Consider the following 54481-nt stretch of genomic DNA (forward strand, 5'->3'; position numbering starts at 1 on the left):
GGCGTGACCCGCCAACGCTTCGTCAATTCCGTTGTCCACAACCTCATACACCATGTGGTGCAGGCCCGATCCATCATCCGTGTCCCCGATATACATCCCAGGGCGTTTGCGAACGGCCTCTAAGCCCTTGAGAACTTTTATGGAATCTGCGCCGTATTCTTGAGGAGCCTGTGCGTCTTCGGACATTCAGTCAGTACCTATATTATTTTGGTACCTTATACGTTTTCTGGTGGGGATTGTCACGCGATCCCCCAATATTTTGTGTGTACTCGGGTCGTTTTCTGCCCATCCGAATCCACCTCATAACCGGTCGATGTCAGAAGCGATATCCGCCGCGATTTCCAGCGCATCGACATCCTTGCGTTCGGCCGATAACCGAAGCCCCAGAATGTCCGACTGATACCGGGCCGCCAGCCGATCCGGGTCATGTTCAGGCCGGATTTCACCGGCAGCCTGGGCGCTGCGAAACAGGTCGGCGAAACACGCCTTCATTTTCGCCATGTGAAGCGCGGCCTGATCCGCAAGCGCATGATCCTTCGCCTGCAATTCGGCATATGTCTTTGCCAACATGCAAGCCCTTGCCGGGTTCTCGACCGCTTCGATGACCAAACGAGGTTGCGCCTTGAGCGCTTCCTTCGGCCCCAGTCTTTCAGCAAGGGCGTTCAGGCGCGCCACGCCTTCTTGCGTGTAGCTTTCCAGCGTCAACGCATAGAGCGCATCCTTCGAACCGAAAGCTGCGTAGAAACTGCCGGGTTTCAGCTTCAATTCCCGCTCAAGGTCCTTCAGCGACGTACCAGCCCAACCCTGACGCCAAAAGATGTCACGGGCCTTCTCGATCAACGCGTCGCGATCATATGCGGGTTTACGGGGCATCGGCATCACCAATTCTTGAACGTTTACTCAAATATATACTTGAGTGATCACTCAAGAAACCCTAAATACCACCCATCGCGCCAAAAACAGGAGTTCCGACATGGCCACTTTCCCGTCTCATGACCTCGAATCCGCACCCGAAGCATCCAAACCGCTGTTAGAAAAGTCCCAGGCCGCTTTTGGCCGTTTGCCGGGCCTGCACAAGGTGATGGCAGAAAGCCCACAGCACCTTGAAGGATATCAAGTTCTGCACAGCCTGTTCTTGCAGACCGATTTTGACAACGATGAGAAGACCGTCGTCTGGCAGACCATCAATGTGGAAAACGAATGCCATTACTGCGTGCCCGCGCACACCGGCATCGCAAAGATGATGAAGGTATCAGACGAGATAACTGAGGCTTTGCGCAATGAAACCCCACTGCCTTCGCCCAAGCTCGAAGCGCTGCGCACCTTCACCCTGCAAGTGATGGAAACCCGTGGCAACCCGACCGAGGAACAGCTTCAGGCGTTCTTCGACGCGGGCTATTCGCATCGTGCGGTTCTGGACGTGGTGCTGGGCCTGGCACAAAAAACCATGTCAAACTACGTCAACCACATGGCCAAAACACCGGTCGATGAAGTCATGCGCGGTTTCCTGTGGGAGCGCAAAGTCAACGAACCGGCCTAAGCCGCCACGACCGACCCCTCTTCGCCTTCGGTCACGATCAGCGTCTGGGCCCGGTCACCCAACTCCTCAAACAGTTCAGGCCCGGTGCCCGTCATCCAGGCCTGAGCACCCAACGCACAAATCTCGTCATAAAGTGAAGCGCGCCGACCCGCGTCCAGATGAGCGGCCACCTCATCCAGCAACACGATCGGTGGCGCACCCACCATTGCGGCCAAAGCTCGGGCATTGGACAGGATCAATGAAACCAGCAGCGCCTTCTGCTCACCGGTCGAACAATCCTTGGCGGGAACACCCTTGGCAGCAAAGACGCCATACAAGTCTGACCGATGCGGCCCAACCAAAGTCCGACCCGCAGCCAAGTCCCTGAACCGGCTTTCATTCAAAGCCTCGCTCAAATCCTCAGCCGTTTCCGGCATCGCGCCATCGGTTTGCACCAATTCCAACTCGGCAGACGGAAAAGCCGTTTCCGCCTGGTCCTGCGCCACCCGCAGATGGCTCAACGCCGCCAATCGCGCTGCGTGGATACGATGCCCCATCTCGGCCAGCTGACCCTCAAGCGCAGCATACCAATGCGCGTCCCGAACCTGCTCTTTCAGCAAACGGTTCCGTTCGCGCATTGCTTTTTCGTACGTCAGCGAGGCCTCTGCATGAGACGGATCAAAACTGAGCGCAATGCGATCAAGAAACCGGCGCCGGCCTTCGGCCCCTTCAATCCACAGGCGGTCCATGGATGGAACCAGCCAGACCACCCGCGCAAGTTTACCCAGATCAATCTGGGTGGCGGATTTTCCATCAATCCTCACCTGCCGTGCTGCACCACCCTCAGACCAGGTTTCGATTTCGAAATTCTGACCCTGCGATTGCAACAGTCCCGACAGTTTCCAGCCCAACGCCTCGGGCCGCCGCGTCATCTCGGCCGCGCTTGCCCGCCGCATCCCGCGACCGGGTGAAAACAAGGATACCGCTTCCAGAATATTGGTCTTGCCCGCCCCGTTCGGCCCGTGAATCGCCACCGGCCGCCCGTCCAGAGACAACCGCGCCAGCTTGTGAGACCGAAAATGCGAGACCGTAAGCTCGGTCAGGGCCAATCCCATGACCCCTCCCTTCATCTTTTCAAAAATTCTCCCACTGGAGGCATCGCGCGTCCGCGCGATCAGACGCGCATTGGCATGACGACGTAAACCGCACTCTGATCATTGCCTTCGCGCATCAGGGTCGGATCGCCAGCTGAATTGAACATGAACACCGCATTCTCTCGATCCACCTGAGACGCGATCTCCAGCAGATATTTGGCATTGAACCCGATCTCCAGACGCTCATCACCATAGGCGACGGCCAGTTCTTCCTCGGCGGCACCACTGTCTGGAGCGTTCACCGACAGGACCAGCTTGTCGCCATCCAGCTGAAGCTTCACCGCACGCGAACGCTCGGAAGACACCGTTGCCACCCGGTCCACGGCCTGTGCGAACTCGGCAGCATCCACTTCCAGCTTGCGCGTATTCCCTTGCGGGATAACGCGCGTGTAGTCGGGAAAGGTTCCGTCAATGACCTTCGAGGTCAGCGTGATATCCGGCGTGGCGAAACGCACCTTGGTTTCGCTGACCGAAACCGCGATATCCATTTCATCATCGTCCAGCAGCTTGCGCAGTTCGCCCACGGTTTTGCGCGGAACGATAACGCCCGGCATGCCCTCTGCACCATCCGGCAAATCGGCATCGATCCGAGCAAGCCGGTGGCCGTCGGTGGCCACGCAGCGCAGCACCTTGCCGCCATCGGATCCGTCGGCCACATGCATGTAGACACCATTCAGATAATACCGTGTCTCTTCTGTTGAGATTGCGAATTTCGACTTGTCGAACAACCGACGCAGCAGGGCAGCCGAAGCCGTGAAATTTGATTGATACTCCGACGACGCCATGACCGGGAAATCCTCTTTCGGCAGCGTCGCCAACGAGAAATTTGACCGACCGGCCTCAACCGTCAGACGCCCTGCCGCGCTGTCGGCGGTCAGCGTGACCAACGCTCCGTCGGGCAGTTTTCGCACGATCTCGTGCAAGGTGGTCGCGGCCACGGTGGTGGAACCGGCTTTCTCGACCTGCGCCAGGGCTTTGTCGACTACTTCGATATCCAGATCGGTCGCGCGAAACAGCGCCTGATCGCCTTCCGCCTCGATCAGCACGTTGGCAAGTATGGGAATGGTATTGCGGCGTTCCACTACGGATTGGGCCTGCGAAACGGCCTTGAGAAGGGTGCCGCGTTCGATGCTGATCTTCATACCCTCAATTCCTCTGACTTGCGTACCGACATGGGCGGGACTGGCACGTTAGCGGTTCCACCCTGAGGCACAAGGATTTTTTACGGATTTCTGGGTTGGATTGCGTCCAGCGTCAAGGGCAGCGTGCCTGACAGGCACCAGTTCTGATCCAACCGTGGACTAATGCGCACAAGAAACGCCCCGGGTCCGAGGTACCGGGGCGGTTTCCTGGACTACAGGCGCGGATCAGGCTTCAAGCGACCGGCGCAGCATTTCCACATCTTCAGCGATCTGACCATCGGTCAGCTTCAACTCTTCAATGCGCTTAACGCCATGCATGACCGTCGTGTGATCGCGCCCGCCAAAACGGCGGCCGATCTCGGGCAGCGACCGGCTGGTCAACTGCTTGCACAGATACATCGCCACCTGACGCGGACGCGCGTAAGAGCGCAGGCGCTTCGGGCCGATGATGTCAGAAAGCCGGATGTTGTAATACTCGGACACCTTCCGCTGGATCTCTTCAACGGTGATCTTGCGTTCCGAGGCGCGCAGCACATCCGCCAGACAATCCTGCGTCAGTTCCATGTCGATCTCGCGACCAACCAGCGAGGCAAAGGCGAACAGACGGGTCAGGGCACCTTCCAGCACCCGAACATTGGTCGAGATGCGATGCGCCAGGAATTCCAGAACGCCATCGGCAATCGTCAGGTCCGGATAGGATGAGCTGTATTGCTGCACCTTGTTCTGCAAAATGCCCAGACGCAGTTCATAATCGGTCGGGTGCAGGTCAACCACCAGACCACATTGCAGGCGGGATTTCACCCGATCTTCCAGATCCTTGATCTCACCCGGGGCGCGATCGGCCGAGATGATGATCTGCTTGTTCTGATCCACCAGCGCGTTGAACGTGTGGAAAAACTCTTCCTGAGTGGAATCCTTGCCGGCGATGAACTGCACGTCATCAACCATCAAAACGTCAACCGAACGGAACAGGTGTTTGAAATCCATCATCCGACGCTCGCGCAGGGCCTGCACGAACCGGTACATGAACTGTTCCGCCGACAGGTACAGAACATTGAGTTCCGGATGTTTGGTTTTCAGCTCCCATGCGATGGCATGCATCAAGTGGGTCTTACCCAGCCCTACACCGCCGTACAGAACCAGCGGATTGAAGGTCACCGGCCCGCCCTCGGACACCCGACGCGCAGCCGCATGCGCCAGTTCATTGGGCTTGCCGACGACAAAACTGTCAAAGGTAAAGCGGGAATCCAACGGGGCGGCCTGAAGCGATTCCAATGTATCCTGCGCCGGGTCCTCGCTCGGCGCGGCGACAGGTTCAGGCTTTGCCACCGGCGGCGTATCGACAGCTGGCTTGGGCCGGGCAGGCGAGTTTGCGGCGACGCGGAAATCCAGACGCTGCACAGTTTCACCTGCGGTGTTCAGCTCGTACAAAATGAGGTCCGCAAAATTCTGGCTGACGTAATTGCCCATGAAGTTGGTCGGCACCGAGAAAACCGCCACGCCGTCCTGAAGCTCCTTGAATTCCAAAGGCTCGATCCAGGTCGTATAATTGTTCCGACCGATGGCCTTCAGCAACTTGTTACGCAGTAGTCCCCATTTCTCTTGTGTCATTAAGCGCCTCACGCATCCCATTCTTATTGGCCTGTCAGCCTTATTCATACGAAGCCGGTTTCCCGGTGTTGTATTCACACGCAATAGGTATCCAGTCGCCAAACCAGTCGGCTTGGCGGGACCATCCCGAAGAGCTCGGCAACCCCAGTTCTGACGCTCAGCAATAACGGAACGTCCCGAAAATCGGGTTGCACGTCGCAATCTCAATTTTTAGACAGGGCCAAGATCACCGGGTTTATTCCGGCTTCCATGGCAGATCGGCAGCCTGGCTCAAGCCAGTCGTCGACAATTGTCCCCAGATCGCTCTGATGCCCGTCAGTTCGATCGGGAAAACAGCCTGTCCCCCCAAGCGAGTGAATCGCTGACATCAGTCGTAGCAATTCCGAGAGGGGCGCGGCAACGAAACTCTGATATTGACTCGGGTCTTTGGGCGAAAGAATCTCTCGGTTTTGTGAAGGCGCGGTTTTCTGGCAACACGAAAAAAGGCGCCGTGATGTGCGACGCCTTTTCAGAATGGTTCAGCCTTTCTGACGTGACCTAGGGTCACCCCAAAGCTTAGCCCAGTGCTTTGACGCGCGAGGACAGGCGCGACATTCTACGGGCAGCAGTGTTCTTGTGGAAAACACCCTTGGTGACGCCGCGCATCAGCTCGGGCTGAGCCGCACGCAGAGCAGCAGTCGCCGCGTCCTTGTCGCCGGATGCGATCGCTTCTTCGACTTTACGCAGATAGGTGCGGATGCGCGAACGACGCGCTTTGTTGATTGCAAAACGCTTTTCGTTCTGACGAGCGCGCTTTTTTGCCTGAGGCGAGTTTGCCATGTGAATCTGACCTTCGTTCGGTACGTTAATCTTGGGTTGCGCGCCACGGACATATCCGCACCGGATCAGAAATCACGAGTGTGAGTCGGGCCAAGCGGGCCGCACGCGCATGTATAACTGGGGTCTTTAGCCAAGTTCAAAGAGATTGCCAAGGTGATTCTTGGAACCATGGCCAAGAATATGAGGCGGGCTTAAAACACCCGCCTCAGAGGTTCCGCGCTTTACTTGTCGCGGAATTGCGCTGTGCGCTTTTCCAGGAACGCGGCCATGCCTTCCTTCTGATCTTCGGTTGCGAACATCGAATGGAAGACACGACGCTCGAACAACATGCCTTCACTCAGCGGAAGCTCGTAGCTGCGGTTCACCGCTTCTTTCGCGGCCATTGCGGTCAGCTGCGATTTCTCGGCAATCTTCTGCGCTGCGCTCACGGCTTCTTCGATCAGCTTCTTGGCCGGCACCACCCGGCTGACAAGACCCGCACGCTCGGCTTCGTCGGCATCCATGAAACGCCCGGTCAGGTTCATGTCCATCGATTTGGATTTACCCACAAACCGCGTCAGACGCTGACTCCCACCCAGACCGGCAATGACGCCAAGGTTGATCTCGGGCTGGCCGAATTTCGCGGTGTCCGCCGCGATGATGAAATCGCACAGCATGGCAAGTTCACATCCACCGCCCAGGGCGTAACCTGCAACGGCCGCAATGATCGGCTTGCGAATTGCGGTCACACGATCATTCGCATCGGCAAAAAGGTTGATGTTGTAGACGTCGACAAAACTCATCTCGGACATTTCCTTGATGTCCGCGCCGGCGGCGAAGGCCTTGTCCGATCCGGTTATCACGATGCAGCGCACCTTGTCGTTGCTGTCCGCATCTTCCAGCGCGGTGCAGAGCTCACCCAGCAACTGGGTGTTCAACGCGTTCAGCGCATCCGGTCGGTTGAGTTTGATAAGTGCGACGTGGTCTTCGATTTCGACGATGATCGTCTCAAAAGCCATGAGGAGAAAGCTTCCGGTTGTTCCGTTCAGGTACGATTCCTTACCACGCGAAAAACTTGGATCAAGCTATCTTTGGCATTGCGCACAATAGAAGGATGAGCGACCGGACTGGGTGATTCTCTTGATCGGCGCTCCGCACCCTTCGGTCCGGCAGGCCTCGCCCTCGCGGCCGTAGACATCAAACTTGTGCTGAAAATATCCAAGTTCTCCATCGGCTTGGCGGAAATCCCGCAGCGAAGACCCACCAGCTTCGATAGCGTCCTGCAACACCTGCCGGATGATCGGAACAAGCGCCGCCACGCGGGGTGCGGAAATCTGTCCGGCTTTGCGACGTGGCGACACTCGGCCGCGATAAAGAGCTTCGCAAACATAGATATTGCCCAGACCGGCAACGATTCCCTGATCCAGCAGGGCGGATTTGACAGGGGTGTTCTTGCCTGTGAACGCCTTGATCAGGTGTTGGTCGTGAAAATCGTTGCCCAAGGGTTCAGGCCCCAGAACTGACAGCAGCTTGTGATCTTCGGCGTTGGCCGTTTGCAACAGGTCCATCGCACCAAACCGGCGGGGATCGTTGTAGGTGATGCGCGCGCCGTTGGCCATATGAAAGACCACATGGTCATGTTTTTGCACGGCGGGATGGTCATGGACGAATTGCCCCAACGGGTCACCCGACACCGTCATCCGCCCCGACATACCCAGGTGGATCAACAGCGTCTCACCGCTGCTGAGATCCGCCAGAATGTATTTCGACCGCCGCCGCAGCCGCTCCACCCGCTGCCCGGTCAGCCGTTCGGCCATACGTTCGGGGAACGGCCAGCGCAGATCGGGGCGGTTCACATCAGCCCGTTCGATCACGACCCCTTCCATGGCAGGACTCAGGCCGCGTCTTACTGTCTCGACCTCAGGTAATTCGGGCATTACAGGGCTCCTAATTCAAAGGGCCGCATTGTGCCCGCCTCTCTTGGCCCTATAACAGAGGCGAAAATCGACAAACGGCAAGGCAAATGTCCGACAACATCGACAAGACCACTCATTTCGGTTTCGAAACCGTCCCCGAGGCCGAAAAGGCCGGGCGCGTGCAGGGCGTGTTCAACTCGGTTGCCTCGAAATATGACGTGATGAACGACGTCATGTCGATGGGCATCCACCGGGTCTGGAAGGACGCGATGATGGACTGGCTGGCGCCACGCCCCGGCCAGCGGCTGCTGGACGTGGCCGGCGGTACGGGCGACATCTCGTTCAGGTTCCTCAAGCGCGCGGGCCACGGCCACGCCACGGTGCTGGACCTGACCGAGCCGATGCTGATCGAAGGGCGGCAACGTGCCGAGGCAGATCAGATGTCGGACAGCCTGAACTGGGTCGTGGGCGATGCCATGGCCCTGCCCTTCGAAGACAATACATTCGATGTCTACACGATCTCGTTCGGCATTCGGAACGTCACCCACCCGCAAGAAGCTTTGAACGAGGCTTACCGCGTGCTGAAACCCGGCGGCCGCCTGATGGTGCTGGAATTCAGCCATCTGCCCAATGACGGGCTGCAAAAGCTCTATGACCTTTACAGCTTCAACGTCATCCCGCGCATGGGAAAACTGATCGCCAATGACTATGACAGCTATCAGTACCTGGTCGAATCGATCCGAAAGTTCCCCGATCAGGAGACGTTCCTGAACATGGTTCGCACAGCAGGCTTTGAAAACGCCAAATACCGCAACCTGAGCATGGGTATCGCCGCGCTGCATTCCGGCTGGAAGATCTGACACATGCGTGGTCCCCATAACATCATCCGCCTGATCCGCACAGGCGCCACGCTCGAGCGCACAGGCGCCATGAACGTGGTACTGGATGCGTTCGAAGCCCCGCGCGCCGTTCGCATTCTGGCCCACGCATTGGGCAAACCCTTTCAATGGCTTGGCTACAAAGGCGACCCCGGTATGCCACCGGCCACGCGCGCCCTGACGGCGCTTGGCCCCGCCTATATCAAATTCGGGCAAGTGCTTTCGACCCGCCCTGACGTCGTCGGAAATGAACTGGCCGAGCAACTGCGCGTTCTGCAAGACAAACTGCCCCCTTTCTCCAAAGCCGACGCGATGGCCGAAGTCGAGAAAGAACTGGGTCAGCCGATCTCGGACATGTTCAGCGAATTCAGCGAACCGATTGCCGCAGCCTCGATTGCGCAGGTTCACAAGGCCAAGCTGACCAGCACGGGCGAGGATGTCGCGGTGAAAGTCCTGCGTCCGGGGATCGAACGCGCGTTCCGCAAAGATGTCGATGCGTTCTATTTCGCCGCCTGGATCGTCCAGCTCTTCGCCCCCGGCGCGCGCCGTCTGCGACCGGTGGAGGTGATCGAGCATTTCGACGGTGTCGTACGCGGCGAACTGGATCTGCGTCTGGAAAGCGCGGCGGCCTCCGAATATGCCGCCAACACAAAGGACGACACCGGCTTCTGGCTGCCCCCCGTTGTGTGGTCACTGTCCGCGCGGCGCGTCATGACGCTCAGCTGGGCGGACGGGATCGCGCTGGGTGACAATGATGCTCTGGATGCCGCAGGTCACAACCGCAATGATCTGGCCGAACGTGTCCTGCGCCTGTTCCTTCTGCATGCCCTGCGCGACGGCTTTTTCCACGCCGACATGCACCAGGGCAACCTCAAGGTCGCCGCGAACGGAGACATCATAGCCTATGACTACGGCATCATGGGTCATATCGATGAATACACGCGCCGGGTCTATGCCGAAATCCTGTTCGGTTTCATCCGCCGCGATTACAAACGCGTGGCCGAGGTGCATTTCGAAGCCGGCTATGTTCCCGCCAACCAGGACGTGGACGAGTTCGCCCGCGCCCTGCGTGCCGTGGGCGAGCCGATCTTCGGCATGGACGCCACGCATATCTCGATGGGGCGGTTGCTGAGCTATCTGTTCGAAGTGACCGAACGGTTCGGGATGGAAACACGTACCGAGCTGATCCTGCTGCAACGCACCATGGTTGTCGTCGAAGGCGTTGCGCGCTCACTCGACCCTCATATGAACATCTGGGAAGTCGCCCGACCCGTGGTCGAAGACTACATCAAACAGTCCATCGGCCCCCGGGCGGCCCTGCGTGATTTTGGGAAAACCGCAATGGTGCTGGCCCGCTTCGGCCCGCGTCTGCCGGCACTGGTCGAAAACGCACTGATCGCGCAGACCCAGAAGGACGAACCGCAGACGCCCACCCTTTGGTCCTTTGCTCTGCCCGCCACGATCGGCGCCGCAGCAGGTGCGGCGCTGGTCTTGCTGATCAACGCGCTCAGCTGAACCAACCGCCTGCTTCATCTGGCCACAAATATCCTCGGGGGGAATCGCGCCCTGGCGCGATGGGGGGCAGACAGCCCCCCCCGCACCCCTTCCGGGTCAGAGCCGCTCGATGGCGATGGCAATCCCCTGACCACCCCCGATGCACATGGTGATCAACCCTTTGGATCCGCCGGTACGTTCCAGCTCGTATAGTGCTTTCAGCGTGATGATCGCACCCGTGGCCCCCACCGGATGCCCCAACGCAATCGCACCGCCGTTGGGGTTCACCTTGCTCGCGTCCAATCCAAGCTCCTGATTCACAGCCAGTGCCTGCGCGGCGAAGGCTTCATTGCTTTCGATCACGTCGAAATCTTCCGCTGACAGGCCCGTCTTCTTCAACAGGTTTTGCACTGCCGGAACCGGACCGATGCCCATGACTTCCGGCCGCACGCCTGCATGCGCATAACCAATCACACGCGCCTTCGGTTTCAAACCGGCCCTTTCGGCCGCATCCGCTGTCGCCAGCACCATCGCCGCCGCGCCGTCATTGATGCCCGAGGCATTGCCGGCTGTCACACGCCCGTCCTTCTTGAACACCGGGCGCAGACCGGCCAACGCTTCGGCGGTCGTCGCCTTTGGATGCTCGTCGACTTTGAAATCGACCATGTCCCGCTTGACCTTGACCTGTACCGGAGTGATCTGGCTGTCGAAGTACCCGGCCTCGATCGCCGCTGCCGTACGTGTCTGGCTGTCCAATGCGAACGCATCCATCTGCTCGCGGCTGATCTGATGCTCATCCGCCACGTTTTCGGCCGTCACCCCCATATGTCCGGTGCCGAAGGGGCAGTTCAACGCGCCCAGCATCATGTCCAGCGAGGTGACGTCGCCCATCTTTGCACCCCAGCGCGCCTGCGGAACGATATAGGGGCTGCGTGACATGCTTTCTGCTCCGCCTGCCACCGCAAAGTCAGCATCGCCCAGCATCAAGGACTGAACGGCTGACACGATCGCCTGCGCGCCCGATCCGCACAGGCGGTTCACGTTCATGGCCGGCGTACCATTGGGAATGCCCGCCTGCATGGCGGCGACGCGCGACAGATACATGTCACGCGGTTCAGTGTTGATCACATGACCGAACACAACATGCCCGATCTGCGCCCCCTCAACCCCCGATCGCTCAAGCGCCGCTTCGGTCGCGACAGTGGCCAGATCAATCGGCGCGGTTGAAGCCAGCGCACCACCAAAGGTGCCAATTGCGGTGCGGGCACCGTCGAGAATAACGATATCGCTCATGAGCTACTCCTCCTGAATTTCGCTGCATTATGCATGCGCAGAATAGCACTGTCGCCCCAAACGTCCCGTCACGGCGGGAATTGACATTGCGTTGCGCAGCCCCCATGGATTCCGTCATGACGGAAGACACAGACGATATCCTGAACCTCCTGCCCGCCCGCCTGAAAGAGGCACGACGCGCCAAGGGCCTGTCCCTGGAAGCGGTCGCCAATCTCAGCGGTGTGTCCCGGTCCATGGTCAGTCAGATCGAACGCGGCGAAAGCAGCCCGACGATCTCGACCTTGTGGAACCTGACACGCGCCTTGCAGGTGGATTTCGCCGGTCTCTTGGAGGGCGCAAAAGCCACGGACCAGATCGAGGTGCTCAGAAACTCCGAAGTGCCCAGCATCGACAATATGGGGCAGAACTGCCGAATTCGCATCCTGTCACCACCGGAAGAGGCCGGGGGTCATGAAGTCTATGATATCGAATTTGACGAGGACGGGGCCCTGAACAGCCAACCCCACGCCCGCGGTGCCCGTGAACAGCTCACCGTGCTGGAAGGCGCGGTCAAAGTCACTTCAGGCAATGCGGTGTCCGAGTTGAACCAGGGGGACACGGCCCGATACGCCGCCGACATTGCGCATTCCATCTGTGCCCAAGGGCCAGCCCGAGTATTTCTGATCGTAAAAAACGCCTGACATCCGCGAAATTCCGCCTTCACGGATATTTTTCCTTCATATTGAATTTCCCCTATTTGGGAATTTCATCCGCTATGTTAGATGTGCAACTCAGTTGAACGGAGGTCGCCATGTCAGATGCATTCCTGTCCCATATCACGGACACACTTGCGCAGATCGAATCTGAGGGTCTTTACAAACGCGAACGAATGATCACCTCGCCTCAGGGCGGTGAGATCACTGTGGGCGGCAAGCAGGTGATCAACCTCTGTGCCAACAACTATCTGGGTCTGGCGGATCACCCGGCGCTGATCGAGGCCGCAACACAAGCGATGGGACCCAAAGGATTCGGCATGGCGTCGGTTCGGTTCATCTGTGGTACGCAAGACATTCACCGCGAACTGGAACAACGTCTTGCCAATTTCCTGAACAAGGACGACTCCATCCTTTTTGCCGCCTGTTTCGACGCCAATGGCGGGTTGTTTGAACCTCTGCTGGGACCGGAAGACGCCATCATTTCAGACAGCCTGAACCACGCCTCGATCATCGACGGCGTGCGGCTGTGCAAGGCGAAACGCTATCGTTACATGAACAACGACATGAACGACCTCGAAGCCTGGCTGAAGCAGGCACGCGAGGACGGGGCGCGGCATATCATGATTGCCACCGATGGCGTGTTCTCGATGGACGGCTATCTGGCCAACCTGCCGAAAATCAGGGAACTGGCCGATAAATACGATGCGATTGTCATGGTGGACGATTGCCATGCGACCGGCTTCATGGGGCCGAACGGGGCCGGCACACCCGATCATTTCGGCGTCGATGTGGATATTCTGACGGGAACCTTGGGCAAGGCACTTGGGGGGGCAATCGGCGGCTATATCGCCGGGCCGCAGCCAGTGATCGACCTGCTGCGGCAGCGGGCGCGGCCCTATCTGTTCTCAAACTCGCTGCCGCCCTCGATCGTCGCTGCCGGGTTGGAGGCAATCCGTCTGGTCGAAGAAGGCGACATGCTGCGCGCGCAACTCTTCGGCAACGCCAAGTATTGGCGCGCTGGGCTGGAAAAGCTTGGGTTTGACCTGCTGCCCGGGGAACACCCGATCATCCCGGTGATGCTGGGTGAGGCGACGCTGGCACAAGACATGGCGTCACGGCTGTTCGACGAAGGCGTCTATGTTTCGGGCTTCTTCTTTCCGGTCGTCCCACGCGGGCAAGCGCGGATCAGAACGCAGATGAATGCGGCTCTGACCAGGGATGAACTGGACCGCGCCCTGTCCGCATTTGGCAAGGTCGGCAAAGAGCTGGGGGTCATCGAATGATCCTTCCATCGGTCATCGATGTGATCGGCGACACCCCCATGGTCGAACTGTCGCGCGTGTGTGCCCAGCAGAAGCTGAGCGGGCGTATCATCGCCAAGCTTGACTATTTGCTGCCGGGATTTTCGAAAAAGGACCGCGCGGCGAAGTCCATCATCGAAACGGCGCGCGCAGACGGGACTTTGTCACCGGGGCAGACGGTGGTCGAGCTGACCTCAGGCAACATGGGCACCGGCCTGGCGATTGTCTGCGGCATTCTGGGGCACCCGTTCGTGGCAGTCATGAGCGCGGGGAACTCGGTCGAACGCGCCCGCATGATGCGCGCGTTGGGCGCCGAGGTGGTGATCGTCCCCCAGGCCCCCGGCAGCAAACCCGGCGAAGTCTCTGGGGCCGATCTTGAACTGGTCGATGTCGAGGCGAAACGCATCACGACCGCACGCAACGCGTTTCGTGCGGATCAATTTGGCCATTCGGGAAACCCCAAGGCCCACGAAACCGGGACCGGGCCCGAGATCTGGGCGCAATCCGAAGGCACCGTCACGGCATTCTGCGACTTTGCAGGGTCGGGCGGAACGCTGGCCGGAGCGGCAGAGTATCTGAACCGGCACGGCGTGCGATGCTATGCCGTGGAACCTGCGGGCGCGCGCGCTTTGGCCGGTGAGCCGGTTTCGACCCCGGACCATCCCATTCAGGGCGGCGGTTACGCCATGGATGATCTGGTGCATTTGAAGGATAGCCAATTGGCCGGACACCTTGCTGTTTCGGGGAAGGCCGCGCGGGACTGCGCCCGGCTTCTGGCCCGGACCGAGGGGATATTCGCCGGCTATTCGGCAGGCGCGAATCTTGCTGCGGCGATTGAACTGCTGCGCGGCCCCGAAGAAGGCGGCTGCGTCGCCATCGTCATCTGTGACAGCGGCCTGAAATACCTGTCGACCGATTTGTGGGAGTAAACATATGCGACCCAACACAATGAAATCACTGGAAAAATCCAAACCCGAAGAAGGGTTGTGGATGGTGCAGGCCCCGATCCCCGAAATTGGCCCCGATGATGTGCTGATCCGCATCAACAAGACGGGTATCTGCGGCACCGACATCCATATCTGGAACTGGGATGAATGGGCGTCTCATACCGTGCCGGTTCCGATGATCACTGGCCATGAGTTTGCCGGAGAGATCGTCGAGATCGGGCGCAACGTGACAGGGCTTGAAATCGGCCAGCGATGCTCGGGCGAGGGCCATCTGATCACCACCGACAGCCGTCAGAGCCGCGCCGGAAAGTTTCACCTGGATCCGGGAACTCGGGGCATTGGAGTGAACGAACAGGGCGCATTTGCCGAGTATCTGAAACTGCCTGCCTTCAACGTGGTTCCCTTGCCCGACAACATACCAGATGAGATCGGAGCCATCCTCGATCCGCTGGGCAATGCGGTGCATACTGCCCTCAGCTTTGATTTGCTGGGCGAGGACGTTCTGATCACGGGTGCGGGCCCCATCGGCATCATGGCCGCTGCCGTCGCTCGTCACGCGGGTGCACGTAACGTGGTCATCACCGACATCAACGCAGACCGATTGAAACTGGCCGAACATGTGGTTCCCTCGGTGCGGACCGTCGATGTATCCACCGAGGACTTGCAGGACGTTATCGCCGAGCTTGGGATGAAAGAAGGGTTCGATGTCGGGCTTGAAATGTCCGGCTCGCAAGCCGCCCTGGACCAGATGGTCGAAGCGTTGGTAATGGGTGGAAAGATCGCGTTGCTGGGGATTCCTCCGGGCAAATCTCCGGTCGACTGGTCGCGCATCGTGTTCAAGGCGATCACGATCAAGGGGGTCTATGGGCGTGAGATGTTCGAGACGTGGTACAAGATGATCGCCATGCTGCAAAACGGTCTGGATGTGTCCCGCGTGATCACGCACCGCTTTGCGGTTGATGAATTCGCCAAAGGGTTTTCCGCGATGAAATCGGGCCTGTCCGGCAAGGTTGTTCTGGACTGGACCTAACGCGCTGGAAAGTTGCAAGTTCAGCCCCTAGACAGGTGCAGAACTTGCACAAGGGAGGCATGAGATGGGCGAGAACAAAGACGATCGTCTGTTGCAGCGGGGGGTCGAAGACACCCTGGTCACTGATTTCGCCGAAACGCACCGCAAAAGCTATGGCGACTTCCTGCAACTGAAGACGCTGCTGAACCTGCAAAAAACCTTTCAGGACCCCGCACAACCTGACGAGATGCTGTTCATCATCATTCATCAGGTCAGTGAGCTGTGGCTGAAACTGATGCATCACCAACTGGTCGAGGTGCGTCGGTTCCTGCAACAAGACGAATTCGGACCCGCCATGAAAAACCTCGACCGCATCAAGGCCATTCAACGGCAATTGATTGCGGCCTGGGAAACCCTGCTGACCATGACGCCGGCCGACTATATGACGTTTCGGCAGGCCCTCGGCAATTCTTCCGGGTTTCAAAGCTATGGGTACAGGCAGATCGAGTTCATTCTGGGTAACAAGGATGCCTCGACCCTGAAAGTGCACGAGCATGACCCCGAGGTGATGGAGATGCTGAACGCCGCCCTGACCAAACCGTCACTGTATGACGAAGTGTTGCACATGCTGGCCCGACAGGGGTTCGACGTTCCAAAGGATTTGATCGAGCGGGACTACTCTGAACCCTATTCTGGTGATCCGCGCGTGGTTCAGATCTGGGTCGACGTGTTCCGCAACACAGACAAGTATTGGGATCTGTATGCGCTGGCCGAAAAACTCATGGATGTGGAAAGCCTGTTTCAACGCTGGCGCTTTGACCACGCCACGGCGGTTGAACGTGTGATCGGAATGCAACCCGGTACCGGAGGTTCCAGCGGCGTGGCTTTCTTGCGAAAAGCACTTGAGTTGCGGTTCTTCCATGACCTCTATGATGTGCGGACGGAATTGATGTACAGCGGGCAGGGCTGAGCCATGCTGTATCGCGGATTTTCACAAGCCGAACTGGAGCGGGAATACTCTCCCAGTTCGATGATCGGTGGCGACCTGACCCCTTATCTGGCCAGCTATCAAACGCTGAGTGCGCAAGCCCGTGCCGAGCTGCCCGTTCAGGCCAACCTGGCCTATGGCGATGCCCCGGCCCAGGTGCTGGATTTCTTTCCCGCGAAGGGGGCCGGCGCCCCGTTGCATGTCTTTGTTCACGGTGGGTATTGGCAGGATCTCAGCCAGCGCGAATCGGCCATGATGGCCCCGGCGCTGATCGAAGCCGAGCAATCCTTTGCCACCTTGAACTACACGCTCGCCCCGGATGCGCGGCTGGATCAAATGGTCGACGAATGCCGCGACGCCCTTCTGTGGCTTGCGTCACAGGCCGAGGCACTGGGATTCGACCCGACGCGGATCACCTTGTCAGGGCACAGTGCCGGCGCTCATCTGGCTAGCATGGTCATGGCGACCTCGGCCGGCGCATTGGCCCGCGCCGGGCTGCGTGTGCGTGACGTGCTTCTGATCAGCGGTGTTTATGATCTGGAACCCATCAGTTTGACATCCGTGAATGATCCGCTGCACCTGACCCCGGTTGAAGTGAACGATCTGTCCCCGATCCGCAACCTGCCCCCACCGGGCCCCCGCTATCATGTTTCAGTGGGGGAACGGGACACCGGCGAATTCATTCGTCAAAGCCGCGACTATGCGGAACGGCTGCGCAAGGCCGGGCACTCGGTCAGCTTTGCCTTGAAACCCGGAATGCACCATTTCGACATCATCCTGCATTCCGGGACATTCCTGCCCGACACGCAATGAGGCATTTTTCAAACAAAAACAGCGGCCCGATCGGTGCCGCTGTTTTTTTGTGTCCATCCCGCTTGGGATCAATCCAGGGTGCGGGTAACTTCTTCGCGCTCGAAGATCTCGATCACGTCGCCCTGGCGTATATCGTCGTAGTTTTCGAACGCCATACCACATTCCTGACCCGACTGGACCTCGGCCACTTCGTCTTTGAAGCGCTTCAGGGTCTTCAGCGTGCCTTCGTGGATCACCACGTTGTCGCGCAGCAGGCGAACGCCTGCCGAACGGCGGGCAACACCTTCGGTCACCAGACACCCGGCAACCTTGCCGACACCGGTAACCTTGAAGACTTCGCGGATCTCGGCATAGCCGATGAACTTTTCGCGGATCTCGGCGCTCAGCAGGCCGGAAGCGGCCGCTTTCACGTCGTCCACGAGGTCATAGATCACCGAGTAGTAGCGGATCTCGACACCCTTTTGGTTCGCCGTGTTCCGCGCCGATGCGTTGGCACGGACGTTGAAGCCAAAGACCGGCGCGCCGGAGGCTTCCGCCAGACCAACATCCGTCTCGGTGATCGCACCCACGCCCGAGTGCAGCACGCGCACGCGCACTTCGTCGTTGCCGATCTTTTCCATCGCCTGAACGATAGCTTCGGCAGAACCCTGCACATCGGCTTTGACGAGGATCGGCAACTCGGCCACGTTCTCGTCTTCCTTGGCCTTCTGCATCAGCTGCTCGAGGGTGGTCGCGGCACCGGCAGCGGCGCGTTTGTCCTTGGCGGCCTGTTCGCGATAAGCGGCGATTTCACGGGCCTGCGCTTCGGTCTCGGTCACGTTCAGAACGTCGCCCGCTTCGGGCGTACCGTTCAGGCCCAGAACCTCGACCGGAACCGACGGGCCAGCTTCCTTGACGCGCTCACCCTTGTCGTTGATCAGCGCACGGACCTTACCGTACTGCTCACCCACAACGAAGATGTCGCCCTGACGCAATGTGCCGTTCTGAACCAGAACCGTGGCGACCGGGCCACGACCCACGTCCAGCTGCGCCTCGATCACGGCACCTTGGGCGGCGCGGTTCGGGTTTGCTTTCAGTTCCAGAATCTCGGCCTGAAGCGCGATGGCTTCCAGCAATTCGTCCAGACCCTGACCCGTGATTGCGGACACTTCGACGTCCTGAACCTCACCCGACATTTTCTCAACGATCACTTCATGTTGCAGCAGGTCAGTGCGCACCTTGTCCGGGTTTGCATCCGGCTTGTCGACCTTGTTGATCGCCACGATCATCGGCACTTCGGCCGCTTTTGCGTGGTTGATCGCTTCGATCGTCTGCGGCATCACCGCGTCGTCAGCCGCGACGACCAGAACCACGATATCCGTAACCTGAGCGCCGCGCGAGCGCATCGACGTAAACGCCGCGTGGCCCGGAGTGTCAAGGAAGGTCAGCGTGGTGCCGCCATCGGTTTTCACCTGATACGCGCCGATATGTTGGGTGATGCCACCGGCCTCACCCGCCACAACGCGCGCGTCGCGGATTGCGTCCAGCAGCGAGGTCTTGCCGTGGTCAACGTGACCCATGATGGTAATGACCGGCGGACGCGGCTGCAGATCGTCTTCGCTGTCTTCGACCTCTTTGATGACGTCTTCAACATCCGAATCGGATACGCGAGTGACCTTGTGGCCAAATTCTTCGATGATCAGTTCCGCGGTGTCTGCGTCGATGGTCTGGTTCTGCGTGACCATCATGCCCATCTGCATCAGCGATTTGACCACGTCAGCCACACGCTCGGCCATACGGTTGGCCAGTTCCGAGACCATGATCGCCTCGGGCAACTGTACGTCGCGGATCACCTTTTCCCGTTCAACGGCACCGCCCATGGCTTTCTGACGCGCACGCTCCTGCTTGCGCTTCATCGCGGCCATCGAGCGCTGACGGTTGCCTTCGCCACCGGTCGCCTGACCCAGAGTCAGCTTGCCCGAACGGCGGTTGTCGTCACGACCCTTGCCACGGCCACGCTGCTCACGTTCGCGATCCTGTTTGCGCGGTGTGGCTGCCGGCGCAGGTTTGCTGGCCGGGGCGCGAGCCGCTTTGGGCTCTTCCGGTGCGGGCGCGGCAGCGGCGCGTTTGGCAGCTTCTTCCGCCTCTTTGCGCTTGCGCTCTTCTTCCTCAGCCTTCTGACGCGCACGCTCTTCGGCTTCGCGCTGTTCGCGTTCTTTGGCTTCCTGTTCCGCACGGCGGCGTGCGCGCTCTTCTTCGCGCGCCTTTTCAGCAGCCTCGCGCGCTGCGGCCTCTTCGGCTTCGCGTGCCTTGGCCGCTTGCAACGCCTTCATGCGGCGCGCCATTTCCGCATCGGAAATGCCCGCAGGACGACGCGACGGATCACCCGAAGGTGCAGCACCGCCACCCGGCTTTGCTGCGCCCGGCTTGGGAACCACCACGCGTTTGCGTTTGGTTTCCACCACGACATTCTTGGTGCGTCCGTGGCTGAAACTCTGTTTCACATTTCCGGGGCGTGCCCCGCCACGAAGACCCAATGTCTTTTTGCCGTCATTATCGCTCATAAAGCTACTTACCCTTCCGCGCGGCCCCTGCCGCCGTCATCCGTTTCGCGCAAGCCACGCAGGCGCTGCGCTTCCTCTACAACACGTTTGGCGAGTCCGCCAGAGGCCAAGGCCGCATGAATCACCGTTTGGCGCCCAAATGCCTGTCCTAATTCGTCTGCCGTCAGCCAACCTATGTATTTCCCGAAGTGCGGCGTGCTCAGTTTGGACTTGCCGCGCCCCGATCCATCAGCGGCCTGAATCAGCACCTGCGCCTCTTCCCGGTCCAGCCACGTCTTGACCTTTTCATACCCGGCAACCGCGTCGCCGGACTTGCGCGCCAGGCTGAGCAGCTCGACAACGCGCCGCGCGATCTGCTGTTCAACCTTTTCCGCCAGGTCCTTCGGCACAGACACCTGCGCCTTGAACCCCCGCGCAAACAGTTTCTTGCCAACGGCCTTGTCCAGGGCGGCACGATCCGCCGCCACATAGACCCCCCGCCCGGGCAATTTCGCCGCGACATCCGGAAAAACCTGACCGTCCGGCCCCGTCACAAAGCGGATCAACCCGAATTTGGGCTGCACCTCGCCCGTGGCGATGCACTTGCGCTCGGGTCCGTCGGACCGATCCTTATGGGCGCCACCGCGACTCATACACGCCACCCGAAGCCCGAGATCAGGCCTCGACCTCCTCGTCTGCTGCGTCGCCGTCGACGTCTTCTTCCGCCTGTTCCAGCTCGGCCGGATCAACCCAACCCAGCAGGATACGCGCCGTCATGACCATATCTTGCGCCTCTTCCAGCGTTACGCCGAAAGGCTCCAATACACCGTCATCCTTGACACGCTCACCATCGACGGTCGTCCAGCCACCGGCCAGTTCCCAGTCGGCGCAAGTTGCAAAGTCTTCCAGAGTCTTCACATCGTCCCTGGCCAGCGCCTCTACCATCTGGGGTGTCAGACCTTCGAATTCAATGAGACTGTCCTCGGCCCCCAATTCACGCGCCGCATCCAGTGCCGCCTTGGCCTGTGCTTCCAGGAATTCGCGGGCGCGGGTTTGCAGTTCCTGCGCGGTACCTTCGTCAACGCCGTCAATGACCAGCAGTTCCTCGATCTCGACATAGGCAACCTCTTCGAGGTTGGTGAAGCCTTCCGAGACCAGCAGCTGAGCAAAGAATTCGTCCAGATCCAGGCTGTCCATGAACAGTTTGGTACGGGCTTCGAATTCCTTCTGGCGGCGGGCCGATTCTTCGGCTTCGGTCATGATGTCGATGTCCAGACCGGTCAGCTGGCTGGCCAGACGCACGTTCTGACCGCGGCGACCGATGGCCAGCGACAATTGTTCTTCGGGCACGACGACCTCGATCTTGCCGGCTTCTTCGTCCAGAACCACCTTGGAGACCTCGGCAGGCTGCAACGCGTTCACCAGGAAAGTCGGTTGATCTTCGTTCCACGGAATGATGTCGATCTTTTCACCCTGAAGCTCGTTCACAACGGCCTGAACACGGCTGCCGCGCATACCAACGCAGGCCCCGACAGGATCGATCGAGCCATCATAGGAAATCACAGCGATCTTGGCGCGCGAACCGGGGTCACGGGCCACGGCCTTGACCTCGATGATGCCGTCATAGATTTCCGGCACTTCCATCTTGAACAGCTCGGCCATGAATTCCGGCGCGGTGCGCGACAGGAAGATCTGGTGGCCGCGCACTTCGCGGCGCACTTCCTTGATGTACGCGCGCACCCGGTCATTCGGGCGATAGCTTTCGCGGCCGATCTTGTCATTGCGGCGCAGAACGGCCTCGGCACCGCCCAGATCGACGATGACATTGCCAAACTCTTCGCGCTTGACCGCACCGTTGATGATGGTGCCCGCGCGATCCTTGAATTCTTCGTACTGACGGTCGCGCTCGGCTTCGCGCACTTTTTGCAGGATGACCTGCTTGGCGGACTGAGCCGCAATCCGACCCATTTCAACCGGCGGAACCTCTTCGACGAAGACGTCGCCAACCTCGGGCGATTCCATGTACTGCTTGGCCTGCTCGACGGTCATCTCGGCCTGATAGTTCTCAAGCTCTTCATCCTCGACCACGGTGCGGACCCGGGTAAAGGTCGCCTTGCCTGTCTTGCGGTCGATGGACACGCGGATGTCCATCTCGGCGCCGTAGCGGCTCTTGGCGGCACGGGCGAGCGATTCCTCCATCGCTTCGACGACCAGGCCGGGGTCGATCATCTTTTCGCGGGCCACGGCCTCGGCGGTCTGCAACAGCTCCAGCTGGTTTGCTGAGGTGATTGCCATCAGTTCGTCTCCTCTTCGGACCCTTCGGTCTCAATCTCGTCGAAAGCGTTTTCGTTCAGGGCGCCGGCATCCTTGCGCTGGCGCAGCATTTCCTTGATCAGGTCATCGGTCAGGACCAGCTTGGCATCGCTCAGCCAGTCGAATTGCAGACCGATGGTGATGGTTTCATCCCCCTCGGGGATGTTGATCAGAACGTCGTCCCCTTCGATCCCGGCCAATTCACCCTTGAAGCGGCGGCGGCCGTCAATCAGTTCGGCGGTCTCGATCTTGGCCTCATACCCTTCGAAGGTCTCGAAATCCTTCAGACGGGTCAGAGGGCGGTCGATACCGGGGCTCGACACCTCGAGCGTATAGGCGTCAAGGATCGGATCCTCGACATCCAGCGTGGCGCTGACCGCGTTGGAAATTTCGGCGCAGTCATCCACTTCAATACCGCCATCGGGCTTGTCGGCCATGATCTGAAGCGTGGTCTGCTTGCCGCTCATCAGGCGGATGCGGACCAGCTCATACCCCAGATCCTCGATCACGGGCGTGATGATCTCGGCCAGTCGCCGGTCAATGGCAGCTTTTGCTATCAGGTCGTTTGTCATCTGGTACTCTACCCTGTCAGTCGGGCACAAAAAAACGGGCGCGCGGCCCGTCGTATTTTCCGGTGGAGCCTTGGACCAGAAGTCCAACGCGCCGCTGTTGAAACTGCATATACGCAGGATGGCCCGAGTCTGCAACCCCCCGAGGGATGCGCATTTGGATTTACACCATCCACCACCGTTCGGCGATACGGCCATCGTCCAGCGCACCGTTCCCGGCAACCTGTCGCGGCATCCCGACAGCATCCGATACGGCAAGGGCCATGTCGGCCTCGGACGGGTGGAACCGGACACCGCGCGTGCCTCGCATTCCGGCCCGATCCGGAAGCGCCGCGATATCGACATACCCGTCCCGCAGCGCCTCGGCCCGCACGGCGGGGTCCGGGATTACAATGACCTCGACCGCGTCAGCCCATCCGGCCTGACCATCTTTGTAATGCCCCTCGACACGGCGGCCCAGAAAATGGCGGCCATCTTCTGCCCGTTCGACACGATAGCAGCCGGTGCCGTTGGCCTTGCGCAACGGGGATACGGTTTCACCGGCGCGCGCAACAACAAAGCGGCTGTCGGCCAACAGGAAAGGCAATCCGGGATTTGCCTCGGCAAGTTCAAGCCGCAGCCGGTTGGGGGCAAGCGCCTCGGGCCTTCCGATTTCGGCCAGAACGGTCATGACATCCGCAATCTGCAAGGGTTCGCCATCGTGAAAGACCGCGTCATCACGCAGATCAAAGTTCCAGACCCGTGCGTCGGCGTCGGTTTGCCAGCCGGTCGCAAGCTCACCGCGCAACGTACCATCCGGGGCGATTTCGGTCATTGTGTCGAAAACGGCCCCACGCGCCACTTGCTCGAGGCTGTCATCGCGCGGAACGGCCAGACGCAATGTCCCGCCTTTCTTGGGCGTACCGGCAAGGGATGCTCCTGTCGCCGCCAGCAATGCGGCAGCGGCACCAGAGGCAAAGAGAGCACGGCGATCGATTCGGGTCATGCGACACCCTCCGCCACACGGTCCATGATTCGCACCAGTTCCGCGCTGATGCCCGGCTCGGACAGGGCGTGCCCCGCCTGACGAACCATCTTCAGTTCAGCATTCGGCCAGCGTTCCGCCAGGGACCACGCGGCCTGCGGCGGGCAGATCATGTCATAGCGCCCCTGCACGATATGGCCGGGGATATGCGCGATCCGGTCCATCTGTTCCAGAATCTGCCCGTCCGTTTCCAGAAACGCCTTGTTGGTGAAATAGTGATTCTCGAGCCGCGCAAAAGTGCGCGCGTATTCGCCGGGGCTTTCGCCAACCGATCCGTTGTTGTGGATCGAGGCCAGCGCGTTTTCCCAATGGGACCAGGCCCGCGCATACAGGATCTCTGTCGCGCGGTCGCCCGAAAACAGACGTTTGTTATAGGCGGCAATGGTGTCGTCCAGTTCAACCTCGGGCAGCAGCGAGGTGAATTTCTGCCATTGCTCGGGCCAGAACCGCCCGGCGCCGCCACCATAAAACCAGTCCAGTTCGGTCTGAGTCGCCAAAAACACCCCGCGCAGCACCAACCGGCTGACGCGGTCAGGATGGGTCTGGGCATAGATCAGCGCCAGAGTCGCCCCCCAGCTGCCACCAAAGGCAATCCATTCTTCGATTTCGAACAATTTGCGCAGACGTTCGATATCGGCAACCAGATGCCACGTTGTGTTGTCTTCGACCGAGGCCGTCGGGCGCGACCGGCCACATCCGCGCTGGTCAAACAGAATCACCCTGTAGGCCTGTGGATCGAAGTATCGCCTCATGGCCGGGCTGCACCCCCCACCCGGCCCCCCGTGCAGGATCACAACGGGTATGCCGTCAGGATTACCGCATTGTTCCACATAAATACGGTGCCCATCGCCCATATCGACCATCCGCTGGTCGAAAGGGTCGATCGGCGGGTACAGATATTGAACTGCGCGCTTTTGGTCCGGGTACTTGTCCATTATGGCCCTATATAGTCCTTAAGCGTAAAAGAGCACACGGAGACAGGAATGCAAGCGCATCCGAACACGGTGGACCCGTCCGAGATCGCAAAATTCGAGGCGATGGCCGCGGAATGGTGGGACCCGCACGGAAAATTCAAACCATTGCACATGCTTAACCCGTGCCGGCTGGACTATATAACGCAGCAGATCGCCGGAGAATTCGATCGCGACCTAAAGTCGCCTGTGCCGTTCGAAGGTCTGCGCCTGCTGGATATCGGCTGCGGCGGTGGGCTGCTGAGCGAACCGATGGCGCGTCTTGGGGCCGACGTTGTGGGCGCCGACGCCGCGGAACGCAATCTGCCCGTGGCGCGCATTCACGCTGAACAATCCGGGCTGAAGATCGACTATCGCCTTACCACGGCCGAGGACTTGGCCGCTGCGGGCGAGCAATTCGATGTTGTGCTGAACATGGAAGTGGTGGAACACGTGGCTGATCCCCTGTCCTATCTGACCGCCACGCGTCAGTTGCTCAAACCCGGCGGGTTGGAGATTTGTTCAACCATCAACCGCAACCCGAAGTCTTACGCCATGGCGATTTTCGGGGCCGAGGTCGTCATGCGTTGGCTGCCGCGCGGCACGCATGAATGGAACAAGTTCATCACGCCGGACGAGCTGTTCGACCTGCTGCGTCAGGCCGGGCTGGACCCGGTGGACCGCAAAGGGTTCGTGTTCAACCCGATCCTTTGGAGCTGGTCCATCTCGGATCGGGACTTGAGCGTGAATTACGTGACGGCGAGCGTGAAGCCACAGTAGGGGGTTATTCCCCCTCCAACTGCAACCGCAGATCCCGAAGCACCGGCAGGGCGCTGCGCACACGCTCCAACCCGAGCTCTCCGACCACGCGGTTGATCAGCGGGGCAATCGAGGAAATCGCCTGATCCCGCGCCCGTCGACCTGCGGGGCTGATCGCCACCATCTTGCGGCGGGCGTCGTCCCAGTCGGGGCGGATGTGGATGTACCCGGCCCATTCCAGCTTGGCCAAAGTATTGGTCATCGCGCCACGGGTCACGTGGAATGTGTTGGCCAGTTGCGCCGGGCTACGCTCGTCCCCGACGAAAACCAGATGATTCAGCACAGAGAAATGCGAAATTTCCATACCCTTGGGCAGCACCCGGCTGAGCCGGTTGCGCAACAACTGATCCGCGGTCAGGATCTCGCTGAACAGCGTGACCGCAAGGGCGTTGGTGTCTTCCGTCATTGTTCAATTCTGTCAGGGTCCAGTGAAAGACCGGGTGTGTGTCAACGACGGCACGCGGCGGCGTGCCTCTGTCACAGAACTATCATCCAAATCGAAAATGTGAATGCCCGGATCGGTACCTGCGTCGATCAGCACCTTTCCCCACGGGTCGACGACCATGCTGTGCCCATGGGTAAAACGCGTCTTTCCGCGCGTTGATGGGTGTTCCCCCGTTTGCGCGGGGGCCAAGACCCAACAGCCTGTCTCAATCGCCCGGGCCCGCAACAGCGATTCCCAATGCGCGGCGCCCGTAACAGGTGAAAACGCTGCCGGAACGGTCAGGATTCGCGCGTCTGCCTGCGCCAAAGCCGCATGCAGGTACGGAAACCGGATGTCATAACAGATGGTCAAACCCACTTTGCCAAAATCAGTTTCGGCTATGACCGCCTTTTCGCCGGGGCGGTAGTTCTTTGATTCGCGGAACGTCTCGGTCTCGGTGACCTGCACGTCGAACATATGGATCTTGTCGTAACGCGCCACGATCCGACCTTGCGGATCGATCATGAAAGACCGGTTGGCAAACCGCCCGTCAGCGTCATGAGTCTTGATCCCCAGTGACCCGATCAACACCCACACGCCCAGTCGGGCGGCCTGAGCCCGCAGGCCGGCCAAGGTGATGTCGTCTTCTTCGTGCTGAAGAACCTCGTTTTGCCGCGTCGTACTGTTTGACACGCAATTCGTGACCTCTGGCGTCAGGATAAACCGCGCGCCCTGCCCTGCCGCGTCGGCCGCCATGGCGCGCACCATGTCCAGGTTTTCGACCGGATCATCCGACGAGGTGATTTGCAGCAGCGCGGTCTTCATCAGGCGGCAAGCAGACGGTCAAGCTTGCCTTGCCGCTCCAGCTCGTAAAGGTCGTCGCAGCCGCCCACATGCTGTGTCCCGATGAAAATCTGAGGCACCGTGCGTTTGCCACCTGCACGCTGGATCATCTCGGGCTTGCGTTTGGGGTGCATCAGAATGTCAACTTCCTTGAACTCAACGCCTTTCTGCTTCAGCAGACGTTTGGCCGCGTGGCAAAAACCACAGAGCGGCGAGGTATAGATTTCTACGGGCTTCATGTTCCGGTCCCTTTGGGTTTCGTGCGATCTTGGGCGAATTAGGCATCCTTGGCAACGCGCGCCAGTGCCAACACGAAAATATGATTTGCCCCTGCGGCCTGACACGCACGTGTGCACGCCGCCAACGTCGCGCCGGATGTCATCACGTCATCCACCAGCAGGACATCGCGCCCCTTCAAATGCAGCGCCCGCCTTGGGTGGATGTCAATTGCGCCTGCCAAGGCTTCGCCCCTTTCCCCCGCGGTCTTTCCGTCCAGCACCGGGGTCCTCCGTTTGCGCACCAGCAGATCCGGCACGCAGTCCAATCCGGTTTCTTGCCCCAAGTTGCGTGCCAGCAGCGCAGACTGATTGTATCGCCGTTTCAGCAGGCGTGACCAATGCAACGGCACCGGAGCAATCACCATCCCGGGACGCAGCAGATCGCGCCCAGCCTGCGCCATCCAACGGGCAGCGGGGCGGGCCAGTTCGGTCCGGTCACCATGCTTCAAGGCCAGAACAAGTGACCGCGCCTTCCCATCATACATCAGCGCAGCGCGGCCCGCGTTCCAGGGCGGAGGGGTTTTCAGACAATCGTCGCACTCGGTCCGGAACCTGTCTGCGCTTCCGATCACGGGCACACCACAGCTTTCGCAAACCGTGCCACCGATGAACGGCGTATCCCCCCAACACGCCCCACACAGGCCGAAATCGGCTTCCGTCAGCTCTCCGCAGCCCATGCAACGCGGCGGATAGATCAATGCAAGGGCAGTTTGAATCCGCTGCGCAATGCGATACTTGCGACCTATGAAACTGCCCGAGCCCACCGCACCCTCTCTTTTCGACCGAAACGCCATTCTGCATCATCGCGCCCGCGCGAAGGACGACGCCCTGTTCTTGCACCGCGCCGCCATTGATGAGGTTCAGGATCGGCTCTCCATGGTTAACAGAACCTTTACGGCACCTGCGGTTGTGACCCCTTTCCCACAGCTTTGGGCAGACGTTTTTCCGGATGCCGCCATTGTCGCGGATGACGATGTGCTGTCGCTGCAACCCGGCGCGCATGATCTGGTAGTTCATGCGATGGCGCTGCACTGCGCCAATGACCCGGTCGGACAGTTGATCCAATGCAAAAGGGCTTTGAAACCGGATGGGTTGGTTCTTGTTGTATGCCTTGGCGGTGAGACCCTTCACGAATTGCGCGCCGCGCTGGGTCAGGCCGAAATCGAAGTCACGGGCGGGCTCAGCCCCCGCATCGCCCCCATGGCCGAACTGCGCGATCTGGGTGGGTTGCTGCAACGGGCCGGTCTGGCATTGCCAGTGGCCGATGCCGTACCGCTGACGGCAGAATACCGCGATATCTGGCACCTGATGCATGATCTGAGGGATATGGGTGAAACCAACGCATTGGCTGCCCGGTTGAAATGCCCGACCCGGCGCAGAGTCTTCGAAGCCGCACAGCGCGTCTATTCGGATCACTTTTCGACGGGAACAGGCCGCCTCGCCGCAACCTTCGAACTGATTTGCCTGACCGGTTGGTCCCCCGATGACAGCCAACCAAAGCCGCTGCGCCCGGGGTCAGCCCAAATGCGCCTGGCAGATGCCCTGCGCACGAAAGAGGGCAAACTGCCGGATTGACGCGCAACCAAATCCCTTTATCTCAGGTCGGAACACGAAAACTCAGGAATGCTCAAATGTTTGATGCCACCCGTCCCGCTCATGCCCCTGCCGACCATCCCAAGGTCAAGATGGGCCGTGTTGGCATTTTGCTGGCCAATCTGGGTACACCGGACAATTACACCTATTGGCCGATGCGTCGCTATCTGAACGAGTTTCTGTCGGATCAGCGGGTCATCGACTATCCGAAATGGAAATGGCAACCGATTCTTCAGGGGATCATCCTCAGCAAACGGCCATTCAGTTCGGGTGAAGCCTACAAATCGATCTGGAATCACGAGAAGGGCGAAAGCCCGCTGATGACGATCACCAAGGACCAGACTGCCAAGCTGCGCGACGCGATGCAGGATCGGTATGGGGATCAGGTGATGGTCGATTTCTGCATGCGCTACGGCAACCCGTCAACAAAGTCCAAAGTGCGCGAGATGGTTGCCGCGGGCTGTGACCGTATTCTGTTTTTCCCGCTTTACCCACAATACGCGGGCGCAACCACGGCCACCGCCAATGACCAGTTCTTTCGTGCACTGATGGATGAGGCCTGGCAGCCTGCCACGCGAACCGTACCGGCCTATTTCGACCAACCCGCCTATATCGACGCTCTGGCGCAATCCGTTGAACGTGCTTATGCCGCGGCGGAGACAAAACCCGATATTCTGGTCTGCTCGTATCACGGGATGCCGGAACGGTATCTGCAACAGGGTGACCCCTATCATTGCCAGTGCGCCAAGACGACACGGCTGCTGAAGGAACGGCTGGGATGGTCTGACGATCAACTGGTTTCAACGTTCCAGTCGCGATTCGGCCCCGAGGAATGGCTGAAACCCTATACAGTGGATCATGTGGCGGATTTGGCCAAACAGGGCAAAAAGAACATAGCGGTCATCGCGCCGGCTTTCTCGGCCGACTGCATCGAAACGCTGGAAGAGATCAACGAAGAGATCAAGGAAAGCTTCGAAGAAGCGGGCGGCGAAACCTTCACCTATATTCCATGTCTCAATGACGATGCGGCGCACATTGCTGCATTGGGCACAGTGATCGAAGAAAACTTGCGCGGCTGGTTGGACTGACCTGCACAGCCTTGGGAAACAAAAAAAAGGCGGTGGATTACTCCACCGCCTTTTTCATGAATTCCGTGTCGGATTAGCTTGCAGCAACAGCAGCAGCAACAACGACCAGCAGGATCAGCGGCAGCAGGATGCCCTGCGACGAACCCTGAGTTTCTTCTACAACAACAGGTGCTTCAACAACCGGCTCTTCCAGGTTACCAGCATAAGCGGTCGAAGCAGCAGCAGTCAGTGCAGCAGCGAGAACGAGTTTCTTCATATTAACCTCCAGAATTTGCGCAGTTCCAATGCCCGGAACCACACATCTAAGACTTACCTCGTGGTTTTTTCTAATCAGCATTGACGCTGGAATGCAATTGCAACTTGACCGCTAAGCGGGTTCCCACACGAAAATGTCGTCAAATTAGCAACACTTGCGTGCCGACCTTCGCCATCGAGAACAGCTCGGCAATGTCTTCGTTGAACAGACCGATACAGCCATTCGACGACCGGCGTCCGATTTTTCGCGTATCGTGCGTTCCGTGAATGCGATAGTACTTCCAACTCAGGTATAAAGCATGTGTTCCCAGCGGGTTATCCGGCCCCGGAGGGATATAGTCAGGCCATTCCGGGTTTCGCTTTTTCATGGACGGTGTCGGAGACCAGCTGGGCCCTTCAACCTTTCTGATCACGCTGGTACGCCCCCGGCGGGTCAGTTCCTCGGTCAGGGGAACCGATGAAGGGTAGAGTTTGTATATACTTTGATCATCTGACCAATAGTGCAGCGCGCGCGACACGGTATCGACCAGAATGGCACCGTTTCTGGTGTTCGAAAAGTACGGCTGCCAATCCAGCGCCCGGAAACCCGATACGTTGCGGCGCACCGAAGGCTCGGGTTCGGGTGCAGGACGCAGCGGATCACCGGGGATGTACTGCGCCAGTGCGGGGGTTGCCAGCGTCGCGGTGGCCCCAGCCAGAAAACCCCTGCGTGTGGACGTTTGAATGCGCTTTTTGACCATGACAACGGGTCCTGTGTTCAAGTGAGGTCTGAAATCCGTGACATTCTATTGCCAGAATGCTTCAGTCGCAAATCAAACCGGCAGAATCACGCAAGTTTAGGCTATTGCGCGTTTGCTCAGAGCTGTCAGGCGCGCTATGCCCTGTAATGACACAATAACCAGGTCGATCATGACGCGTATCGTTTCTTTACTCTTGATTTGCTTTGTCGCGCTGGCGGCATGTACTGACACCGGCACCACGACCATCGGTGCAGACGGTCGCCCGCTGCCCACGGTCTACAAAATTCGCGGCAACCCGGAAAAGTTGCAGTTCCGTATGGTTGATTCGGTCAATGCCCTGCGTCAGGCCCAAGGATTGCAGCCTGTCCAGCTGAACGCGCAGTTGAACGCAGCAGCGGCGACCCATTCCAAGGACATGGCCAGACAGAACCGGCCCTGGCACTTCGGGTCCGACGGCTCCTCTCCGATCGATCGGGCTGCACGGGTCGGGTATTTCGGCACGTTCCTCGGTGAAGCAATTTCCGAGACCTACGAAACCGAAACCGAAACCCTTGCCGCTTGGATGCAGGAACCCGGACCGCGCGCCGTGATCATGGACCCCAAGGCCACGCAGATGGGGTTCGCCTGGCATCAGGAAAAAGGCGGGAAAATCTGGTGGACGCTGGAAATGGGAACCGGCGGCTGACCCCGATCACCGTACACACAAAAAAGCCCCCGAAATCCGGGGGCTTTTTTTCTGATTACGCTGCTTGCATGGACTGCGCTTCGGTCAGGATCGCATAAAGCTTGACCGGATCGGGGTTCGCCCGAAGCTTGGTGCACACCGAGGTGTCCCTCAGCGTGCGTGACACAAGGGCCAGCGCCTTGAGATGATCGACGCCGGCCTCTTCCGGCGCAAAAAGTGCAAAGGCAATGTCCACGGGTTGACGGTCAACCGATCCAAAGTCGATGGGCTTTTCCAGCATGACGAATACGCCCGAAACCGAATCAAGCTCGGGCAACCGCGCGTGCGGAAGCGCAACGCCATGCCCCACGCCCGTCGGGCCAAGGCTTTCCCGTTCGAGCAGACAGTCGACGACGGCCTGAGAATCGAGGCCCAGATTGGCGGCTGCGACATCGCCGATTTCCTGAAACAACCGCTTCTTGCTGGAAGCGGCGGATAGTACACGTACTGCTTCGGGCTTCAGTATGCTCGAAAGCTCCATGATCACGCTCCATAGGCACGGCACCCGCGTCGGCGGGTGCGGCCCCGTATCCTTGCCTGTTAAGGATCAATCCAGCCGATGTTACCGTCTTCGCGACGATACACGACGTTCAATCCATCCTTGTTCTCATTTCTGAACACCAGCACCGGGGCACCGGCAAGTTCCATTTGCATCACGGCTTCACCAACGCTCAAAGATGGGATTTTTGTTTCCATCTCAGCCACAATCATGGGCTGCAGCGATTCGGGTTCATCGGCCGCGTCCGATTCATCAGAAGCGAGGATATAAGAGGACGCTCCAAAGAGTTCAACCGGCTCGGACCGATCCTTGTGGTGGTCCTTCAAACGACGCTTATAGCGCCGCAGTTGTGTTTCCATTTTGTCGCAGCATGCCTCGAACGCCGCATAAATTTCGGTTGCATGCGCCTTGGCCTGAGCGGTCAGCCCGGTGGACAGGTGCACTGTTGTTTCGCATACATATTCATGCGCTGAACGGGAAAAGACGACGTTGGCATCGGTAGGCCGCTGGGCATATTTACCCACAACCTCGCCCAATTCGGTCTGCACGTGAGTCTGAAGCGCCGCACCGATGTCGATCTGTTTTCCGCTGATTTGGTAACGCATGTGATCTCCTTCACAATTCACACCCATTCTGACGTCACGTTACGCGACGAACTTGTTTTTATCGGGTGGGGGGTCGAGACACTTTCCGCGGTTGTCTTAACTCCAGCCCTTCAACGAAGGGACAACGATCTCCAGACTGGAACCGGGTAAATGCCATGGGACAATTGAGGCAAGAGACGAGGGAAGAGTCAATCAAAACAGGTGTGTATATACGCGATTTCCGCCATGCATCCGACGCAGACCATAACAAGCCTATGAAATACGGAAGTTTTCGCCAAGATAGACACGGCGGACATTCTCGTTCTCGACGACCTCGTCTGGTGTGCCCGACATCAGAACCTGCCCGTCATGCAGGATATAGGCCCGGTCGACAATTTCCAGCGTTTCCCGCACGTTATGGTCGGTGATCAGAACACCGATCCCCCGTTTTTTTAGGTCGGCAACCAGATGCCGGATATCGCCGACGCTGATCGGGTCAACACCCGCAAATGGTTCGTCCAACAAAAGATATTTCGGGTCTGCGGCCAAACATCGCGCTATCTCAACGCGGCGGCGCTCACCGCCGGAAAGGGCAAGAGCGGGCGCGCGGCGCAGATGTTCGATCGAAAAATCCGACAACAGCTCTTCCAGCCGTTCTTTCCGCCTGTGAGCATGAGGAACCGTGATATCCAGTACCGCGGCGATATTGTCCTCGACGCTCATGCCGCGAAAGATCGACATCTCCTGCGGCAGGTAACCGATGCCCATCCGCGCACGCCGGTACATCGGCAACGTCGTAACATTCTGGCCGTCAATCGTGACTTTGCCGGCCTCTGGGAAAACAAGCCCCGCCACGGAATAAAAGGTCGTGGTCTTACCCGACCCGTTGGGTCCCAACAGGGCAACGACTTCGGACCGGTCCAGTGTCATCGAGACATCGCGGATCACCGTTTTCTTACGGTAGGATTTCCGCAGTTTCTCGATGCGCAGCCCGGAATTGCCTTCGGCCACTGACAAGTCGGGTCGCGCCATCAGTTGTTTCCCTGCTGAAGGATCGTCTTGACGCGCCCGGTCATGGTCGCTGTGCCCGTTGTCAGATTGGCGTTCATCTGATCGCCGCTGATGATGCTGGGGCCTTGCGTCAGCAGGACATTGCCTTTCATGACGATCACACCGGAATCTATCGTGTATTCCGCCCAATCGCCCTCTGCCGCATCCGGCGGGCTGACCAGAACAACATTCTCGGTGGCTTCCATCCGTTCAATCGCCGAGCGTTCCTCGTTGTAGATCACGAGAACCCGTTCAGCGGTCAGCCGCATTTCGCCCTGAATGACGACGACATTTCCGAGAAATTCGGCAGAACCGTCCTCCTGGTTGACGTTCAATATGTCGGATGTGACCTCGACCGGAAGGCTCGGGTCGGCATTTGCAGAACCAAAAGCCACCTGCGCCTCCTGCGCAGTCGCGGTTACGGCACCTGCAAACAGAGCAAGGCACAAAGGAACAAAACGAAAATCGAACACAGGTTATCTTTCTGCTTTTTCAGGCTCGTATACCAGCTTCACGCCGTCTGTAAAAACAATATGGACCGGTCCGTCCTTTTTTTCAGTCCCAAAGGTCATGCGGCCGGCGGAAAAATTGCCGATCGGCCCGGTTCCGTTCACCCGCCCCGGCGTGTCGCCCCGGATTTCGTCCAGCGACGTGTTGAGCAGGTCAGTCGTGACTTGAAGTCCGTCGGCAGTGGTAATCACCACGTCGCCGACAAAAGTTGCCGTACGCTCATCAGGGCGGATCAAACCTGAATTGGAATCCAGAAATATCGTTCCACCACTGAGAAGCCCCAGACTGCCCCGAAATTCGGATGCGTTCGGGGTTTCGTCTTCGTCGCCCTGCTTGGCTTGGATAGCTTCGATCTGGACATCTTCGCCTTTGCGGGTTGTCCCGCGATATTTCGGCTGTGTGACCACCTGTTGCGCCAACCGCTCGTCAATGTCTTTTTCGGCGAATGGCACCGTTACGTTGGTTTCGATGCTGCGGGACAGAAGGAACACTGTGGACAGCATCAGAATGGCCGCAAGCGGCAACAGAACCTTTAGGAACTGTACCATGCGGGAATACCTGTCCAATTCGGCCTCCCTCAGCCCAGACCGACGCGCAAGCAGTCGTGGATATGCAGAAGACCCAGCGCCTGCCCGGAAGCAGCCTCGTCGACCACAAACAGCGAAGTGATCTTGCGATCATTCATGATCGCCACCGCCTCTTCGGCCAATGCGTCCGGTGTTATGGTGGTCGGATTGGCGGTCATGACCTGCTCGGTCGTTTTGTCCAGCAGACCGTCCATGTGTCGCCGCAAGTCACCGTCCGTAATGATGCCCGACAAATGCCCCTGCGCATCCGTTACACCGGCCACGCCGAAACCCTTTTGGCTGATTTCGATCAGCGCGTCGCTCATCGGGGTGTTCGCCGCGACCAGAGGCAAGGCGTCGCCGGTATGCATCAGGTCACGCACCGTACTCAGCCGTGCACCCAGCTTTCCGCCGGGGTGGAAGGCGCGAAAATCCTCGGGGCGGAAGTCGCGATACTTCATCAGCGCAATGGCCAGCGCATCGCCCATGGCTAGGGTCAGCGTCGTCGAGATCGAAGGCACCATGCCGAAACCGCAGGCCTCGCCCATCGACGGTATCAGCAGATGCACATCGGCCTGTTTCATCAACGTGCTTTCTGGCTTGCTGGATAGCCCGATCAGCGGAATGCCAAAGCGGCGCGTAAAGGCAAGCAGGTTGGCCAGCTCGGGCGCTTCGCCAGAATTCGAAATCGCCAGCACCACATCGCCTTTGGAAACCATGCCCAGATCGCCATGGCTGGCCTCGGCCGGGTGCACGAAATAGGCAGGCGTTCCGGTACTGGCCAGAGTGGCGGCAATCTTGTGGCCGATATGGCCCGATTTTCCGATGCCGCTGATGATGATGCGCCCGGTGGCTTTCAGGATCAGATGCACCGCCTCTGCAAAATGCTCGTCAAGGCTGTCGGCCAGCACGTCCAGCGCGCGGGCCTCGTCGGTGACGACCTGGCGGGCGGTTCTCAGGAATGCTTCGGTGTCGGTCATGAGTGTGCAAAGATATCCGTTTCGGGCCAACCGGCGAGATCCAGCTTCGCACGCATCGGCAGGAAATCAAAACAGGCCTGCGCCATCTCGGTCCGGCCCTCGCGCGCCAGTCGCTTGTTCAACTCGTCCCGCAGGCGGTGCAGATAAAGAACGTCCGAGGCCGCATAGTCCAGCTGAGCATCCGTGAGGGTATCAGCGCCCCAGTCGCTCATCTGCTGTTGTTTCGAGATATCCACGCCAATCAGTTCCTGGCACAGGTTCTTCAACCCGTGGCGGTCGGTGTAGGTGCGCACCAGCCGGCTGGCGATCTTGGTGCAGTAAACCGGCGCGGCCAGGGCACCAAAGGTGTGATACATCGCGGCGATGTCGAACCGCCCGAAATGGAACAGCTTCAGGACATCGGGGTTTTCCAGCATGGCACTCAGGTTTGGGGCTTCGGTCTGGCCCTTGTCCACCTGGATGATATGGCTGTTTCCGTCACCGCCTGACATTTGAATCACGCACAGGCGATCGCGATGCGGGTTCAGCCCCATGGTTTCACAGTCAATGGCCACAACCGGGCCCAGATCCAGTCCATCCGGCAGATCGTTTTTGTACAAATGGTTCGCCACGCGACTATTCCTTTGTGCGATATCGCCCCCGAGATAGGCGGTTTGGTCCCCAAACTCAACGCCGTCCGAAAGTCGCGGGCCATTCGATGCCAAATCCTTGACCATATCCCCATCGGGGGGATATGGATAACCCATGTCAGACAACGCCCACCAGTCACATCCACAGATTACGGCCCGGCTGAAGCGGGCCCATGGGCACCTGGCCAAGGTCATTGCCATGCTCGAGGAGCACGCGCCCTGTTCGGACGTCGCCCAACAGTTGTTTGCAGTAGAAAAGGCCGTCACCAATGCCAAACGCGCTTTGATTCATGATCATATCGAACACTGCCTGTCCGCTGACGACGATGGCGGCGGGATCGAAGACTTCAAGGCGATTACAAAGTACCTCTGAGCCATGCTGAGCATTCTGAAACACCGCACCTACCGCCACCTGTTCGCCGCCCAGATCGTCGCCCTGACCGGAACCGGGCTGGCCACCGTGGCCCTTGGGCTGCTCGCCTTTGATCTGGCCGGGAATGCTGCGGGCCTTGTCCTTGGCACGGCACTGACGATCAAGATGGTGGCTTATGTCACCGTTGCACCGCTCGCCGCTGCTTTTGCCGAGCGTCTGGATCGTCGCAAGATGTTGGTCGTGATGGACCTGATCCGCGCAGCGGTTGCAGTGTGTCTGCCTTTCGTGACTGAAGTCTGGCAAATCTACGTGCTGATCTTCGTGCTCCAATCGGCGTCGGCGGGCTTTACGCCCGCCTTTCAGGCCACGATTCCGGACGTTCTGCCAGACGAAGCTGAATACACGCGTGCCTTGTCACTGTCACGCCTGGCCTACGATATGGAAAGCCTGCTGAGCCCGATGTTCGCCGCCGCATTGCTGCTGCTGGTCAGCTTCAACAGCCTGTTCTGGGGTACCGCGCTTGGTTTTGTCGCATCGGCATTGCTGGTTGTCTCGGTCGTGCTTCCGTCACCCAAGCCAAGCCGACCCCGCGGCATCTATGGCCGCACCACACGCGGCATACGTATCTATCTGAAAACACCCAGGTTGCGCGGACTGCTTGCGCTCAGCTGGAGTGCGGCGGCCCTGAGCTCGATGGTGATCGTGAACACCGTGGTCATCGTGCGCGCCAATCTGGGCCTGTCGGAAAGCGCGGTGGCCATTGCCCTGGCCGGGTTCGGGGGCGGATCGATGCTTGCAGCCTTTACCTTGCCCCGCCTTCTGGACCGGATCGAGGACCGTCGCGTCATGGTCGCGGGCGCCGTTTTTGCCACTGGCTCCATGGCCGTCGCCGCGATGTTGGCCGCAATTGCTCCTCTGTCGCTCGGGTTGCTGACCGCGCTGTGGGCATTCACCGGTTTCGGATATTCAACCACCCTGACACCTTCGGGCCGCCTTTTGACCCGGTCGGCCCACCCCGAGGATCGCCCCGCCGTCTTCGCCGCACAGTTTACCCTGTCGCATGGTTGCTGGCTGGTTCTTTACCCGCTGGCGGGGTGGTTGATGACCGTGTTCGGCCCGACGGTCACACTCAGCAGCATGGCGACGCTGTCCGTGGCGGGCGTCGTCGGTGCAATCGGCCTGTGGCCGCGCCTCGACCAGGAACCGATCACCCATGATCACCCCGACCTGCCGCCCGATCATCCACATCTGGCCGGGTCGGGCCCGCACGCGCATCCGATCATCATCGACGATCTGCACCCGCGCATCCCGCGCGAACCCTGAGCGGGCGCTTGGACCTGATCTCAACCCGCAATGACCACAAACCAGAGCCCCAATGGACCAGCTTGACCGTCGCATCATCGCCGCCCTGCAAGCCAACGCACGCGCCTCGACCACGCAGATTGCGACCACGCTGGGTGTTGCCCGGACAACCGTGCACGAGCGAATAAACCGGATGGAACAGCGCGGCCTGATCGAAGGATATTCCGTGCGCCTCGGGTCCACCGAAGACACGCCGAAAGTGCAAGTCATCGTCATGCTCGAAGTGCAGCAAAAGGAAACCAGCCGGATCATCAAGCGGCTCGAAGCCTACCCCGAAGTCAAACTGTGCCTGTCGATCAACGGAGAGTTCGATCTTATGCTGTCGGCGGAGGCGCCCAGGCTGGAGGATCTGGACATTCTGGTCGACGACCTGGCGAAGATCCCCGGTGTCCTGCGCACCAATACCAGCGTTGTGTTCGGGCGCAGGATAGATCGAAACTGAAGCGGCGATAACTCTCTGTAAACCGATCGTTGGCTAGCTTGGCCGGGACAGATCAGAATCCCGGACCGGCAGAATGCCAAATCAGAAGTTCCCGCTGTTACTCATGTTGGTGCATGTGCTTTTGGCGCAGGCAGGGTTTGCCATGCCAGATGCCAAAACCGGTGACCTGTGCGATCATGCCGCGCGCCGCGCCGCTTTGTCCGAAGGCGTGCCCCTGGACGTGCTCCGCGCCATCTCGCGCGTTGAAACCGGGCGCAGGCTGGACGGCCGGTTGCAGCCTTGGCCTTGGACAATCAACGTCGGCGGTCAGGGATACTGGTTCAAGTCCGAGGTCGAAGCCAAGGCCTATGCGTTCAAAATCTTCAAATCGGGCACCCGCAGCTTTGATGTCGGCTGTTTTCAGATCAATTATCGCTGGCACGGCAAAGCCTTCCGTTCGATCGACGCGATGTTCGATCCAGATGAGAACGCGACCTACGCCGCCCGGTTCCTGAATGAACTCCATGCCGAGCTTGGTTCGTGGCCCGCAGCCGCGGGGGCTTATCATTCCCGCACGACACCCCTTGCCGAAGCTTACAAAGAGCGGTTTCAAACGGTGCTGGCACAGCTCGAAGGGGCCCCCCGAACCCGGGTTGCGGGCACGTCTCGGGATCCGTTCACCGGAGCCGGACTCCCCTTGATCCCCATTCCGACGGCCTCGCCCCGCACCGGCGCGCTTGGGTCTCTGGTGCCAGCCGCAGGCGCCGCAACCGCGTTTATCGCCTTCAACTAGGAGTTTCGCGTGCCCAAGGTAAACATCCAGTCGCTGTTTTCGCCTACTGTTCTGCTGGCGATTGCGCTGATGACGGTCATCGTCATGATGATCCTGCCCATGCCAGCCTGGGTGCTGGACGTGGGGTTGGCGGCCTCCTTTGCGCTGGCCATCCTGATCTTCACCCTGACGCTGTTCATTGAACGCCCGCTGGACTTTTCGTCCTTCCCGACGATTCTGCTGGCGTCTTTGATGTTGCGCCTGTCGCTGAATGTGTCGTCGACGAAACTGATTATCGGGCAGGGGCACACCGGCCCGGATGCCGCAGGAGACGTGATCGAAGGTTTTGCCAGTTTCGTCATGGGCGGCAGCATTTTTCTTGGCCTGGTGGTGTTCGGCGTGCTGCTGATCGTGAATTTCATGGTCATCACCAAAGGCGCCGCCCGCATGGCCGAAGTCGGCGCGCGCTTTGCGTTGGACGGGATGCCCGGCAAACAACTTGCGATCGACAGCGACATGTCCGCCGGGGCAATCGATCATCAGCAGGCCAAGGAACGGCGAGAGCTGGAACAGCAGGAGACGACATTCTTCGGTTCGCTCGACGGTGCGTCGAAATTCGTGAAAGGTGACGCCGTCGCCGGGCTTCTGATCACGTTGCTGAACCTCGTCATGGGCCTGGTCATGGGCGTCGTCGTACATGGAATGCCCGTGGCCTCGGCGTTCGAAACCTATGCGATTCTGACCGTCGGCGATGGGTTGGTGTCCCAAATTCCCGCCGTCATCATTTCCATAGCGTCCGCCCTTCTGCTGGCACGGGGCGGCACGCAGGGGGCCACAGACAACGCCATCTTTTCTCAACTTGGCCGCCACCCGGCAGCATTGTCCACCGTCGCGGTGCTCATGGTTCTGTTCGCTCTGGTGCCCGGTCTCCCTTTTCTGCCGTTCATCCTCGGCGCGGCCATTCTGGGATACGCGGCTTACAATGTTCACCGAAAGCAGCATGACGCAGACGCGTCGGCAAACCTGCCCTCGACCGAAACCGAAGCGCCGACATCCCAAGCTATCGGCGACATCCTGGACCTGGATGATGTCCATCTGGAGTTCGCGCCGGATCTGGTCAGCATGGTTCTGAATCCTGGCACGGGGCTGGACGCCCGTATTGCCAATATGCGGACCTATGTGGCGTCGACCTTTGGCCTGATCCTGCCCGAAATCCGCCTGACCGACCGCGCCGACCTGCCGACCGGAACGTATGTGATCAAGGTTCAGGGCGTCGAACAGGCACGCGGTGTCTTGCATCCCGATCTCATCCTGGCGCTCGTGCAGGACGGGTTTGACCTGCTGCCGGAGGGCAATGACGTGACCGAGCCGGTCTATGGTGCTCCAGCGCGCTGGATCCTGCCGAAAGATCAGGAGGATGCCGCGCTGAGCGGTGCCACCATAGTTTCACCGCCCGAGATTCTTGCAACCCATCTGCTGGAGATCATCAAACAGAACTTCTCGCGCCTGCTGACACTGAAATCCCTCCGGCGCCTGCTGTCGGAAATGACCCGCCTGAGCGACCCGGTACGCGCCGAAGCCAACCGTAAGCTGCTGGATGAACTGATCCCCGACAAAGTTCCGATCGACACGTTGCACGCTGTTCTGCGCCTGTTGCTCGACGAACGTGTGTCGATCCGGAACATGGCGCTGATCCTTGAAAGTGTCGCCGAGGCGCGGCTGACCACAACCCAGCCCGAAGGCATCTGTGAACTTGTGCGTCAGCGTCTTGGCTTTCAGTTGGTCGCGGACATAAAGCGCGAGGATGGTTCGATCCCTCTGATCCAGTTGGCCCCGGAATGGGAGGACACATTCGCCTCTTACCAGATTGACGCCCCAATTACCGGCATAGATGTCGCGCTGCCCCCGAACGCGTTCAACAAACTGGCCGACGGAGTCGTGAGCACCATCGCCAAATCCGCTGACAACGGTCTGTTTCCAGCCGTCGTGACCTCGACCCGGCGTCGTCGGTTGCTGCGCACCGTCATGCAAGCACGCGGCGTGTCCAACCCGGTTTTGTCCTTCGAAGAAATCGGGCTGGAAGCCAAACCTGCCTTGGTCGGAACTGTTGCAGCGTGATTGCCCTGCCGCCAGAGATGCTGTCGCAGCTGGCCGAAGCAATCTGGCAGGCCTTTGTCGTGTTTCTGCGCGTCTCCGCTCTTGTTTCGCTGCTTCCAGCTTTCGGTGAGCGCAGTATTCCGACACGGGTAAAGCTTGGTGCTTCCGTTGCTTTCACGCTGATCATACTGCCCGCTGCGCCCCCCGTCAGAATAGATCCCAGCCTTTGGGCGACAGTGCGGCTGGTCGGCACCGAAGTTCTGATCGGGCTTGTCCTGGGGATAGGCCTGCGCCTGTTCGTTCTCGCGCTGCAAACCGCGGGGTCTATTGCGGCTCAGTCCACGTCATTGTCGCAACTGCTGGGTGGCGCGGCGGCTGATCCGGTCCCAGCCATGGGATACCTGCTGACCCTGGCAGGGCTGACACTTGCCGTAATCATGGACCTGCACATCCGGGCCGCGCAGTTCCTGATCCAGAGTTATGCCCTGTTCCCAATAGGGCTGGCACCTGATGCTGCGGATGCGTCGCGCTGGGGATTGCATCAGGTCGCCAACAGCTTTGGGCTGGCTTTTGCACTGGCAACACCGTTCGTCATCGCCTCTTTGATCTACAACCTGGCACTTGGGGTCATCAACCGGGCAATGCCCCAGCTGATGGTGGCCTTCGTTGGTGCTCCTGCAATCACCTTCGCCGGGCTGTTTCTGCTGTTTGCCGGCACACCGCTGATCCTGTCCGTGTGGGCTGACGCGCTGATCACCTTCTTCACCAACCCGATGGGAGTGCAAAGATGAGCGCAGGTGATGACGACAGCGACAAGTCATACGAGCCGACACCGCAAAAGCTGCTGAAGGCGCGCGAGAAGGGTGAGGTTCCAAAATCCAACGACTTGTCGGTCGTGGCGGCATATACCGGGTTTCTGACCGCCCTGCTCACAGTCGGTCAATACAGCGTCGAGCATATGGGCACCGGGTTCATGGTTCTGATCGATCAGTCCGACGCATTTGCACGGCTTCTGACGGATGGGCCATCGCATGCTCCGGTTGCGGGGGTTTTGAAAAGTGCCCTGCTGCCTGTTGCTTTGCTGTTCTGCCTTCCTGCCGCGGCTGTTCTGCTGAACTTGATCGCCCAGCGCGCGCTGATCTTTGCCCCAAGCAAATTGAAACCAAAGCTATCGCGTATCTCTCTGGTTTCGAACGCAAAGAACAAATTCGGGCGGGGTGGCCTGTTCGAGTTTGCCAAAAGCACCACCAAACTGTTGATCTACAGCACCTGCCTTGCGCTTTTTCTGAAAGCCAATCTAACCGAGATTCTGTCTTCTAGCGCGGCGGCGGCAAAGTCATCCATTCTGCTCATGATGAACCTGCTGTTTCGCTTTCTGTTCATCGTGATCGCAATCGCACTGGCCATCGGGGTTGTCGACTTCCTTTGGCAATATGCCGAACACATGCGCAAGAACCGTATGTCGCGCAAGGAGATCATGGATGAAACCAAGGATGCCGAGGGCGACCCACATGTCAAACAACACCGGCGCCAGCGCGCACAGGAAATCGCAACCAACCAAATGTTGGCAGATGTTCCAGGCGCGGATGTCGTGATCGTAAACCCCACCCATTATGCTGTGGCGCTTAAATGGACACGGGTTGCGGGCAGCGCCCCGGTTTGCGTTGCCAAAGGGGTGGACGAAATCGCCGCCACCATCCGATCCGCCGCAGGAGAAGCAGGCGTTCCGATCCATTCAGACCCTCCCACAGCTCGCGCCCTTCACGCGACCGTGGAAATAGGTCAGGAGATCGCCGAAGAGCACTATCGTCCTGTTGCCGCCGCGATCCGGTTTGCCGAAGCGATGCGAAAACGCGCGAAGGAGCAAGTTCGATGACTCATACGCAATTACCCGATCTGGAAAAAGTGACCAACGCAGCGTTTCAGAAGCAATTTCAAGCGCTGCGACCGATCCTGGAGGCCGAGGCACGGATCAAGCAGCAACTTGCCAGATTGGACGGTCAACTCCGTCAGGCGCGCCAAGACAGCACCAAGGTCGAAGGTTATCAGGTTTCAGGGACCGACGTACTCTGGAATTGTTGGGAGTCCGCGACGCGGAGACAATTGAACCTGCAACTGGCACGAACGCGCGCGCAGAAACTGGCCGGAATGGAAGCTTTACGTACTGCCTTTGGGCGAAAACAAGCGGTGGAAAAATTGCGAAAGAAAGTTCAGCAGGCAAACCGAAAAGCAAATGCCAAAAAGCACTTCGGGCCATAGCTTGACCGACCCGGAGTATCGGGCCGGTCAGTGTCAGCTGTCTTGTCGGTTTACACTCAGGATCAGCACTTTGGACACGTCGTCGCCAAATTCTTTGCGCGCCACTTCCAGCAAGGAATTCCGCAATACATCCAAGTTCCCGGATTCTGTAAAAGCCCCGTCAAAGCCGCCCGTGTTTGCATGGTCAAAAAGAACCTGAAGAAAGCCATCCCTGAGTTTAGGCTCGATTGCATAAAAGGTTTCTGTAATGTCCGGGTTCGCCTCAAGGCTCAGCGACAGCGTTACCATGGCTTCGATCTGGTCGTCTTTTACAACGGGGACGACGAATTGCTTGGTCATTTTCAGATAACCAAAGCTTTCCCCCTCGCCTTTTTCCTTTGATTTCCCGGTTTTTTTGCCGGCCGACTTATCCTCTTTGACTGCTTCTTTTTCGGCAACGGCAGTTTCAGGTTTTTTTGCAGGTGCAAGAACCAGACCCGCGCCAATACCCGCGCCGAGTCCAACAATCAGAAAAATCACGGGAATCAATTTCGCGACCACGATCTCACCTCAGAACGGCAAAAGGGAATCAAGAACTTGCTGACCATAGCGGGGTTGCTGGACATCCGTTATCTGCCCTCTGCCGCCATATGACACGCGCGCTGACGCGATTTTGTCATAGGTTATTTCGTTTTGCCGCGAGATGTCCTGCGGGCGGACATATCCCGTCACAAGAAGCTCTCGCAGTTCGAAGTTGACCCGCAACTCTTGCGATCCCGATATTGAAAGAACTCCGTTCGGCAACACATCCAGCACTGTTGCGGCAACACGCAGAGTCAGTTTTTCGTTTCTCCTGACGGATCCCCGGCCAGAGCTCGAGGAATCCGCTTCAATCGAAACGGCTTCATCCAACGACGCGCCCTGGGGCAGGTTCTTTTGCACGCGCTGAGGTAGGCCGAAGAGGCTGGGGACTTCGAGGGTCTCGGACCCAGATCTGGATCGTCTGGTATTGTTCGAAATTTCTGCCTTCTCGTCCAGCTCGATGACGACGGTCAGGATGTCGCCTTTCTTGATCGCCCGCTGATCGCCCAGCAACGAATGCTGCCCGCCGCTCCACAAAGAGGACCGGTCGACGTTTCGCTGGGGTTGGGTGTACAATGGCAAACCCGGCCACAACATTGCAACCTGTTCCGGGGAATCCTCGTTGGGTGTGAAACTTGGCGGTTTGCCCAAATGATCCATTCGACCACATGCGGACAAGACAAAAGCCGTCAGGACAAGGGTTTTTGGCAATCCGTGCATCACTGTACCTCGATTTGACCGTCCGGACGGATTCGGCCTGTTACGGTTGTTCGGGATGAAAGGTTCATGACCCGAATGCGATCCCCCGCCGCGCCGCGCCCCAAGGCCCGGCCCTCTGTGGTGATCGACAAGGGTTGGCTGCTGAACACCAGCACGACCAGATCGTTTCGATCCACGATGGCAGGTGGCCCGACATCAGAGCCGCGAATTGGCCGACCAGGGTAGAGCGCCACCCGGGCCTCTTGTCCGATCAGAAGATCAGGGTCTGAAATTGCATCGGCAACATCTGTTGGCTTCAACTCGAGATCGGCCGCAGAAATGACTTCCTTGGCCCGGATCGTGCTTGTCGGCACCACAATGTCAGCCTGGGCGGCAATTGGCGCCACAAGCACCAGAGAAAGAACCAGATGTCGCATCACCGTACCTGCGTTGTCGCGCTCATCATCTGGTCCACCGCCGTGATGACTTTGGCATTCATCTCATAGCCGCGTTGCGCTTCGATCAGCTCGGTAACTTCGCGAACGGCGTCAACCGAACTGTCTTCCAGATAACCCTGCCGCAAAGTTCCCAGACCGTCTTCGCCCGGCGTACCCAGAACCGGAGCACCCGAAGCTTCGGTTTCCTTGAACAGATTGCCTCCGACGGCTTCCAGGCCTTTGGCGTTCGAAAAACTGGCCAGCGTAAACTCCCCAAGCAACTGACCTTCGGGGGAATCGTCAAAATATGCATAGACCTCGCCCGACGCGTTGATCGAAACAGAACGCGCATCGTCGGGGATGGTGATTTCCGGCGAAACCGCAAACCCGTCAGAGGTGACGATCAGACCTTCTGCCGACCGCTTCAAACTGCCGTCGCGCGTATACGCGGCCTGACCGCTGGGCAAGGTCACCTCCAGATATCCGCGACCTTCGATTGCAACATCCAGATCGCTCCCGGTGGCCGACAAGGCCCCTTGTTCCAATTGAACTGTCACCGCGGCCGGTCGCACACCCAGACCCAGTTGAATACCCGTGGGCAGAACCGTTCCGTCCGACGCGTTCACGGTGCCGGCCCGCGCCATCTGCTGATAATGCAGGTCGGCGAATTGGGCCCGTCGGGCGTTGTAGCCGGTGGTGTTCATATTCGCGAGGTTGTTCGAGATCGTCTCGACCCGCATCTGTTGCGCTGTCATCCCGGTGGCGGCAATTTTAAGGGCCCGCATGTCTAACTCTCCTCATCCAAATCAGCGCATCAGCGCCTTGAGTGCTCCACGTACGCGCTCATCTTCACTCTCAAGAAAGCTTTGCCCCAGCTCATAGGCGCGCTGGATTTCCACCAAACGGGTCACTTGCTGAATCGCGTTCACGTTTGACCCTTCGAGAAAGCGATGCAAAACCACCGGCTCGTCGACCGGCTCAATCGCACCGTCGGTGCGGAAACGAGTGTTTCCTTCGCGTACAAGTTCGTTCGTGTCGGCAACGTTGAAAACGCCCAGCTGCCCCAGAAGTTGACCATCGACACTCAGCGTTCCGTCGCTGCCGACATCGATTGACGCGGCATCAGGCGGGATGAACACAGGCGCGCCATTGGCATCGAGCACGCGCGCACCATCCATTGAAACCAGATCGCCATCGGCATTGGGAGAAAAGCTGCCAGCCCGCGTCAGCCGGTTGCCGTTCTCGGTTTCGACCATGAAGAACCCGTCGCCCTCGATGGCAAAATCAAATTGCCCGCCGGTTTGCGTCAGCACGCCTTGTCGCATTGACGTATTTCGCGCCTCGGCCCGGCTCATGGAGAGGGAGAGGCTGTTCGGCATATCTCGAATGTATTCCGAGAACACCAGCCCCTGCTGGCGATAGCCGGTCGTGTTGGCATTTGCGATGTTATTCGCCACCAGGCGCATTTCATTCATCAGCCCGGACTGGCGGGACAGGGTGACATAGGCGGTGTCCATCAGCGACCTCCTGCGATCAATGGAACAAGCGTACCGGTGAAAAACGTAACAAGGGTCTGAGTCATGAACCCCATCGAGACCCAGAACACGACGACGATGGCGATCAGTTTGGGAACAAAGGTCAGCGTCATTTCCTGTATCGACGTCAGGGCCTGAAACAGACCAACGATCAGGCCTGACACCAGAGCAACTGCCAGAATCGGGACCGATGTGATGACGGCGATCCAGAGAGCCTGACGCACGATGTCATAGAAAAGACCTTCGCTCAGCATGGTATCAGACCGGCATCCGAAGGATTTCCTGATAGGCCTCTACCACCTTGTTGCGAACGATCACAGCTGTCTCGACGGCCAGTTCGGTCTGTGCCAGCGCCTGCACCAGCGCGTGCGGGTCGGCTTGCCCGACAATCGCGGTCTGCGACATCTGCTCGCTGTGTTTCAACGTGGATGCAAAGTCCTGAAAACTTGCCTTCAGCCCCTGCACCATGCCCGAGTGACCTGGGTCGGCCTGGGTTGCAGGACGGGCGCCGGCATAATTCTGCGCGGCGGTCAAGGATCGGATGTCCATTCTGGCTGTCCTTTATTTTCTGAGCAGTTCCATCAATGACGACGACATTTGCCGTGTTTGATCGAACATCTTGAGGTTGGCTTCGTAGCTCCGCTGCGCCTCACGCGCGTCGGCTATTTCGATCATCAGATCGACATTCGATCCCAGATAGTGACCACTGGCATCTGCCATCGGGTGGCCGGGGTCGAAAATTCGTGTCAGGTCGCGTCGATCAAGCTTTACGCGGCCAGCTTGCACCACGTTCTGACCATCTTTTTCTATGGTCTCAAACGGCACCGTCTTGCGCCGGTACCCGGGCGTATCTGCATTCGATATGTTTTCGGACAAGTGGCGCAGACGGGCTGCCTGCGCACGCAGGGCGCTGGCGGATGCCGCAAGTGAGTGGGAAAAATCGCTCATCCTCGGCCTCCTTATCCACGCCCCAGACTGGTGCGAAGGATGTTCATCGAGGATTTGTAGATCGCCAACGCGCGGTCGTGCTGTCGTTTGACCTCGACCGATTTCAGCATCTCTTCTTCAAGCGATACGCCGTTGCCATTTGGATCACCCGACGGAGCGGCCTGGTGCTCTGCCCAGGGCTGTGCACCCGTACCGCCGTGCAGATGACCCCGCCGCGTGGCCATCATGGTCACTTCGCGTCCCGAGGTTTCAAGTGCTGTATGGAAGGGCTCGATATCGCGCGGCTGGTAGCCCGGCGTATCCGCATTGGCCATGTTGCGCGCAATCACCGCCTGCCGTTGCCCGGCATGGGTTGCCATTGCGTACGCGGTCTTAAGGACGTTCAAGTCATAGAACATCGGGGCTTCTCCCTCGATCAATTTCAATCAAGGCTTAACCCCGATTCCTTTAGAAACCGTTTTCAGAACCCAATTGGAGAACCCAAGATGTCCGATCTCGACCCGATGCTTCTGAAACATGAATTCGATCGGATGACTTCGATCCGCCACGTGGGCCTGGTCAGTAGCGTCGCACAAGGGTTGATCGAGATCAGTGGCCTCAACGAACATGCGCGAATCGGAGACTTGCTTATATTGCGGCGGCGCACGGGCCCCGATCTGGCCGGCGAAGTGCTGCATGTCGGTGCAGACCATATCCACATGATTCCGGGTTCCGCCCCGGACGGTGTCAGCCTCGGGGACCGTGTGTATCTTGATCCCTCGCCGGGTTTCGCGCCCGCATTGTACTGGCTTGGGCGCGTCATTGATCCGTTTGGCAAACCGCTGGACGGAAAACCCCTGCTGAACGGGCCGCAGGATCGCGACATCATGCAAGCCCCCCCGCCTGCGGTGGCGCGCAAGCCATTGGGAAAGCGGATGGCCACCGGACTATCGGTTCTCAACACCATGCTGCCGATTGTACGCGGTCAACGCGTTGGGTTGTTTGCTGGATCGGGTGTGGGGAAATCGACGCTGCTGTCGACGCTGGCGCGCTTCATGCAGGCTGACGTGGTTGTGGTGGCTCTTGTCGGCGAACGTGGGCGTGAAGTGAACGAGTTTGTTGCCCGCGCCATAGGCCCGGAAGCCATGAAGCGCACTATCGTGGTCGCTGCGACGTCCGACCAGTCTGCATTGGCGCGCAGACGGTGCGCGTGGTCGGCCATGTCGGCGGCCGAGTTCCTGCGGGATCTGGGGCTGAACGTTCTGTTTCTGGCCGATTCGGTAACCCGTTTCGCGGAAGCGCACCGTGAAATCGCCGTTGCCATGGGCGAAGCCCCGTCACTCCGAGGGTATCCGCCCTCTGTCACCCCCCTGATAGCCAACCTGTGTGAACGCGCAGGCCCCGGCACGCAGGAGCAGGGTGATATCACCGCCGTGTTCAGCGTCCTGGTTGCGGGGTCCGACATGGATGAACCCATCGCTGACATTCTGCGCGGTGTGTTGGACGGGCATATCGTGCTCAGCCGCGAGATTGCAGAACGCGGGCGCTTCCCGGCCATCGACCTCAGCAAATCCGTATCCCGCAGCCTTCCAGAGGCCGCGTCAGAGGCCGAGAACCAGATGATCAACGAAACCCGCAAACTTGTCGGCAGCTACGAACAATCTGAAGTCATGATAAAGGCCGGGCTGTATTCAGAAGGATCAGATCCGCTCTTGGATCAGGCCGTGCGCGTTCATGAGGAGTTGGACGCGTTTTTCGGCAAACCCGATTCCGAAGGAATTGAAAACAGCTTTAACCGCTTGTCCCTGATTCTGCGCCGTGCCTCGGCCGGCCTGCCGCGCTAGTGAACTCGGAACAGTTTTAAGTATTAAGGCCGCCTTAAGACCTGCACTGCTATTCCAATAGTCGGGTGATAAAAAGGTGGTGGAGATGGGTGCGCAAACCAATGCGGCGCCAATCATCATCAAGAAGAAGCGTGTATCGGGTGGCGATGGCCATCACGGTGGCGCGTGGAAAGTCGCGTATGCCGACTTTGTGACGGCCATGATGGCCTTCTTCATGTTGATGTGGCTGCTGAACGCAACAACGGAACAGCAACGAAAAGGGTTGGCGGATTTTTTCGCACCGACAATCCCGCTAAGCCCGGAATCCGGCGGCGGGGACGGGGCGTTTGGCGGCGACAGCATGCTGTCTGAAGAAGTGCTGCTGCGAGACGGTCAGGGTGCCACGACCACACATCCGACCGAATCGCATCAGGCCCGTGGTTCGATCGGAGTGAAAGCCGTGGGCGGCGGCAAAGGGGCCAAGGAAGATTTCTCTACGTTGGAGGCGCAACTGCTGGGGCGCACGGGTGAAAGCGAGGTCTCGGACAAACTGCTCAAGCATATCGTCACACGGGTCACCGATGAAGGATTGGTGGTGGAACTGTTCGACACCGACGATCAGGCATTGTTCGAATCGGGTTCTGACAAGCCAACCAGCTTTCTGCGGTCCCTGGCCCTGATCATCGCCCGAGCCTCGGATCTTGTCGTCAATTCGATCGCCGTCGAAGGGCATGTCAGCGCGTCTCCGGTCGTACAGGCGCGCAACACAGCCTGGGAGTTGTCCACGGCAAGGGCCCAAAAATTGCGTCAATTGCTACAGGACAAGGGCGTTGCGGCACAAAGGATGGATCGTGTGACGGGCCATGCAGACCGAGAATTGTTCGCCGACAATCCCATGGCTGCGCGGAACAACAGGATCGAAGTGATCTTTCTGCGCCAGCCCTAAATGATAGAGCGTATTTTACATGTTAGCGCGCTGTTAAGGGGCAGCGCGTTACCTGTTGCATCAAAGACGGACGCAACAGAAGGGCGCACCCATGACCATTTCCTCTTCGCTCAATGCCGGTGTGGCGGCGCTGAAAGCCAATGCCAACAGGTTGGCGACGATTTCCGACAACATCGCGAATTCTTCAACCTACGGGTATAAACGGGTCGAGACGGATTTTCATTCAATGGTCACGTCGGGCCAGGGTGGCAGCTATTCGGCAGGCGGCGTGCGGACGACAAGCCAGCGCATGATTGATCAACGCGGGCCCCTGGTGACGACCAGCAACTCAACCGATCTGGCAGTTCGCGGGCGCGGCATGCTGCCTGTGCGCCCCAGTTCGCAGATCGGGAATAGTTCGAACGAGATGCTGCTGACAACAACCGGGTCGTTCCGAACCAACGAAGAAGGGTATTTGGTTACCGAATCCGGCCTTGTTCTTCTGGGGTGGCCCGCGGCACCTGATGGCACTATTCCACCGGTTTCGCGAGATACTCCCGCCGCGCTTGAACCCATTCAGCTGAGCGTGAACCAGCTGTCGGGTTCACCAACCACAGAAATGAAACTGCGTATGAACCTTCCGGCCACGGCGACAAATGCGGGCGCGCCGGGCGACATTCAACCTTTGTCGGTTGAGTATTTCGATAATCTCGGCAAGTCTGAAAGCGTCGATATCCAGCTGATCCCAACGGTTCCCGCAACCGGCAGCAGCAACGAATGGACTATGGTCTTGCGTGACTCGGCGTCGGGTGGCGCGGTCATCGGTGAATACACGCTGACATTCACCGACAACCGAACGGCAGGCGGCACTCTGGCCAGCGTCACACCTGTTTCTGGCGGAGCTTATGATCCAGCAACGGGCAGTGTCATGGTCAACGTCGCCGGCGGAGCGATGGAGGTCAATATCGGCCTGATCGGGGATGCAGACGGGATAACCCAATTGTCCGACACGTTCGCGCCTGTTTCGATCACACGTGACGGTTCTGCCGTGGGAACAATGACCAGCGTTCAGGTCGATGAGAGAGGATATGTCTACGCGTTCTACGACACCGGCGTCAGTCGCCGGATGTACCAGATTCCGTTGGCAGATGTCCCCAATCCCAACGGTTTAACCGCGTTGGACAGCCAGACTTACGCGCCTTCCCGTGAAAGCGGTACGTTCTTTCTTTGGAATGCCGGCGAAGGCCCGACCGGGGATCTTGTTTCTTTCGCGCGTGAGGAATCCACCACGGATGTAGCGACCGAGCTGACCTCATTGATTCAGACGCAACGTGCTTACTCCTCCAGCGCCACGGTGATCCAGACGGTGGACGAGATGTTGCAGGAAACGACAAACCTGAAACGTTAATCCAGCTCTGACCCAAAGAAAGGAGCGGCCTCATGAACATGTCGACAGCACTCAATAACGCATTGGGCGGGCTGACTGCGGCCAGTCGCGGGGCCGCTGTGGTGTCCGGAAACATCGCGAATGCGCTGACCCCCGGCTATGCGCGCCGGTCCCTGGAACTTGCAACAAGCCCAATATCCGGAAATGGCGTACGCACCGTTGGCGTGATCCGGCATCAGGATCCGGTTTTGACCGCCAACAGACGTTCGTCTGATGCCGAACTCGCCTTTCGGTCGGACGTTTCAGATTTTCACGCACGGTTCGAACAACTGGTGGGGTCTCCTGATGACGGCCCTTCGCTGTCTACCCGTCTGTCCTCGTTGGAAAACGCCTTTATCACGGCGGCCAGTTTGCCTGACTCGATCGAACGGCTGGATCAGGTTGCGCGCTCGGCCCGCGATCTGACCAACGAGCTGAACGCGGCGTCCGAAGGCGTACGCCAGGCACGCTCGGATGCTGATCGAAAAATTGGCGCCCAGATCAACACTCTGAATCAGACTCTGAAAGATATCGAAGACCTGAACGCCAAGATTCCCGCCATTCAAAACTCTGGCGGTGACATCGGTGCCCTGCTGGATCAGCGGCATGTCCTGATCGACCAGGTCAATACCTTGATCCCGGTCAATGTCGTGCCGCGCGCCAATGATCAGGTATCCCTGTACTCGGAGGGCGGGCTGATCCTGCTGGAAGGCACGGCCTCGGAGTTCACTTTTTCCACGACCGGCGAAACAAAGCCTCACATGACTGTGGCAAATGGTCTGTTGTCCGGTCTGGAGATGAACGGCAACCCGGTACGGACAAGTGGAGACAACGCTCAAATACGCGGCGGGGCACTGATGGCGCAGTTCACCATCCGCGACGACTTGGCAGTCGAGGCGCAGGTTCAGCTCGACACGGTTGCAAGGGACCTGATTGAACGATTTGAAACGCCCGGTTTGGATTCGTCGGCTATTGCGACAGATCCTGGTCTGTTCACCGACGACGGCAACCGATTTGATCCTGCATCTGTTGTCGGGCTTGCTTCACGGATTTCACTCAATTCAACCGTGGACCCTGACGATGGCGGGGACAGTTGGAAACTGCGCGCGGGTCTGGGTGCCGCAACTCCGGGTGACCCCGGGCAGGCTGCTCAATTGCGCGCGTTCGGGAACATATTGAACGACGCACGTCCGGTACCCGGCGGGCTGTTCGGCACGGGAAACATGCGCGCTGCCGAGTTGACCGAGGCCCTGTTGTCGAAAGCGGGCGCACACGCCCATGCCGCAGATCAACGCAAGGCTTTTGCAAACAGCTTCCAGCGGCAAATGGCGCAGATCGAGGCCGCGCAGGGAGTAGATACCGATCAGGAACTACAGCGGCTCATGCAGGTCGAACAGACATATGCCGCAAACGCTCGTGTCATCTCGGTTGTTGACGAGCTTATGGAAACTGTTCTGAGGTTGTGACCATGAATATCACTTCTATCGGCGATTTGGCGCGAGGAATGACCTTGCGAACCCGCGCAACAGATATCAAAACCCAGATCGAAACCCTGTCTTATGAAATGTCCACCGGGCGGGTACAGGACGTGTCGGGGCGGCTTGGCGGGGATTATTCGCACATTCTGGATCTCGACCGCAGCCTCGCCAGACTCGACGCCTTTGGCATCGCAACGTCCGAAGCGGCCCTGTTCACCGATACCATGCAACTGAGCCTGAAAACCTTCGGAGATTCGGTCGGAGACATGACCGCGTCTTTGCTGGCTTACGGAACCGCCAATCAGCCCGTCAATCATGAACAAGCGTCCCAGCAGGCGAAGAATGAGCTGGACACGATGATCTCGGCACTGAACACGCGCGTAGGAGGGCGCAGCCTGTTTTCCGGTGCCGCCACCGATGTGTCGCCCCTGCAATCTTCGAACGATCTTTTGACGGCGCTGAAATCGCAGTTGACGGGGCTTGCCACGGTCGCTGATATCAGGCTGGCGGCAGAAAACTGGTTCAATGACCCAGCCGGTTTCGACGCCGTGATTTATCAGGGGTCAAACAGCACCCTGTCTCCGATGCAGATTTCGGAAAACGAAAGCGTCACGCTGCCGATCACGGCAACGGACCCGGCGTTCAAGGCCGCACTCAGGGATGTCGCCGTTGCGGCGCTGGCCACCGACAGCGCATTGGCACTTTCGCCCGATCAACGCACCGCTTTGTTCACGAAGTTAGGGGTCGAACTGGCCAACGCACAGGATGCCACCGTCAAACTCCGGGCAAAGGTCGGGGCGGCCGAAGCCCGCATCGAAGAGGCGGCAACACGCAATTCGTCGGCCCGAACCAGCCTGGAATTCAGCCG

63 protein-coding genes (2 of these 63 running past the window's edge) are annotated in these 54481 nt (G+C 59.0%); 26 read left to right on the forward strand and 37 right to left on the reverse strand.

What is annotated here, in order from left to right; all coding sequences use genetic code 11:
- On the reverse strand, positions 1–186 hold the 5' end (the start) of the coding sequence (gyrB, locus tag GOW04_RS18910; protein ID WP_171233629.1) for a DNA topoisomerase (ATP-hydrolyzing) subunit B. 2232 nt of this gene lie to the left of the window's left edge; only the first 186 of its 2418 coding nucleotides appear in the window; the start codon lies at positions 184–186; its stop codon lies beyond the left edge, outside the window.
- A 114-nt stretch (positions 187–300) separates the two neighbouring features.
- The gene (locus tag GOW04_RS18915) at positions 301–873 is read right to left on the reverse strand and encodes a TetR/AcrR family transcriptional regulator (RefSeq protein ID WP_171233630.1); all 573 of its coding nucleotides are present in this window, start codon (positions 871–873) and stop codon (positions 301–303) included.
- A 100-nt stretch (positions 874–973) separates the two neighbouring features.
- Here GOW04_RS18915 and GOW04_RS18920 point away from each other — a divergent pair, with 100 nt between their 5' ends.
- Positions 974–1540, forward strand: coding sequence for a carboxymuconolactone decarboxylase family protein (locus GOW04_RS18920; protein ID WP_171171745.1), 567 nt, complete (start codon positions 974–976; stop codon positions 1538–1540).
- Here GOW04_RS18920 and recF read toward each other — a convergent pair.
- The 6 genes from recF to mutM all read right to left on the reverse strand — a co-directional run bounded on the left by recF (position 1537) and on the right by mutM (position 8161).
- On the reverse strand, positions 1537–2634 hold the full coding sequence (gene recF, locus GOW04_RS18925) for a DNA replication/repair protein RecF (protein ID WP_171233631.1): 1098 nt from the start codon (positions 2632–2634) through the stop codon (positions 1537–1539). The genes GOW04_RS18920 and recF overlap by 4 nt on opposite strands.
- 59 nt (positions 2635–2693) lie before the next feature.
- Positions 2694–3815, reverse strand: coding sequence for a DNA polymerase III subunit beta (gene dnaN / locus GOW04_RS18930; protein WP_171120205.1), 1122 nt, complete (start codon positions 3813–3815; stop codon positions 2694–2696).
- A 225-nt stretch (positions 3816–4040) separates the two neighbouring features.
- Positions 4041–5426, reverse strand: coding sequence for a chromosomal replication initiator protein DnaA (gene dnaA / locus GOW04_RS18935; RefSeq protein WP_152456610.1), 1386 nt, complete (start codon positions 5424–5426; stop codon positions 4041–4043).
- Between the two features lie 555 nt (positions 5427–5981).
- A complete protein-coding gene (gene rpsT, locus GOW04_RS18940) occupies positions 5982–6245 on the reverse strand; it encodes a 30S ribosomal protein S20 (RefSeq protein WP_171233632.1) in 264 nt (87 codons plus the stop codon).
- A 221-nt stretch (positions 6246–6466) separates the two neighbouring features.
- Positions 6467–7243 (reverse strand): enoyl-CoA hydratase, encoded by a 777-nt coding sequence (locus GOW04_RS18945; protein WP_117870917.1) that lies wholly within the window; start codon positions 7241–7243, stop codon positions 6467–6469.
- A gap of 66 nt (positions 7244–7309) precedes the next feature.
- The gene (gene mutM / locus GOW04_RS18950; RefSeq protein ID WP_171233633.1) at positions 7310–8161 is read right to left on the reverse strand and encodes a bifunctional DNA-formamidopyrimidine glycosylase/DNA-(apurinic or apyrimidinic site) lyase; all 852 of its coding nucleotides are present in this window, start codon (positions 8159–8161) and stop codon (positions 7310–7312) included.
- 86 nt (positions 8162–8247) lie between these two features.
- Between mutM and ubiE the strand changes: the two genes are divergently transcribed.
- Positions 8248–9000 carry a bifunctional demethylmenaquinone methyltransferase/2-methoxy-6-polyprenyl-1,4-benzoquinol methylase UbiE gene (gene ubiE, locus GOW04_RS18955; protein WP_171233634.1) on the forward strand — a complete coding sequence of 251 codons (753 nt, stop codon included), beginning with the start codon at positions 8248–8250 and terminating at the stop codon, positions 8998–9000.
- A 3-nt stretch (positions 9001–9003) separates the two neighbouring features.
- A complete protein-coding gene (gene ubiB / locus GOW04_RS18960) occupies positions 9004–10533 on the forward strand; it encodes a 2-polyprenylphenol 6-hydroxylase (RefSeq protein ID WP_171233635.1) in 1530 nt (509 codons plus the stop codon).
- Between the two features lie 96 nt (positions 10534–10629).
- Here the strand turns inward: ubiB and GOW04_RS18965 are convergent, their stop codons facing one another.
- A complete protein-coding gene (locus GOW04_RS18965; protein WP_171233636.1) occupies positions 10630–11805 on the reverse strand; it encodes an acetyl-CoA C-acyltransferase family protein in 1176 nt (391 codons plus the stop codon).
- Positions 11806–11921: 116 nt separating this feature from the next.
- Here GOW04_RS18965 and GOW04_RS18970 point away from each other — a divergent pair, with 116 nt between their 5' ends.
- From GOW04_RS18970 to GOW04_RS18995, 6 genes are all read left to right on the forward strand, one after another.
- Positions 11922–12485 carry a helix-turn-helix domain-containing protein gene (locus GOW04_RS18970; RefSeq protein WP_171233637.1) on the forward strand — a complete coding sequence of 188 codons (564 nt, stop codon included), beginning with the start codon at positions 11922–11924 and terminating at the stop codon, positions 12483–12485.
- Between the two features lie 110 nt (positions 12486–12595).
- Positions 12596–13783, forward strand: coding sequence for a glycine C-acetyltransferase (locus GOW04_RS18975; protein WP_171206366.1), 1188 nt, complete (start codon positions 12596–12598; stop codon positions 13781–13783).
- On the forward strand, positions 13780–14730 hold the full coding sequence (locus GOW04_RS18980; protein WP_171233638.1) for a PLP-dependent cysteine synthase family protein: 951 nt from the start codon (positions 13780–13782) through the stop codon (positions 14728–14730). The genes GOW04_RS18975 and GOW04_RS18980 overlap by 4 nt, the downstream gene beginning before the upstream one ends.
- A 19-nt stretch (positions 14731–14749) precedes the next feature.
- Positions 14750–15778, forward strand: a complete 1029-nt coding sequence (gene tdh, locus GOW04_RS18985; protein ID WP_171233705.1) for an L-threonine 3-dehydrogenase — start codon at positions 14750–14752, stop codon at positions 15776–15778.
- Positions 15779–15842: 64 nt separating this feature from the next.
- The gene (locus GOW04_RS18990) at positions 15843–16727 is read left to right on the forward strand and encodes a tryptophan 2,3-dioxygenase (RefSeq protein ID WP_171233639.1); all 885 of its coding nucleotides are present in this window, start codon (positions 15843–15845) and stop codon (positions 16725–16727) included.
- Positions 16728–16730: 3 nt separating this feature from the next.
- Positions 16731–17558, forward strand: a complete 828-nt coding sequence (locus GOW04_RS18995) for an alpha/beta hydrolase (protein WP_171233640.1) — start codon at positions 16731–16733, stop codon at positions 17556–17558.
- A 68-nt stretch (positions 17559–17626) separates the two neighbouring features.
- On the opposite strand, the gene infB is transcribed toward GOW04_RS18995, so the two are convergent.
- The 6 genes from infB to pip all read right to left on the reverse strand — a co-directional run bounded on the left by infB (position 17627) and on the right by pip (position 24921).
- Positions 17627–20101 (reverse strand): translation initiation factor IF-2, encoded by a 2475-nt coding sequence (gene infB / locus GOW04_RS19000; RefSeq protein ID WP_171233641.1) that lies wholly within the window; start codon positions 20099–20101, stop codon positions 17627–17629.
- Between the two features lie 8 nt (positions 20102–20109).
- Positions 20110–20733, reverse strand: coding sequence for an RNA-binding protein (locus GOW04_RS19005; RefSeq protein WP_171171767.1), 624 nt, complete (start codon positions 20731–20733; stop codon positions 20110–20112).
- A gap of 22 nt (positions 20734–20755) precedes the next feature.
- Entirely contained in the window at positions 20756–22375 is a 1620-nt protein-coding gene (nusA, locus tag GOW04_RS19010; protein WP_171233642.1) for a transcription termination factor NusA, read from the reverse strand.
- Positions 22375–22965: a ribosome maturation factor RimP gene (rimP, locus tag GOW04_RS19015; protein WP_171233643.1), complete on the reverse strand. Its 591-nt coding sequence runs from the start codon at positions 22963–22965 to the stop codon at positions 22375–22377. The genes nusA and rimP overlap by 1 nt, the downstream gene beginning before the upstream one ends.
- Before the next feature lie 160 nt (positions 22966–23125).
- The gene (locus tag GOW04_RS19020; RefSeq protein WP_171233644.1) at positions 23126–23947 is read right to left on the reverse strand and encodes an ABC transporter substrate-binding protein; all 822 of its coding nucleotides are present in this window, start codon (positions 23945–23947) and stop codon (positions 23126–23128) included.
- Positions 23944–24921, reverse strand: coding sequence for a prolyl aminopeptidase (pip, locus tag GOW04_RS19025; RefSeq protein WP_171233645.1), 978 nt, complete (start codon positions 24919–24921; stop codon positions 23944–23946). Before pip ends, GOW04_RS19020 begins: the two co-directional genes overlap by 4 nt.
- 48 nt (positions 24922–24969) lie before the next feature.
- On the opposite strand from pip, the gene ubiG reads away from it, so the two are divergent.
- The gene (gene ubiG / locus GOW04_RS19030; RefSeq protein WP_171233646.1) at positions 24970–25716 is read left to right on the forward strand and encodes a bifunctional 2-polyprenyl-6-hydroxyphenol methylase/3-demethylubiquinol 3-O-methyltransferase UbiG; all 747 of its coding nucleotides are present in this window, start codon (positions 24970–24972) and stop codon (positions 25714–25716) included.
- 4 nt (positions 25717–25720) lie between these two features.
- Here the strand turns inward: ubiG and GOW04_RS19035 are convergent, their stop codons facing one another.
- The 4 genes from GOW04_RS19035 to GOW04_RS19050 are packed head-to-tail and all read right to left on the reverse strand — an operon-like array spanning position 25721 to position 28064.
- Complete coding sequence (locus GOW04_RS19035; RefSeq protein ID WP_171233647.1) at positions 25721–26161, reverse strand: MarR family winged helix-turn-helix transcriptional regulator; 441 nt, start codon at positions 26159–26161, stop codon at positions 25721–25723.
- A 12-nt stretch (positions 26162–26173) separates the two neighbouring features.
- A complete protein-coding gene (locus tag GOW04_RS19040) occupies positions 26174–27004 on the reverse strand; it encodes a carbon-nitrogen hydrolase family protein (RefSeq protein WP_152459774.1) in 831 nt (276 codons plus the stop codon).
- The gene (grxC, locus tag GOW04_RS19045; protein WP_152459773.1) at positions 27004–27261 is read right to left on the reverse strand and encodes a glutaredoxin 3; all 258 of its coding nucleotides are present in this window, start codon (positions 27259–27261) and stop codon (positions 27004–27006) included. The genes GOW04_RS19040 and grxC overlap by 1 nt, the downstream gene beginning before the upstream one ends.
- A gap of 38 nt (positions 27262–27299) precedes the next feature.
- Positions 27300–28064 carry a double zinc ribbon domain-containing protein gene (locus GOW04_RS19050; protein WP_371814425.1) on the reverse strand — a complete coding sequence of 255 codons (765 nt, stop codon included), beginning with the start codon at positions 28062–28064 and terminating at the stop codon, positions 27300–27302.
- Here GOW04_RS19050 and GOW04_RS19055 point away from each other — a divergent pair.
- Both GOW04_RS19055 and hemH read left to right on the forward strand, forming a co-directional pair.
- Positions 28045–28875, forward strand: a complete 831-nt coding sequence (locus GOW04_RS19055; protein WP_171233649.1) for a methyltransferase domain-containing protein — start codon at positions 28045–28047, stop codon at positions 28873–28875. The two genes, GOW04_RS19050 and GOW04_RS19055, sit on opposite strands and share 20 nt — an antisense overlap.
- 56 nt (positions 28876–28931) lie before the next feature.
- A complete protein-coding gene (hemH, locus tag GOW04_RS19060) occupies positions 28932–29981 on the forward strand; it encodes a ferrochelatase (RefSeq protein ID WP_152459770.1) in 1050 nt (349 codons plus the stop codon).
- A gap of 73 nt (positions 29982–30054) precedes the next feature.
- On the opposite strand, the gene GOW04_RS19065 is transcribed toward hemH, so the two are convergent.
- Together GOW04_RS19065 and GOW04_RS19070 are read right to left on the reverse strand one after the other, a co-directional pair.
- Complete coding sequence (locus tag GOW04_RS19065) at positions 30055–30237, reverse strand: hypothetical protein (RefSeq protein ID WP_117870963.1); 183 nt, start codon at positions 30235–30237, stop codon at positions 30055–30057.
- A gap of 139 nt (positions 30238–30376) precedes the next feature.
- On the reverse strand, positions 30377–30976 hold the full coding sequence (locus GOW04_RS19070) for a L,D-transpeptidase (RefSeq protein ID WP_152459769.1): 600 nt from the start codon (positions 30974–30976) through the stop codon (positions 30377–30379).
- A 169-nt stretch (positions 30977–31145) separates the two neighbouring features.
- Here GOW04_RS19070 and GOW04_RS19075 point away from each other — a divergent pair, with 169 nt between their 5' ends.
- The gene (locus GOW04_RS19075; protein WP_171120163.1) at positions 31146–31661 is read left to right on the forward strand and encodes a CAP domain-containing protein; all 516 of its coding nucleotides are present in this window, start codon (positions 31146–31148) and stop codon (positions 31659–31661) included.
- Between the two features lie 55 nt (positions 31662–31716).
- On the opposite strand, the gene ptsN is transcribed toward GOW04_RS19075, so the two are convergent.
- The 7 genes from ptsN to GOW04_RS19110 form a co-directional block, all read right to left on the reverse strand.
- The gene (gene ptsN / locus GOW04_RS19080) at positions 31717–32181 is read right to left on the reverse strand and encodes a PTS IIA-like nitrogen regulatory protein PtsN (RefSeq protein WP_117872900.1); all 465 of its coding nucleotides are present in this window, start codon (positions 32179–32181) and stop codon (positions 31717–31719) included.
- 59 nt (positions 32182–32240) lie between these two features.
- Positions 32241–32804, reverse strand: coding sequence for a ribosome hibernation-promoting factor, HPF/YfiA family (gene hpf, locus GOW04_RS19085; RefSeq protein ID WP_152459767.1), 564 nt, complete (start codon positions 32802–32804; stop codon positions 32241–32243).
- Between the two features lie 252 nt (positions 32805–33056).
- Positions 33057–33815, reverse strand: a complete 759-nt coding sequence (gene lptB / locus GOW04_RS19090) for an LPS export ABC transporter ATP-binding protein (protein WP_152459766.1) — start codon at positions 33813–33815, stop codon at positions 33057–33059.
- On the reverse strand, positions 33815–34306 hold the full coding sequence (locus GOW04_RS19095; RefSeq protein WP_371814426.1) for an LptA/OstA family protein: 492 nt from the start codon (positions 34304–34306) through the stop codon (positions 33815–33817). Before GOW04_RS19095 ends, lptB begins: the two co-directional genes overlap by 1 nt.
- A gap of 3 nt (positions 34307–34309) precedes the next feature.
- On the reverse strand, positions 34310–34891 hold the full coding sequence (gene lptC, locus GOW04_RS19100) for an LPS export ABC transporter periplasmic protein LptC (protein WP_253282598.1): 582 nt from the start codon (positions 34889–34891) through the stop codon (positions 34310–34312).
- A 29-nt stretch (positions 34892–34920) separates the two neighbouring features.
- Positions 34921–35889: an SIS domain-containing protein gene (locus tag GOW04_RS19105; protein WP_171171788.1), complete on the reverse strand. Its 969-nt coding sequence runs from the start codon at positions 35887–35889 to the stop codon at positions 34921–34923.
- Positions 35886–36500, reverse strand: a complete 615-nt coding sequence (locus GOW04_RS19110; protein ID WP_171233650.1) for a ribonuclease D — start codon at positions 36498–36500, stop codon at positions 35886–35888. The genes GOW04_RS19105 and GOW04_RS19110 overlap by 4 nt, the downstream gene beginning before the upstream one ends.
- Before the next feature lie 133 nt (positions 36501–36633).
- Between GOW04_RS19110 and GOW04_RS19115 the strand changes: the two genes are divergently transcribed.
- From GOW04_RS19115 to GOW04_RS19150, 8 genes are all read left to right on the forward strand, one after another.
- The gene (locus GOW04_RS19115; protein WP_171206378.1) at positions 36634–36891 is read left to right on the forward strand and encodes a metal-sensing transcriptional repressor; all 258 of its coding nucleotides are present in this window, start codon (positions 36634–36636) and stop codon (positions 36889–36891) included.
- 3 nt (positions 36892–36894) lie between these two features.
- Positions 36895–38214, forward strand: coding sequence for an MFS transporter (locus tag GOW04_RS19120; protein ID WP_171233651.1), 1320 nt, complete (start codon positions 36895–36897; stop codon positions 38212–38214).
- Between the two features lie 52 nt (positions 38215–38266).
- Entirely contained in the window at positions 38267–38695 is a 429-nt protein-coding gene (locus tag GOW04_RS19125; protein ID WP_152459759.1) for an Lrp/AsnC family transcriptional regulator, read from the forward strand.
- 73 nt (positions 38696–38768) lie between these two features.
- Positions 38769–39467: a transglycosylase SLT domain-containing protein gene (locus GOW04_RS19130; RefSeq protein ID WP_371814427.1), complete on the forward strand. Its 699-nt coding sequence runs from the start codon at positions 38769–38771 to the stop codon at positions 39465–39467.
- Between the two features lie 69 nt (positions 39468–39536).
- Positions 39537–41564 (forward strand): flagellar biosynthesis protein FlhA, encoded by a 2028-nt coding sequence (gene flhA, locus GOW04_RS19135; RefSeq protein ID WP_174830506.1) that lies wholly within the window; start codon positions 39537–39539, stop codon positions 41562–41564.
- Complete coding sequence (locus tag GOW04_RS19140) at positions 41561–42334, forward strand: flagellar biosynthetic protein FliR (RefSeq protein WP_171233653.1); 774 nt, start codon at positions 41561–41563, stop codon at positions 42332–42334. Before flhA ends, GOW04_RS19140 begins: the two co-directional genes overlap by 4 nt.
- Complete coding sequence (gene flhB / locus GOW04_RS19145) at positions 42331–43419, forward strand: flagellar type III secretion system protein FlhB (protein WP_171233654.1); 1089 nt, start codon at positions 42331–42333, stop codon at positions 43417–43419. The genes GOW04_RS19140 and flhB overlap by 4 nt, the downstream gene beginning before the upstream one ends.
- Positions 43416–43802 carry a hypothetical protein gene (locus GOW04_RS19150; protein WP_171233655.1) on the forward strand — a complete coding sequence of 129 codons (387 nt, stop codon included), beginning with the start codon at positions 43416–43418 and terminating at the stop codon, positions 43800–43802. The genes flhB and GOW04_RS19150 overlap by 4 nt, the downstream gene beginning before the upstream one ends.
- 33 nt (positions 43803–43835) lie before the next feature.
- Here GOW04_RS19150 and GOW04_RS19155 read toward each other — a convergent pair whose 3' ends face one another.
- Genes GOW04_RS19155 through GOW04_RS19195 form a run of 9 tightly spaced genes read right to left on the reverse strand, consistent with a single transcriptional unit; the run spans position 43836 to position 48380 of the window.
- Positions 43836–44342 (reverse strand): flagellar basal body-associated protein FliL, encoded by a 507-nt coding sequence (locus GOW04_RS19155; protein WP_171120138.1) that lies wholly within the window; start codon positions 44340–44342, stop codon positions 43836–43838.
- A gap of 9 nt (positions 44343–44351) precedes the next feature.
- Positions 44352–45083 carry a flagellar basal body L-ring protein FlgH gene (gene flgH / locus GOW04_RS19160; RefSeq protein ID WP_171233656.1) on the reverse strand — a complete coding sequence of 244 codons (732 nt, stop codon included), beginning with the start codon at positions 45081–45083 and terminating at the stop codon, positions 44352–44354.
- Complete coding sequence (flgA, locus tag GOW04_RS19165; protein ID WP_171233657.1) at positions 45083–45499, reverse strand: flagellar basal body P-ring formation chaperone FlgA; 417 nt, start codon at positions 45497–45499, stop codon at positions 45083–45085. The genes flgH and flgA overlap by 1 nt, the downstream gene beginning before the upstream one ends.
- Entirely contained in the window at positions 45499–46284 is a 786-nt protein-coding gene (flgG, locus tag GOW04_RS19170) for a flagellar basal-body rod protein FlgG (protein WP_171233658.1), read from the reverse strand. The genes flgA and flgG overlap by 1 nt, the downstream gene beginning before the upstream one ends.
- A gap of 21 nt (positions 46285–46305) precedes the next feature.
- Positions 46306–47016 carry a flagellar hook-basal body complex protein gene (locus GOW04_RS19175; protein ID WP_171233659.1) on the reverse strand — a complete coding sequence of 237 codons (711 nt, stop codon included), beginning with the start codon at positions 47014–47016 and terminating at the stop codon, positions 46306–46308.
- The gene (locus tag GOW04_RS19180; RefSeq protein WP_171233660.1) at positions 47016–47288 is read right to left on the reverse strand and encodes a flagellar biosynthetic protein FliQ; all 273 of its coding nucleotides are present in this window, start codon (positions 47286–47288) and stop codon (positions 47016–47018) included. Before GOW04_RS19180 ends, GOW04_RS19175 begins: the two co-directional genes overlap by 1 nt.
- Positions 47289–47292: 4 nt before the next feature.
- Positions 47293–47583 (reverse strand): flagellar hook-basal body complex protein FliE, encoded by a 291-nt coding sequence (gene fliE / locus GOW04_RS19185; protein WP_171233661.1) that lies wholly within the window; start codon positions 47581–47583, stop codon positions 47293–47295.
- Positions 47584–47595: 12 nt separating this feature from the next.
- A complete protein-coding gene (gene flgC, locus GOW04_RS19190) occupies positions 47596–47982 on the reverse strand; it encodes a flagellar basal body rod protein FlgC (protein ID WP_171233662.1) in 387 nt (128 codons plus the stop codon).
- A gap of 11 nt (positions 47983–47993) precedes the next feature.
- Complete coding sequence (locus tag GOW04_RS19195) at positions 47994–48380, reverse strand: FlgB family protein (protein ID WP_171233663.1); 387 nt, start codon at positions 48378–48380, stop codon at positions 47994–47996.
- Between the two features lie 132 nt (positions 48381–48512).
- Here GOW04_RS19195 and GOW04_RS19200 point away from each other — a divergent pair, with 132 nt between their 5' ends.
- The 5 genes from GOW04_RS19200 to GOW04_RS19220 form a co-directional block, all read left to right on the forward strand.
- Entirely contained in the window at positions 48513–49805 is a 1293-nt protein-coding gene (locus tag GOW04_RS19200; RefSeq protein ID WP_371814428.1) for a FliI/YscN family ATPase, read from the forward strand.
- A gap of 85 nt (positions 49806–49890) precedes the next feature.
- Complete coding sequence (locus tag GOW04_RS19205) at positions 49891–50730, forward strand: flagellar motor protein MotB (protein ID WP_171233665.1); 840 nt, start codon at positions 49891–49893, stop codon at positions 50728–50730.
- Positions 50731–50821: 91 nt separating this feature from the next.
- Positions 50822–52117: a flagellar hook protein FlgE gene (locus GOW04_RS19210; protein WP_171233666.1), complete on the forward strand. Its 1296-nt coding sequence runs from the start codon at positions 50822–50824 to the stop codon at positions 52115–52117.
- 32 nt (positions 52118–52149) lie between these two features.
- Positions 52150–53601 (forward strand): flagellar hook-associated protein FlgK, encoded by a 1452-nt coding sequence (gene flgK / locus GOW04_RS19215; protein ID WP_171233667.1) that lies wholly within the window; start codon positions 52150–52152, stop codon positions 53599–53601.
- 2 nt (positions 53602–53603) lie between these two features.
- Positions 53604–54481: the 5' portion of a flagellin gene (locus GOW04_RS19220; RefSeq protein ID WP_171233668.1), read on the forward strand. It continues 130 nt past the right edge of the window; 878 of the gene's 1008 nt are visible here — the first part of the coding sequence; it begins with the start codon at positions 53604–53606; the stop codon falls past the right edge of the window.

The organism is Ruegeria sp. HKCCA4812 (assembly GCF_013034245.1).
Taxonomy (GTDB): Bacteria; Pseudomonadota; Alphaproteobacteria; order Rhodobacterales; family Rhodobacteraceae; genus Ruegeria.

Excerpts from the sequence above, each read along its gene's own strand:
- GOW04_RS18915 (WP_171233630.1), bottom strand. The coding sequence starts at position 873 with ATGCCCCGTAAACCCGCATATGATCGCGACGCGTTGATCGAGAAGGCC.
- GOW04_RS18920 (WP_171171745.1), top strand. The coding sequence starts at position 974 with ATGGCCACTTTCCCGTCTCATGACCTCGAATCCGCACCCGAAGCATCC.
- recF (WP_171233631.1), bottom strand. The coding sequence starts at position 2,634 with ATGGGATTGGCCCTGACCGAGCTTACGGTCTCGCATTTTCGGTCTCAC.
- dnaN (WP_171120205.1), bottom strand. The coding sequence starts at position 3,815 with ATGAAGATCAGCATCGAACGCGGCACCCTTCTCAAGGCCGTTTCGCAG.
- dnaA (WP_152456610.1), bottom strand. The coding sequence starts at position 5,426 with ATGACACAAGAGAAATGGGGACTACTGCGTAACAAGTTGCTGAAGGCC.
- rpsT (WP_171233632.1), bottom strand. The coding sequence starts at position 6,245 with ATGGCAAACTCGCCTCAGGCAAAAAAGCGCGCTCGTCAGAACGAAAAG.
- GOW04_RS18945 (WP_117870917.1), bottom strand. The coding sequence starts at position 7,243 with ATGGCTTTTGAGACGATCATCGTCGAAATCGAAGACCACGTCGCACTT.
- mutM (WP_171233633.1), bottom strand. The coding sequence starts at position 8,161 with ATGCCCGAATTACCTGAGGTCGAGACAGTAAGACGCGGCCTGAGTCCT.
- ubiE (WP_171233634.1), top strand. The coding sequence starts at position 8,248 with ATGTCCGACAACATCGACAAGACCACTCATTTCGGTTTCGAAACCGTC.
- ubiB (WP_171233635.1), top strand. The coding sequence starts at position 9,004 with ATGCGTGGTCCCCATAACATCATCCGCCTGATCCGCACAGGCGCCACG.
- GOW04_RS18965 (WP_171233636.1), bottom strand. The coding sequence starts at position 11,805 with ATGAGCGATATCGTTATTCTCGACGGTGCCCGCACCGCAATTGGCACC.
- GOW04_RS18970 (WP_171233637.1), top strand. The coding sequence starts at position 11,922 with ATGACGGAAGACACAGACGATATCCTGAACCTCCTGCCCGCCCGCCTG.
- GOW04_RS18975 (WP_171206366.1), top strand. The coding sequence starts at position 12,596 with ATGTCAGATGCATTCCTGTCCCATATCACGGACACACTTGCGCAGATC.
- GOW04_RS18980 (WP_171233638.1), top strand. The coding sequence starts at position 13,780 with ATGATCCTTCCATCGGTCATCGATGTGATCGGCGACACCCCCATGGTC.
- tdh (WP_171233705.1), top strand. The coding sequence starts at position 14,750 with ATGAAATCACTGGAAAAATCCAAACCCGAAGAAGGGTTGTGGATGGTG.
- GOW04_RS18990 (WP_171233639.1), top strand. The coding sequence starts at position 15,843 with ATGGGCGAGAACAAAGACGATCGTCTGTTGCAGCGGGGGGTCGAAGAC.
- GOW04_RS18995 (WP_171233640.1), top strand. The coding sequence starts at position 16,731 with ATGCTGTATCGCGGATTTTCACAAGCCGAACTGGAGCGGGAATACTCT.
- infB (WP_171233641.1), bottom strand. The coding sequence starts at position 20,101 with ATGAGCGATAATGACGGCAAAAAGACATTGGGTCTTCGTGGCGGGGCA.
- GOW04_RS19005 (WP_171171767.1), bottom strand. The coding sequence starts at position 20,733 with ATGAGTCGCGGTGGCGCCCATAAGGATCGGTCCGACGGACCCGAGCGC.
- nusA (WP_171233642.1), bottom strand. The coding sequence starts at position 22,375 with ATGGCAATCACCTCAGCAAACCAGCTGGAGCTGTTGCAGACCGCCGAG.
- rimP (WP_171233643.1), bottom strand. The coding sequence starts at position 22,965 with ATGACAAACGACCTGATAGCAAAAGCTGCCATTGACCGGCGACTGGCC.
- GOW04_RS19020 (WP_171233644.1), bottom strand. The coding sequence starts at position 23,947 with ATGACCCGAATCGATCGCCGTGCTCTCTTTGCCTCTGGTGCCGCTGCC.
- pip (WP_171233645.1), bottom strand. The coding sequence starts at position 24,921 with ATGGACAAGTACCCGGACCAAAAGCGCGCAGTTCAATATCTGTACCCG.
- ubiG (WP_171233646.1), top strand. The coding sequence starts at position 24,970 with ATGCAAGCGCATCCGAACACGGTGGACCCGTCCGAGATCGCAAAATTC.
- GOW04_RS19035 (WP_171233647.1), bottom strand. The coding sequence starts at position 26,161 with ATGACGGAAGACACCAACGCCCTTGCGGTCACGCTGTTCAGCGAGATC.
- GOW04_RS19040 (WP_152459774.1), bottom strand. The coding sequence starts at position 27,004 with ATGAAGACCGCGCTGCTGCAAATCACCTCGTCGGATGATCCGGTCGAA.
- grxC (WP_152459773.1), bottom strand. The coding sequence starts at position 27,261 with ATGAAGCCCGTAGAAATCTATACCTCGCCGCTCTGTGGTTTTTGCCAC.
- GOW04_RS19055 (WP_171233649.1), top strand. The coding sequence starts at position 28,045 with ATGAAACTGCCCGAGCCCACCGCACCCTCTCTTTTCGACCGAAACGCC.
- hemH (WP_152459770.1), top strand. The coding sequence starts at position 28,932 with ATGTTTGATGCCACCCGTCCCGCTCATGCCCCTGCCGACCATCCCAAG.
- GOW04_RS19065 (WP_117870963.1), bottom strand. The coding sequence starts at position 30,237 with ATGAAGAAACTCGTTCTCGCTGCTGCACTGACTGCTGCTGCTTCGACC.
- GOW04_RS19070 (WP_152459769.1), bottom strand. The coding sequence starts at position 30,976 with ATGGTCAAAAAGCGCATTCAAACGTCCACACGCAGGGGTTTTCTGGCT.
- GOW04_RS19075 (WP_171120163.1), top strand. The coding sequence starts at position 31,146 with ATGACGCGTATCGTTTCTTTACTCTTGATTTGCTTTGTCGCGCTGGCG.
- ptsN (WP_117872900.1), bottom strand. The coding sequence starts at position 32,181 with ATGGAGCTTTCGAGCATACTGAAGCCCGAAGCAGTACGTGTACTATCC.
- hpf (WP_152459767.1), bottom strand. The coding sequence starts at position 32,804 with ATGCGTTACCAAATCAGCGGAAAACAGATCGACATCGGTGCGGCGCTT.
- lptB (WP_152459766.1), bottom strand. The coding sequence starts at position 33,815 with ATGGCGCGACCCGACTTGTCAGTGGCCGAAGGCAATTCCGGGCTGCGC.
- lptC (WP_253282598.1), bottom strand. The coding sequence starts at position 34,891 with ATGGTACAGTTCCTAAAGGTTCTGTTGCCGCTTGCGGCCATTCTGATG.
- GOW04_RS19105 (WP_171171788.1), bottom strand. The coding sequence starts at position 35,889 with ATGACCGACACCGAAGCATTCCTGAGAACCGCCCGCCAGGTCGTCACC.
- GOW04_RS19115 (WP_171206378.1), top strand. The coding sequence starts at position 36,634 with ATGTCAGACAACGCCCACCAGTCACATCCACAGATTACGGCCCGGCTG.
- GOW04_RS19120 (WP_171233651.1), top strand. The coding sequence starts at position 36,895 with ATGCTGAGCATTCTGAAACACCGCACCTACCGCCACCTGTTCGCCGCC.
- GOW04_RS19125 (WP_152459759.1), top strand. The coding sequence starts at position 38,267 with ATGGACCAGCTTGACCGTCGCATCATCGCCGCCCTGCAAGCCAACGCA.
- GOW04_RS19130 (WP_371814427.1), top strand. The coding sequence starts at position 38,769 with ATGCCAAATCAGAAGTTCCCGCTGTTACTCATGTTGGTGCATGTGCTT.
- flhA (WP_174830506.1), top strand. The coding sequence starts at position 39,537 with ATGACGGTCATCGTCATGATGATCCTGCCCATGCCAGCCTGGGTGCTG.
- flhB (WP_171233654.1), top strand. The coding sequence starts at position 42,331 with ATGAGCGCAGGTGATGACGACAGCGACAAGTCATACGAGCCGACACCG.
- GOW04_RS19150 (WP_171233655.1), top strand. The coding sequence starts at position 43,416 with ATGACTCATACGCAATTACCCGATCTGGAAAAAGTGACCAACGCAGCG.
- flgH (WP_171233656.1), bottom strand. The coding sequence starts at position 45,083 with ATGCACGGATTGCCAAAAACCCTTGTCCTGACGGCTTTTGTCTTGTCC.
- flgA (WP_171233657.1), bottom strand. The coding sequence starts at position 45,499 with ATGCGACATCTGGTTCTTTCTCTGGTGCTTGTGGCGCCAATTGCCGCC.
- flgG (WP_171233658.1), bottom strand. The coding sequence starts at position 46,284 with ATGCGGGCCCTTAAAATTGCCGCCACCGGGATGACAGCGCAACAGATG.
- GOW04_RS19175 (WP_171233659.1), bottom strand. The coding sequence starts at position 47,016 with ATGGACACCGCCTATGTCACCCTGTCCCGCCAGTCCGGGCTGATGAAT.
- GOW04_RS19180 (WP_171233660.1), bottom strand. The coding sequence starts at position 47,288 with ATGCTGAGCGAAGGTCTTTTCTATGACATCGTGCGTCAGGCTCTCTGG.
- fliE (WP_171233661.1), bottom strand. The coding sequence starts at position 47,583 with ATGGACATCCGATCCTTGACCGCCGCGCAGAATTATGCCGGCGCCCGT.
- flgC (WP_171233662.1), bottom strand. The coding sequence starts at position 47,982 with ATGAGCGATTTTTCCCACTCACTTGCGGCATCCGCCAGCGCCCTGCGT.
- GOW04_RS19195 (WP_171233663.1), bottom strand. The coding sequence starts at position 48,380 with ATGTTCTATGACTTGAACGTCCTTAAGACCGCGTACGCAATGGCAACC.
- GOW04_RS19200 (WP_371814428.1), top strand. The coding sequence starts at position 48,513 with ATGACTTCGATCCGCCACGTGGGCCTGGTCAGTAGCGTCGCACAAGGG.
- GOW04_RS19205 (WP_171233665.1), top strand. The coding sequence starts at position 49,891 with ATGGGTGCGCAAACCAATGCGGCGCCAATCATCATCAAGAAGAAGCGT.
- GOW04_RS19210 (WP_171233666.1), top strand. The coding sequence starts at position 50,822 with ATGACCATTTCCTCTTCGCTCAATGCCGGTGTGGCGGCGCTGAAAGCC.
- flgK (WP_171233667.1), top strand. The coding sequence starts at position 52,150 with ATGAACATGTCGACAGCACTCAATAACGCATTGGGCGGGCTGACTGCG.